We start from the raw sequence: 57,671 nt of genomic DNA, 5'->3' as shown, positions 1-57,671 counted from the left end.
GCCACCAATCGGCGGGGTTTTGCTCAGACCATAAAGGATGTAGGCGGGAGACAGATAACGCTGCACCTTGGCTGGCAATGACTTGCCCGTTTTCGGCCAGGAGAATGGCTTTAACGCCGGAGGTGCCTAGATCGATGCCAAGGTACATATATGTTCCTCATATTAATAGGCTATTTTACTTGCCATTTTGAACCTGAGCAGTGCTCGAAATCCTCACGTACTTGCGTGTACGCTCCGGTTTCTGTGCGCTGGCCAGGTCCAAACTGCCTGCGCTAATAACGCCTATCAGCTATTTTTCAACAAAATTTCATCTATTCGGCGCAGGCATCAGATAAATAAAAGTTATCAGCCAAAGATATAGCGGTTAACCAGATTTTCCAGTTGCTCTTGATGCCCACTGTGATGCTGTGGGTTCAGATTATGTTGACCGGCATAGCACGCCAAATCTTCCAGTGACAGTTTGCCTTGCAAAATTTGCTGGCCCAACTCGGTATTCCAACCGGCATAACGTTTCGCAACCTGCTGATCTAACTGACCATCTTCAATCATTTTCGCTGCAATTTTCAATGCTAATGCCATGGTGTCCATCGCCCCGATATGGCCATAGAACAGGTCATATTTATCGGTGCTTTGGCGGCGTACTTTGGCATCAAAATTCAATCCACCGGTAGTAAAACCCCCTGCTTTGAGGATTTCAAACATCACTAGCGCATTCTCTTCCACACTGTTCGGGAACTGGTCAGTATCCCAACCTAATTGTGGGTCACCACGGTTAGCATCCACCGAGCCGAAAATACCTAATGCAATTGCGCTGGCAATTTCATGATGGAAAGAGTGCCCGGCTAAAGTGGCATGGTTGGCTTCAATATTAACTTTAATCTCTTTTTCCAGCCCAAACTGCTTGAGGAAGCCATAAACAGTAGCAACATCATAATCATACTGATGCTTAGTCGGTTCCTGTGGTTTTGGCTCGATTAATAATGTGCCCTGGAAACCGGTTTTGTGTTTATGTTCGACCACCATCTGCATAAAGCGGCCAATTTGCTCACGTTCTTGGCGTAAATCGGTATTTAACAGCGTTTCATAACCTTCGCGTCCGCCCCACAAAACATAGTTCTCACCGCCAAGTTTTTGGGTGGCATTCATGGCGGTAAAGACTTGGGTCGCCGCCCAGCTAAAAACTTCTGGATCTGGATTGGTCGCCGCCCCTGCACCGTAGCGCGGGTGGGTGAAGCAGTTAGCTGTGCCCCATAATAATTTTACGCCGCTACTCTCTTGCTTCTCGGCCAATACATCCGTCATGACGGCAAAATTATTCAGATATTCTTTTAATGATGCCCCTTCGGGTGAAACATCGACATCGTGGAAGCAGTAATAAGGCACATTCAGTTTATGGAAGAATTCAAAAGCCACATCGGCTTTGCGTTTTGCCAGAGTCAGAGCATCGCCCGACTGCTGCCATGGGCGCTCAAACGCGTTGCTGCCAAACATATCCGCCCCGCCCCAGCAGAAGGTATGCCAGTAGCAGGCGGCGAATCGCAGGTGATCGGCCATTCGCTTACCAAGGATAATTTCATCCGGATTGTAGTGATGAAATGCCAGTGGGTTAGTGCTCTGGCTGCCTTCGTAACGCACTTGTTCTAATTCATTAAAATAAGATTGCATGCAATACTCCTTGGAAGCTGACCCGCATTATCGGGCTAATGAGCTTTTATCTTCGGAGTTGTTGGCTATTCTCACAATTACGTTATTTCACACTTAAATTCAGAGAATTATTAATTGTGGCGTAGATCTCATAAATACCCGATTAATTATAGAAACTTTCTGATATTCATTATACGGATAACATCTCTGACTGGAATTATGCATTTCACAGGAAAGAAAACATGATCGTTATCATAAAATTAACATTAAACCAAAAAACATAATTGGCGGACGAAAATCTGTAATTGCCGATGTGCAAATAAGCGACAACAATCCCTATTGCAGTTGATGTTTACCGTTTCTCTTACCCTGCTTGCACAATAAGAAAGGTACTGAAAGATGAAATTTAAGAACATTTTACTCTCCGCATGTGCCGCTCTGGTAATGTTTAGCCAGCCCGGATTCAGTAAAGAAATTAAAATTGGTATGGCGATAGACGATCTTCGTCTTGAACGCTGGCAGAAAGACCGCGATATTTTTGTTAACAAAGCTGAGTCTCTCGGCGCTAAAGTATTTGTTCAATCGGCAAATGGCAATGAAGAAACCCAAATGTCACAGATTGAAAATATGATTAACCGTGGTGTCGATGTGCTGGTTATTATTCCTTATAACGGGCAAGTATTAAGTAATGTGATCGCTGAAGCAAAACGGGAGGGAATAAAGGTATTAGCTTATGACCGTATGATAAATAATGCCGATATTGATTTTTATATCTCTTTTGATAATGAAAAAGTGGGTGAGCTACAAGCTAAAAGTCTGGTTGAGCGGGTTCCTCAGGGCAATTATTTCCTGATGGGTGGCTCGCCGGTCGATAATAATGCCAAACTGTTCCGCCTGGGGCAGATGACTGTACTTAATCCATTGATAAAAGACGGTAAAATAAAAATTGTTGGTGATCAGTGGGTTGATGCCTGGTTACCGGAAAATGCTTTAAAAATCATGGAGAATGCTCTAACAGCTAACAATAACAAAATTGATGCTGTCGTGGCGTCTAATGATGCCACCGCCGGTGGCGCTATTCAGGCGTTAGCGGCACAAGGGCTGGCGGGTAAGGTGGCTATTTCGGGGCAGGATGCTGATTTAGCAGCAATAAAACGTATTGTTGCGGGTACCCAAACCATGACCGTATATAAACCCATTACGAAATTAGCCAATGATGCCGCAGAAATTGCCGTGTCTTTGGGTAAAGGCGAAGAGCCGAAAGCAAATAGTCAATTAAATAACGGAATAAAAGATGTTCCCGCTTATTTATTAACACCGATTCAAGTAGATAAAAATAATATAGACAGTACCATCATTGCCGATGGTTTCCACAAAAAAGCAGATATTTATTAATTATTTTTTCGATGCTTAATATATCTTAAATTATTGAGGTTGTAGCTAACCATGCTGCAACTTCAAGAGCAAAAGATATATGGAGGGAATTATGCCCTACCTGCTAGAAATGAAAAATATTACTAAGCAATTCGGCGTCGTTAAGGCGGTAGATAATATCAGCCTGACACTGGAAGCCGGGCAAGTATTATCGTTGTGTGGTGAGAATGGCTCTGGAAAATCCACACTAATGAAAGTGTTATGTGGTATTTACCCCGCAGGTTCTTATCAGGGGGAAATAATTTTTGCAGGTGAAACGCTTCAGGCTAAAAATATTCGTGAAACGGAACAAAAAGGTATTGCGATAATTCATCAGGAATTAGCCTTGGTAAAGCAGATGTCAGTGCTGGAAAATATGTTCCTTGGCTCTGAATGGGGGCGTTTTGGCATTATGGATTACGACGCCATGTATTTGCGCTGTCAACGGATGCTGGCACAAGTAAAACTGGTGGTAGACCCTAATACGCCGGTGGGGGAATTGGGGCTTGGGCAGCAACAATTGGTCGAGATTGCGAAAGCGCTGAATAAACAAGTGCGGTTACTGGTATTGGATGAACCGACAGCTTCTTTGACAGAAAGTGAAACGGCTATTTTGCTGGATATTATCCGTGATCTACGGAATCACGGCATTGCTTGTATTTATATCTCACACAAATTAAACGAAGTAAAAGCGATATCCGATCATATCTGTGTGATCCGCGATGGCCGCCATATCGGCACTCGCCCTGCGGCGACCATGAGTGAAGATGACATCATTGCCATGATGGTGGGCCGCGAACTTAAAGAGCTCTATCCACACGAAGCCCACCACATTGGTGAGGAAATTCTGCGGGTGGAAAATATCTGCGCCTGGCACACCGTGAACCGCCATATTCGCCGAGTGGATGACGTCTCTTTCTCTTTGAAACGCGGGGAGATATTGGGCATTGCCGGGCTGGTAGGATCGGGCCGAACAGAAACAGTGCAATGCTTGTTTGGTGTTTACCCAGGCCGCTGGCAGGGAGAAATATTTATTGATGGAAAAGCGGTGACTATCAATCATTGCCAGCAAGCGATGAAACTCGGCATTGCCATGGTGCCGGAAGATCGCAAGAAAGACGGCATCATACCGGTTATGGGCGTGGGGGCTAATATCACACTGGCTGCGCTCGATGATTTCACCGGCTCTTTCAGCATGCTGGATGACGCCAAAGAACAATCAACTATTGTGCAATCACTGGCCCGGTTAAAGGTGAAAACCTCCTCTTCGGAGCTGGCGATTGCCCGCCTCAGTGGGGGCAATCAGCAAAAAGCTATTTTGGCCAAGTGCTTACTGCTGAACCCACGGATTTTAATCCTCGATGAACCGACGCGCGGTATAGACATCGGCGCAAAATATGAGATTTATAAACTTATCAACCAATTGGTCCAGCAGGGAATTGCGGTCATTGTGATTTCCTCTGAATTACCGGAGGTCTTGGGATTAAGCGATCGGGTGTTGGTCATGCATCAAGGGCGCATCAAAGCCGATCTCATTAACCATAATCTGACGCAAGAAAAGGTCATGGAAGCCGCACTCAGGAGTTAAACCCATGTCGCAAGCTAATCAAACTGAAGTGAACACCCCCGAAAATGGCGATAAAAAGCCGTTATTCCGACTCAAATCAGTCAATTTTCAAGTTTTTGTTATGCTGGCGGCTATCGCCATTATTATGCTGTTTTTCACTTTCACCACCGAAGGAGCCTATCTTAGCGCCAGGAATATCTCGAATTTGCTGCGCCAAACAGCGATCACCGGCATTTTGGCGGTGGGGATGGTTTTTGTCATTATTTCGGCAGAAATCGATTTATCGGTTGGCTCGATGATGGGGTTATTGGGCGGTGCGGCGGCCATTTTTGATGTGTGGCTCGGTTGGCCATTGCCACTCACTATCGTGGTCACGCTTGGGTTGGGGTTGGTACTCGGCGCATGGAATGGTTGGTGGGTGGCATACCGCAAAGTACCGTCATTTATTGTTACTTTGGCGGGGATGCTAGCTTTTCGTGGCATTTTAATCGGGATTACCAACGGCACTACCGTATCGCCGACCAGTAATGCTATGTCGCAGATTGGCCAAAGTTATCTGCCCAATGGTTTCGGATTTGGTATTGGTGCCATTGGTTTAATGTTGTTTGTGGTTTGGCAATGGCGTCGGCGCAGTCACCGTATTCGGCTGGGCTTACCGGTAGCCGCGCCGCAGGGGGATGTTACTCGTCAAACTATTACCGCCATTATCGTTCTTGGTGCCATATATTTACTGAATGATTATCGGGGGGTCCCTACGCCGGTATTGATTCTCACGGCGCTGATGCTAGCAGGTATTTTTATGGCCACTCGTACCGCTTTTGGCCGCCGGATCTATGCTATTGGCGGCAATATCGATGCGGCTCGTTTGTCTGGGATTAATGTAGAGCGCACCAAACTGGCGGTATTTGCCATTAATGGATTGATGGTGGCGATAGCGGGTTTGATTCTTAGTTCCCGTTTGGGAGCTGGTTCACCGTCTGCCGGTAATATTGCTGAACTGGATGCGATTGCCGCTTGTGTCATTGGTGGTACCAGTCTTGCCGGCGGGATTGGCAGTGTTGCTGGTGCGGTTATGGGGGCATTTATCATGGCTTCTCTCGACAATGGGATGAGCATGCTGGATGTGCCGACTTTCTGGCAGTACATTGTCAAAGGCGCCATTTTGCTGCTGGCGGTGTGGATGGATTCCGCCACAAAACGCCGCGTCTGATCCCATCTTTGCAGAGAGATCAATGCCATACTGCATTGATCTCTCTGTCTGTTATGCCCATCTGCCACCTATTTCAGGAGCCATTTCCATGTTTGAGAAACGCTACCGGATAACCTTGCTATTTAACGCTAATAAAGTGTACGACCGGCAAGTGGTGGAAGGTGTCGGCGAATATTTGCAGGCATCACAATGTGATTGGGATATTTTTATCGAAGAGGATTTTCGCTGCCGTATCGATAATATTCGGGACTGGTTGGGCGACGGTGTTATTGCTGATTTTGATGATCGGCAGATAGAGCAATTGCTCGAAAATGTTGATGTACCGATTATCGGCGTTGGAGGCTCTTATCATCAACAAGAAGATTATCCACCAGTGGATTATATTGCGACCGATAATACCGCCTTGGTTGAAGCCGCGTTTATGCATTTGAAAGAAAAGGGTTTAAACCGTTTTGCTTTTTACGGGTTACCGGCCAGCAGTGATAAACGCTGGGCGCAAGAGCGGGAATATGCTTTTCGGCAATTAGTGGCGGCAGAGCAATATCAAGGGGTGGTTTATCAGGGAATGGCCACCGCGCCAGCTAATTGGCAATATACCCAAAATCGGCTGGCGGACTGGGTACAAACGCTGCCACATCAGACGGGGATTATTGCAGTAACAGATGCACGGGCGCGGCATTTATTACAAGTATGTGAGCACCTGGATATTGCGGTGCCGGAGAAATTGAGTGTGATTGGCATTGATAATGAAGAGCTCACTCGCTATTTATCGCGGGTGGCGCTTTCGTCGGTGGTGCAGGGGACACGGCAGATGGGCTATCGGGCAGCTAAGTTACTGCATCAGCGCCTTAATCAGCGCCAGAAACAACAAGAAGCTCCGCCATTGCAGCGCATTTTGGTGCCACCGGTCAAAGTGATGGCGCGGCGCTCGACGGATTTCCGCTCATTGCGCGATCCGGCGGTGATTCAGGCGATGCATTATATCCGCCATCATGCTTGCAAAGGGATTAAGGTCGAGCAAGTTTTGGATGCTGTAGGGATGTCGCGATCAAATTTGGAAAAGCGCTTTAAAGATGATATTGGGCAGACAATTCATGGTGTTATCCATGAGGAGAAACTCGATAGGGCGCGTAATTTGTTGTCTGCAACTTCATTACCCATCAATGAAATCTCACAAATGTGTGGTTATCCGTCGTTGCAATATTTCTATTCAGTTTTCAAAAAAGGTTATTCAATCACCCCGAAAGAGCATCGTGATAAATATGGCGAAGTCAGCTATTAGCTGTTTTTGAGCCGCTAATAATGATTTTACCATCGCACTTTGCGAGAGGGATTTATTCACCATGTCTATTGAATGAATAGCGTCATATAATAAACACGCTATAATCACCGGCTTACTACCCATCTTCCAGATGGAAGATCATCGTCCCCGGTGGGGCGGCTGGACTTCAAATCCAGATGGGGCCGCCAGCGGTCCCGGGCAGGTTCGACTCCTGTGATCTGCCAAAGCCTATCTCCCGCTTTCTCTCTTCGTTAGTGTTGTTTGTTATATCTCTAACAAGTGCCCTGTTTGAATTAGGTCACCACACTATTGTGGTGAACTCACTATTTCAGCGTATGAGGCAATTAATTCTACTAATAATTGGTTTGTCACGGTCAATAACATCAGGTAGTCAATGCCATGTATAATCACAGGGTATTTATCCTGTGCGTGCAGTAGAGATTCGAATTTAATACAACTTTCCACCAATGTCAGAGCATCAATCAGTTGTACGCCGCCTTTAATTCGATGAACCAGACTCGCCATTTCTTTATAAATATCAGCAGAAATGGTGTTGTCTATATCAACAGTCAGGCGGGTATACAGCTGTGTCAGCGCCGCAGTATCTTGCACATTACTCTCCAGCAATGATTGCAATAACTTCAACTCCACCTCGCTATTGCCTCTTGAGAGTGATTTTAGTTTTTTCTGTGCCGTCATAAAGGAGGATTGTTTTTTACTGTCAGATGAAATTACCACTTCCTGAGATGCGTTATCTTGTGCGGTGACATCAATGACGGTGTCATGATGAATAATATCCATATTATTGCTAATAATTTCCTGGCGAAGCAGGGTGGTGCGCAGTGTATCAATAGCCACGGGTTTCACTATGTAATCATTCATACCGGCCTCAATGCAGAGGGTGGTACTTTCTTCTCGTGCATCTGCGGTACAACCGATGATAACCATATCTTTCATCGTCGCACTATTACGGATATGGGCGGCCAGTTCATAACCATTCATCAAAGGCATATTGTAATCGGTGATGACGGCATCAAAACTATACTGCTGTAATATCTGCCAAGCTTCAGCGCCATTTTTGGCACTCATGACTTGCTCGATACCGATAAAGACTAACTGTTGTTGAAGCAATTGACGGTTGGCGGGTAAATCATCTACTACCAGAATACGCAAGTTTTTCAACTGACTCAGTTGCGTTGCATCTACGTCGACAATGGTTGAATCCGGTGGCAAATCACTGGCTGTGGCAATTTCCAGCGGTAATGTAATAAACAGACTGGTGCCTTTGCCCAGCTGACTTTCTAATGTTATTTCCCCACCCATTTTGTGAATCAATTGATGGCAGATCCACAACCCTAAACCAGAACCGCCGAAACGCGGTGATTTACCCTCATTGGCTTGGCTGAATGGCTGGAATAATGTGGCCTGTGCCGCAGGAGAAATGCCAATACCGGTATCCGTAATATCGATATTCATTACGCCTTGTTTTTCGTCAGTGGCTTCCCACGTGATATCCACTGACACACCGCCCTGTTCGGTAAACTTCAGGGCATTACCTAATAGATTACCCATCACCTGGCGCATACGCAGCATATCCACTATCACCAAATCAGGGATTTGGTCATCCAGCCAACGAGAGAGTTTAAGATGGCGTTCATCAGCAATAGGTTGATAAATCAATAGCATCCGCCCTATTTCCTGACGGAAATCCACCTCGGCAGGGTGAACACTCAGTTGTCCGGCTTCTATTTTGGCGGAGTCGATAATGTCATCGAGCAATAGCATCAAAGATTGAGCAGAATTAGACACTGTCGCCAGCGTGTTTTTATCCACCGGCTGGTCACTGCGTAGTTCCAGCTCTAACAACCCCATAATGACGTACATTGGCGTGCGCAGTTCATGGCTAATGGTCGCCAGGAAAGTACTCTTGGTGCGGTTGGCACTTTCGGCTTCGACACGGGCTGCTTCGAGTTGCCGTTCAACGGTTTTGCGTTGACTGATATCCAGCCAGCCACCGAGTAGGCTGCGCTCCGCATTATCCAGCGGAATAATCCACAGGAAGATATCACGCAACTCACCGTTTATTTCAATAGATAAATCCACCATTTGGGGCAGTCTGTCTTGTAAGACATAACGACAATACTTATCTATCTCGCGATTAAGTGGGTTGGTCATTGGCCATTGGGCTTGCTCAGTATTTTGATTGAGCATGTCGTTCAGTTTATCTTGATGGGCATTGGCAAAGTGGCTGTTATAAACAGCTAACTCATCATTTGTGGTGCGAATAAAAACGGCAAAAGGTAGGGCATTAATAATGGTTTCTTGTTGCCGCAAACGAGCCTGTAACAACTTGGCCTGGCGGCGTTTATTGAACACCAGATAACAAAGATACAAGCCGAAAACCAGCAGTAGGCCAGAGATTATTTTCAGCGCCGGTATCAACCATTCATTTTCTAAATAATTCTCATCGAAAGAGGTCGGTTTGGGTTTGAATGTACTCCATTCACTGATCAGATTGTCTAATTCTTCCGGTGGGATAGATTCAATGACCTTATCAATGATAGTTTTTAATTCAGGTAGTGCCGGACTGATGGCAAATGTCATCATCAATGGCTCTTCTCCAGTGACGGCGACTATTTTAATATTAGGAGTAAAGTTCTGTGCTGACAGATAGTTAGCGGTCATCATTATCTTGATAATCGCGTCTACTTTCCCTTGTTGTAACCAACTTACCAACGTTATGGTGTCGGGTGCCTCTACAAAGGTGATTTTTTGGGCCAAAAGAGGGTTACTAATGGTTCCACTGGAGGTACTACCCGCAGGTATACCGACTCGCTTTCCTGCTAAATCTACTACGTTGTTGATATCGTTGCGATCTTCTCGCGTCAATATGCCCCACAAGGATTGGGCGACGGGGGAGGAGTAAAGGTTACTGCCGTATTGGCCATTGCGTACCGCGACAATCGGTAGCATATCTATTTTTCCGTCAACAAAATTACGCATACCTTCACCGGTATCTTGGGCGTAAATTGGCTCAAATTTAATCCCAGTTTGGCGTGAAATAATATCAATCAAATCGACAGAAAAACCGGCTATTTTACCCGTTTGGCGATCACGAAAAACCAATGGAGCCAGATCCTGTGGTGCAACATAGGTCACCACAGGATGATGTTGAATCCAGTTAACTTCTTGTTCCGTCAAAAGTAATTTTGCATCAATATTGTAATGATGTTTGCCACCAAACCAGCGCTGTTGGATCTCACCGGTTGCACGGCTGGGCAGTAACTCTTGAATCTGATTAATGTCATTAATCAGTTTTTGATTTTTTTCCAGTGCCAGAAAGGTGTAAGGGCTGAATGATAAGGGGCAAAGTTACGAATTTGCAGTGTCAGCAGTTGTAATTGGTCAATCAAATAGTTGGCTGATGTGGCATTGGTGACAAATACATCGGCATTACCATAGGCAACCGCCAGCAACCCTTGTAACTGGTTAGGATATACGGCAGTTTTATCAGCATGATAGTTAAATAAAAACTCCGGAGAGAGGGGTTCGTTATTCACGATGGCCACGGTTTCCGGATGGGTGCGTTTAGTGGGGTCCCAATTCTTACTGCGAACTTCCACATGCCGGTTAGTGAAAAATGCATGGGAAGCAATGAGCCCTGGCTGAGCGGGCATCGGGGTGCCGGCCATTAAATCAACCTGGCCATTTTCCAATGCATTCAATACCAAACCATAATCACAATAACCAATCATCTGAAAAGAGAGTTGGCTGGCATCACTGATGATTTTCAGATAATCCGCAACAATACCTTCAATGGAATTATCATCGCGATTAACAATAAAAGGGGTATTGGCATCAATAACTACGCCCACTTTTACTGTACGGTGGTTCGTTTGGCGGGTGTCAGTGGGCGGGGGGAGTAAGAAGTCTTCACTGTAACTGTTCGCAATACTGTGTATCGTCAGCGGCTTACCGATATCACATCCCTGACGACTCGCTATTGGGGCTGCATAAAGTTGCCCGCTAAGTAATACTAAACAGTACAATAAAATGCGTAAAGAAAACCAATGATGTAGTGATAATACCCTACGTGGTAAAGCAGATATTACTGAACTAAACCAAATTATGGGTCTGTGTATGGGTCGCCTAATGACAGAATTTAGCCTTAATTTAGTTAGGATATGCATTTTATAGGTACTGACAGTTTTGTTACTGATACATATCTCATCAGTAATCTGTTTATTTACCAGACCATTGGTTAGATAACCAAAATCATTAATTCCCCATGCTGACAAAAAGTGAGTCCGATTGATGAGCTCATGACGTAAAGGTTGCCCGGCTAATTGAGTTAAAGTTTCAGATGGGAAGAAAGAATAGCCACGTAATATGCGCTGTACAGCAAAAAGAATTTCACTAATATCTTTATTTTTACTAATCAAGCCGTTCGCGCCAGCCTGTAATGCTCGAACAGCAAAAGACTGATCATTCTTAGCTGACAAGAATAACGATTTACCGGTAAAACCTCGCTGCTGCAGTTTTTTCAGCAATGAGAAACCATCAAAATTTGGCAGTTCAATATCGATAATAACCAGAACAATAGTATTGTTTTTTAATATTTCGAAAGCTTCGCTACCATCAGACAACTCATAAATAGTTGAAAATTCATTGCGTTGTGACAGTAACGCTCGAATGGCGGCACGAATGGCTGGGTGGTCATCAACTATCATTGCTGATTTTGTCATGTTATCTCCGTAAATCGTTATTTCTTGGGATTCGCAGAGTTAATTCACTGCCCCTCTCTCAACTTCATATCATTACCCAAGACGAGATAAACAATAACTGTTACTACCGATATTTAAAGCACTCGTTATATTCAGTGCTCTTTCAAAGATTTTAATCTCTAATGATAGATTATCAAGAAAATGTTCTTATTTATGTCTATTGGCTTGCTCCAATTCATCCTATGGTTTTTGTTATGTATAAAGGAGTTAGGATTTTTATTATCATTATGCTTACTGATCTGCGCTCATTCACCATGATATGCGATGGAATGGGGTGCATAGGCTAATTTACGGTCTGCATTATTCAGAAAACCACGTCCCACAGTACACATTGTCTGTGCCTGTTATTTATCAGTAAAACTGCTCGTTTTTCTGCTGGAGCAACACTATGGCCTTAGCCTTAATGATATGTTTTATCAAGATGAACAGGTGATTACGCAACAGATAGAGCAAGGGACTCCAGTGATCTCCACCAAAAATTTATCTTCCGTAGTTCACTGGCAGGAGGACATAATCATCTTATAATCGGATTTAAGCTGAGTGTGTACTAGGTATGGTGAAGGGCAGCAGTCAGATAAATAACCACATTTATAGGAAAAATAAATGAGTAGTAATAAGTTCTTAGTATTTATATTTATGGTCATATTTTTAGTTTGGTTATCGGCATATCCACTATCACGATATATTTCTAGTTCTGCGTTTATGGAGCCAACCACCTCTATATACAATGCTATCAATGTACTCTTTACTGCTTTGGCTTTTACGGGCGTCATTATTACTTTTCATTTTCAATCATTGGAAACTGAGCGAGCCAGTAAAGAATTGGTAGAGCGTTCTATTTTTGAACTATTTTTGGCTTTTACCTCAGAGTCATTCCAAAAAGTGAAAGATGATGCTTTTTTAAGTCTGCTGGTAGCGGTAAAAGATAAGCAATACGCGGTTTATATTGCCAGCAGGCTTTTCCCTATAGAACGCAAAAATTTTCCGGAGTCTGCCCTCTTAGTTTATCAAACGTTACGGCCTGAGCTTAAAGATAAAAGTCCTCATGACATGATGGATATTGAGCGGAACACTCGCCTCCATCTCGATAATATCCTTAACTTTTTTTCTATGCTTTCAAATCGTCAGACCGCGGCATCGGTGATAAAACATGTGGACTTTGCATACGACTGGTGGCGCCCAACATTATGGATCATTGCACAGCTACAAAAAGAGATTAAAGACGGTTCAAAAGAAATCGCTCACTATTGTCGTAATCCGATGTTGCACCTAACCCTCGAAAAACTTGATAAAATTTATGGATATCCCCCGATAGAACCCGGTGAGAGTGTTTACCAGTATTTACAGGGGCATCCATGGTTACAAGAACAACACATTGATCCTGCTTTTTTTAAGGCGGCCTAGGTTACGAATTTTCATTTATTTAGAAAAATTCTGAGCTGATTTTAGATAACTGCTGATGACTACTATCTTTATTGGTTGCTCGTGCTCGTTAATTGACTCCTTGGGTAAATATAGCTGATAACATGATCCTTTGATTATGAGCGGTTTTATACCGCTCTAAATCAATAAATCACCATAAAATCTCAATAATACTGATAATAAAGACATGTGCTTAAAAACAGTATTGACATCTGATGTAGAACACGTAAATTGAGATTCAACACCGGTGCAATGAGTAGCGAAATTTTTATTTAACCGGTGTCCATGTAGCAAACTTGAAATAATGCGATAAAGGTCACGAAATATTTTTTTATGTGAGATTCGCTATGAGTTTTCTTATAATTGACTCATACGATGATGCTTTAAGGCCACGTAGTAAATCTGTACAATCGCATTTTGTGGACGACACGCGATGATGTAAGGCTTTGTTGTTAATAGTAATGTTCGCGATTTGTGTACATCAGTATGAGATCGAGGATATCGCGACGAAAGTAAAGCCACGTAACAAAGAGTATATATCGCGAGGGTGATGTACTGATTTAGCCAGTCTTATCAAAAGCATGGCTAGATGTAATAAACTGGGAATGTTACCATTCAGTTAATATATTGGAGGGCAGAGTTAGTTCTAAACGAAAATATTCCAGCAAAACATGTACATCTTTATTAGTAGTACCAAGATATGTAATACGTTATTAAGTTGATTAATGTTTAATTTTAAATGTGTAGTACCTTAAAAGCCCTGACTAACGAGTGTAGTCGGGGCTTTTATCATTTTGGGGCCACTGTTCTACCAATTAAAAACAGGAGGGGGGGATGGAGGTCAGGTTAGCATCGCCGAGTGAAGCCGAGCAATTATGGTGGGTTAGGAACCAGGCTATCAGACATGGGTGTCGAAATGTGTATGATGAAAGAACACTAACTGCATGGACACCGGATCAGATGCCCGAGGGATATCCCAAGGCTGTGGCGAGTAATCCATTTTTTGTCATTAATGATAAAATCAGCCAATTGGTTGTTTCTACAGGTTTTTTAGACCTTTCATCCGGTAGCGTCGAAGCAATTTTCACATTACCAAAATTTGAAGGGCGTGGTATGGCATCTCGGATTTTGGAGGCTATCAAGCAGGAAGCCAGAGGTCGGGGATTCACAAAGTTAACCCTTGCCTCGACACCGAATGCATCGGTATTTTATGAAAAAAACGGTTTTACTCTGCTCGGTGAAAGTTTCTACCCATCACGGTTGGCACAAACTAACCTTAGATGCATGGATATGTTCTGTTATTTATAATCTGCGAATGAGCTTTATTCTGATAAAAAAATGGTTATATATTAGTGAAGCCACCAGACAAGAATGAATCCTGTTGGTGGCATTAACATATTAAAATAATAATTTTTCTTTTGATTACAATGAACTTGCCGCCATTACTTTAGCCTGGCTGATGCTCTGCGCGTGCAGTTTTGTCCAGAATAACCCGTACAATCCAATGATAACAAAGCATCCTAATGGCATGACAAAGCCGATCGCCATTGAATAGGCATCAGCAATGCTGCCCATTAACATTGGCATGACGGCCCCACCCACAATCGACATCACAATATAAGAAGAGGCTTTTTTGGTTTGTTCGCCCAAGCCGAAAATACCCAGAGCAAAGATAGTTGGGAACATGATCGACATAAAATAGAAGCTCAGCACCAGCGAGGTCACCGCCAGCCAGCCCTCGGCAAACATAATAATAACCATCAGTACACAGTCGATTGCGGCAAAGATCCACAGCAATTTGTGAGCCGAAATCTTACTCAATAATAACCCGCCAGTGAATCGGCCAATCATAAATAGCCCGAAGCCACCGAAAGCTAATAATTGTGAGGCGCCACGTTCAGTAAACTTCCAACCTTCAGGGGACTGCCAGCTCCAACTATTTGGTAAAAATACAGCAACTGTTTGGCTAAATAACGGGGAATGGTCGACAACATAGTTGATAAAGAAGCTAAATACGCCAGTTTGCCCTGCTACATATAAGAACTGAGCAACAATGGCTAATACAAAGTGCGGCCGTCGCCATAAAGAGGAGCTGTTTTTGGCATATCCTTCCTGAGGCATATCTGACTCAGGGGTGATATCAGGAATTTTTGTAAAGAAAAAGACCAATGCCAGTATCGCGACAGCTAAACCAATACCCATATACGGAATAAATAAAGCATCGTTACTGGTGTTCACTTCGCCCGTTGCTGACAAGATAAAATGTCCGCCGATAAGTGGCCCAAATATCAAGCCAATACCGGTACAGGATTGCGATAAATTCAGACGTGCTGCACCTTGCTCTGGCGAACCCATCACTGTCGCAAAAGGGTTCGCAATGGTTTCAATGCAGGTTAGGCCGGTCGCCAGAATAAATAACCCAACCAAAAAGGCCCAATATTCTCCGATGCTAGCTGCAGAAATAAACCAGAAAGCCCCCAGAGCAATTAACGCCAGGCCAATAAAAATCCCGCCTTTATATCCATAGCGCTTAGCCAATATCCCCGCAGGGATCGCCATGACGAAATAACCCACATAGTTGGCAAATTGTACTAATGCTGACTCGGCTTTAGAAACTTGCAAGGTATTTTGAAAATGTTTATTAAGAATATCAATTAACCCGGTACTGAAACCTAATACTAAAAAGAGACAGGTAAGTAAGAAGAATGTAAACCCGTGGTTTTTGCCATCAGGCGTGATGAACATATTTTTTATGCTCATAATATTACCCCATAATTTTTGTTTTCAGGTAAAAGCAACCCTACCCATGGAGGGCATATCTTTTACCTGTGAGAGGGTGAATAATTACATCAGTTTATTAACTTCATCTGCTGTTGGCGGATTTGCACCTTTATTACAGCAATTTAGTGCCGCAGCGATACTGCCCGTTTTCAGTGCTCGCGATAGTATATTGTCATCCAGCTTTGCTAACGTTTTACCTTCAATACCCTCGACCAAAACTGATAGTAATCCTGCGGTAAATGTATCACCAGCACCGATGGTGTCAGCCACTTCAACTGAAGTAACTGGCTGATATTTATTTAACTCTTGGGTGTAAACCCATGCGCCATCGCTACCACTGGTAATGGCCACCATCAAGATACCTTTGGCAAACATCCGACTGACGAAATGCTCAACAGCTTCATCAGGCGCTAGCCACTGAAGATCGGACAAACTGAGGCGGAGTAATTGTATTTGGTCCGTAATGCGATTAAATCGGTCAAGATAAAATTGACGATCAGGAATTAAACTTGGGCGAATATTAGGGTCAAAAGAAATAAAACCATTCAATTGTGTTAAATAGTTTTCCCATGTTGTACCGCAGGGTTCTTGCATTAAGGAAATAGAGCCAAAATGATGTAATGTTGCATCAATAGGCACGGGTAGATCCTCGGATTGAATAATAACATCGGCGGCCTGACGAGAATAAAAAGCGTATTCTGGCTCTGTATTCGGATGGGTTAAGACAAAAGCCAATGTTGAAGGTGCCGGGCTACGGCTGATAGTGGCCGTCCCCACGTGGTTTAATTGTAAATGCTGCAATAACATATTACCGAACATATCGGTACTCAATTGAGTGCAGTAATCAACCGGTGTGCCCAAACGGCCAAGTGCGACCGCCACATTATAGGGTGAGCCACCAGGGTGAGGAATAAAAGCCTGACCGTCATGCGTAAAGTCAATCAAGCTCTCGCCATAACAAATAATCCGTTTCATTTTTCCTCCTGATATTTTGGCTGACTAATAGGGTAGGGGCCGAGGTCCACTACTTCTATATCAGGACCTGAGTCTTTACCGGACAACAGCATATAAGTTGCGGGGTGTTCCAGTGCAAAAGGGGCGAAATGCCAAGTATCACGGTAAAGAATCAATCCAAATGACCCATCCATATGCACTGCGACCAGTTTTTGCGGGTCAAGCTCGCCGGGGGCACCAAGCACCATCACGCTATTGCCCTTTAAGGGAATAAAAGCTTCTTCCATCAAGTGATGCCGCTCTATCTGATCCATTAATAATGGGCGTGGATAACAAATCAGGTAGCTGGCGACGGGATGCTCATTGAAATCATTGGCATCGCAAATATTGTGATAACAATCAATATCACCTCTTGCGAGTGTGGGCGGTGTTGTCGGTTGGCTGACCAAACGCGCGAAAGGGGCAAGATTCTCTGCGGTGGGTTCGATAAGTGGAATGGTGTGTAAGGTAACCGTCATTATTTATTCCTTAATAATTCTCAGGTATTGGTTTAAAAAAATCAAAAAAGTCAGTTTTAGTCGGGGCGAGCGGTTGATGCACGTACAATCAGTTGTGGATCAAAGCGTTCAGAAAGGGCAGTGCCGCTGATATTGCCCCGTAGACGCTCTATTAATAGCTCTGCTGCATATTTCCCCATGTCATACACAGGTTGGCGGATAGTCGTGAGTGGGCACGGGAAAAAGCTGGCCCAGTCCGGATCGTCAAAGGCGACCACTGAAACCTCATCGGGCATTCTGATATTGCGCTGGTAAATGGCATGTACGACTCCTGCGGCAATATCATTATTAGCCGCAATAATCGCCGTTGGGCGCTGTGTTACTGGCCTGGACATCAAGAGATGTGTTTGCTCGCAAGCATCAGAAAACAGTGAAGTTGTTGCTGGAATTTCAATCACATCTGTATGGGTTTCTGCGGGACACACTTGACGAAAACCGGCCAGACGTTCAGCAAAGGTGATGGTTTGTGTACTACCGCCGATGTAGGCGATGCGTACATGTTTTAATTCCAGCAGGTGGCGCGCAGCCATTTCTACTCCGAGCATATTATTCAGCAAGACACTGTCGCTGCCGACATGGCCGGAGATACGGTCAATTTCGACGACCGGAATATTGGTAAAACGTTGTAAGTTATCGCGTGTGTTATGTGTCGGAGTGATGATTAACCCTTGCAGCATATGGCTTCGTAGTTGCGTCATCAATTGTTCTTCGCGCAGTGAGTCTTCATCAGTGCTGCCGACAATCAGGGTATAACCGGCTTTATAAGCAACATCTTGCACCGCTTTGACAATCGTTGCGTGGAAGGTATTGAGAATATCAGACACCACCAAACCAATAACTTGCGACCCCCCTTGGCGAAGATTACGTGCAAAAATATTGGCCTCATAACCCAGCTCATCGATAGCTTTCATCACGCGTTCACGGGTTGCTGCGGCGACTTTCTCGGGCCGGGTCAGCGTGCGCGACACCGTTGAGGCAGAAAGACCGGTTTTCTTTGCGATATCAATTATATTGGCCATGCTTTACCCTAATGACAACGTTTGCATAAATGATTAAAAAAATAATTCCATATAAAACAAATTAATAGTCTTAACTGGCAAACTGTACATAAAAATAATGACAACGTTTGCACTCAGTAGCGCTGAAATAGTAATTCAGGCGTTCGAATAATAATCAGGAATTGATCACATTTATGCAATGAATATGAATATTAGGTTGGGAAAGAGTGATGGAAATATGACTGAGCAATGGCGGCATATCGCGCATCCTGCGTGTCATAATGTAAAATTAGTGTGAAATATATGTGACTTCGTGCGCAAAAACAGACCAATTTTATGCTGGTTTCATCGCTAAAATCACGTCGAAAATCCTCCCGCTTTGTCTTGGTAACCACTGATTATTATCATAACTTATTAATTTTAAACATTATTACTGAGTATTTTTTTTAAGTAATTGGTGGGTTAATGCAGTTTTTCTGGTGCTTGATTGTACTTGTCTATACGAGTATATGTTAATAAATACTAAAACTAAGTAATGTCGTTGATACCTGAAAAACTGGTTGAAGGAAATTGCCGTGACTGCCCAAAATAGATTCCGTGATACTGAGATTCGAGCTTCGCGTGGCACAAAACTGACTGCTAAAAGTTGGATGACTGAAGCCCCGCTGCGTATGTTGATGAATAACCTCGACCCTGAAGTGGCTGAAAATCCAAAAGAATTAGTGGTTTACGGTGGTATTGGCCGTGCGGCTCGTAACTGGGAATGTTATGACAAAATTGTGGAGAGCCTCACTCAGTTGAATGACGACGAAACCCTACTGATTCAGTCTGGCAAGCCTGTGGGTGTCTTTAAAACCCACAGTAATGCACCTAGGGTATTGATTGCTAATTCTAATTTAGTCCCGCACTGGGCTGATTGGGAACATTTTAACGAGTTGGACGCCAAAGGGTTGGCCATGTACGGCCAAATGACTGCGGGCAGTTGGATTTATATTGGTAGCCAGGGCATTGTGCAGGGAACTTATGAAACTTTCGTCGAGGCGGGTCGGCAGCACTTTGGCGGTAGCTTGAAAGGGCGCTGGGTATTAACCGCTGGCTTGGGTGGCATGGGCGGTGCACAACCGCTGGCGGCGACCTTGGCCGGAGCTTGCTCTTTGAATATTGAGTGCCAGCAAAGCCGTATCGATTTCCGCCTCAAAACCCGTTATGTCGATGAACAAGCGGCTGACGTGGATGATGCGCTGGCGCGGATCAAAAAATACACTTCTGCCGGATCTGCTGTCTCTATTGCCTTATGCGGTAATGCCGCCGAAATTTTACCTGAACTGGTACGCCGTGGGGTTCGCCCTGACATGGTGACCGACCAAACCAGTGCTCATGACCCATTGAATGGCTATTTGCCGGTGGGCTGGAGTTGGGAAGAGTATCGTCGGCGAGCTCAAAGCGAGCCGGCATTGGTGGTGAATGCTGCCAAAACCTCAATGGCCGAACATGTCAAAGCGATGTTGACTTTTCACAATATGGGCATCCCAACCTTTGATTACGGCAATAATATTCGCCAGATGGCACAAGATATGGGTGTCACCCATGCGTTTGATTTCCCTGGGTTTGTTCCGGCCTATATTCGCCCATTATTCTGCCGTGGCATTGGCCCATTCCGCTGGGTGGCACTGTCCGGTGACGCCGAAGATATTTATAAAACGGACGCGAAAGTTAAAGAACTTATCCCGGATGATGAGCATTTACACCACTGGCTAGATATGGCCCGTGAGCGTATCAGCTTCCAAGGGTTACCCGCCCGTATTTGTTGGGTTGGCTTGGGCCAGCGCGCAAAATTAGGCTTGGCTTTTAATGAGATGGTACGGAGTGGTGAATTGTCAGCGCCAATTGTGATTGGTCGCGACCATTTGGATTCTGGCTCAGTTGCCAGCCCTAACCGTGAAACCGAAGCTATGCAGGATGGTTCTGATGCTGTCTCAGACTGGCCGCTACTCAATGCATTGCTGAATACCGCCAGTGGTGCGACTTGGGTATCACTGCACCATGGTGGCGGTGTGGGAATGGGCTTCTCGCAACATTCAGGCATGGTGGTGGTATGTGATGGCAGCGACGACGCGGCCGAACGTATTGCCCGAGTATTACATAATGACCCGGCAACTGGTGTGATGCGTCATGCTGATGCGGGTTATGACATCGCGATTAATTGTGCACAAGAGCAGGGGCTTAACCTGCCAATGATTGCTGCAACTCAAGGGAAAAAAGCATGAAAACAACAATGATACTGCGCCCTGGCCAGATGACTCTGGCTGATTTGCGACATATTTATCAGCATCCTGTACAGATAACGTTGGATGAAAGTGCTTACGCGCCCATTCAGCAAAGTGTGGATTGCGTGCAAGCCATATTGGCAGAGAAGCGCACAGCTTATGGTATCAATACCGGTTTTGGCCTGCTGGCATCCACGCGTATTGCTACGGAAGATTTGGAAAATCTACAGCGTTCAATTGTGCTTTCCCATGCAGCAGGTGTCGGGGAGCCTAATGACAATGCCATTGTACGCCTGATTATGGTGTTGAAAATCAACAGCTTGGCTCGTGGTTTCTCCGGTATCAGACTTAAAGTGATTCAGGCATTGATAACATTAGTTAATGCGCAAGTTTATCCACATATTCCACTAAAAGGCTCAGTGGGTGCTTCTGGTGATTTGGCTCCGCTGGCACACATGAGTCTACTGTTGCTTGGTGAAGGTAAAGCTCGTTATCAAGGAGAATGGCTGGATGCACCTGCGGCATTGGCTAAAGCCGGTTTACAGCCGCTAACACTGGCGGCAAAAGAAGGTCTGGCGCTCCTCAACGGTACTCAGGTGTCCACCGCTTATGCTTTGCGCGGTTTATTTGAAGCTGAAGATCTTTATGCTGCGGCCTCTGTTTTTGGCAGCTTGACGGTGGAAGCTGCGTTAGGTTCTCGTAGCCCATTTGATGCCCGTATCCATGCAGTTAGAGGACAGCGCGGGCAAATAGATGCTGCCAGCACTTATCGTCATTTACTTGGTGAGCGCAGCGAAGTCTCTGAATCTCATCGTAATTGTGACAAAGTTCAAGATCCATATTCTCTGCGTTGCCAGCCACAGGTCATGGGGGCTTGTCTGACCCAAATGCGGCAGGCAGCCGAAGTTCTGGCGATTGAGTCGAATGCGGTGTCAGATAACCCACTAGTGTTTGCTGATCAGGGCGATGTGTTGTCTGGCGGGAATTTCCATGCTGAACCGGTTGCTATGGCGGCAGATAATCTGGCGCTGGCGCTGGCAGAGATAGGTTCGTTAGCAGAACGCCGTATTTCGCTATTAATGGATAAACATATGTCGCAGCTACCGCCATTCTTGGTGGAAAATGGCGGCGTAAACTCTGGTTTTATGATTGCGCAGGTTACGGCGGCAGCACTCACCAGCGAAAATAAAGGGCTGGCTTTCCCCTCCAGTGTCGATAGCATCCCAACCTCGGCGAATCAGGAAGACCATGTTTCTATGGCTCCTCGAGCAGGCAAGCGTTTATGGGAAATGGCTGAAAACGTGCGCGGCATTCTGGCTGTTGAGTGGTTGGCAGCATGTCAGGGGCTGGATTTGCGCAAAGGCCTGAAAACATCAGAAACTTTAGAGCCCGCACGCATGTTATTGCGTAAACATGTGGCCTACTACGAGAAAGATCGATTTTTTGCCCCCGATATTGAAGCTGCAAGCCAGCTCATTGCTCAGCTTCATATGAATGAACTGATGCCTCCGCATCTACTACCTAGCCTTTAATAAATAATAATCAGCATTCAATGTATTGATCTATAGGTGATTCCGCTTACCGGAATCACCCTCTCTGAAACCCTGCCCGAAAGGGCAAAAATCTTGCGAGAATGTACCACGAAGAATGATTCATCCACGCTCAAACGCGGGCTTAGTGCCCGGCATATCCGGTTCATGGCGTTAGGTTCCGCCATTGGCACGGGCTTATTTTATGGTTCTGCCGAGGCCATCCGCCTGGCTGGCCCCGCTGTATTACTCGCTTATTTGGTTGGTGGCGCTGCTGTATTTATGGTGATGCGCGCACTGGGTGAAATGGCGGTGCATGATCCGGTTGCGGGCTCTTTTGGCCACTACGCCAGCCGTTATCTTGGCCCACTGGCAGGTTTTCTGACCGGTTGGACATATACCTTTGAGATGATCATCGTGGCGCTAGCCGATGTCACGGCATTCGGTATTTATATGGGGTTGTGGTTCCCGGATGCGCCACAATGGGTTTGGGTGCTGAGTATTATTTTCTTTATTGGTGCGCTAAATCTGTGTTCAGTCAAAGTTTTTGGTGAAATGGAGTTCTGGCTATCACTGTTAAAAGTGACTGCGATTATTGTCATGATTGCGGCAGGGCTTGGCATTATGATGTTTGGCTTTGGCGCAGGTCATGAGAGCACCGGAGTCAGTAATCTATGGTCTCATCAAGGATTCATGCCAAACGGCATTGCGGGGGTGATTGCCTCATTTGCTGTAGTGATGTTTGCTTTTGGTGGCATAGAGATAATTGGGGTGACGGCCAGTGAGGCGAAAGACCCGGCAAAAGTATTACCACGCGCGATCAATACTGTCCCAGTGCGTATTTTACTGTTCTATGTTTTGACCTTATTTGTTTTGATGGCGATTTATCCGTGGAACAGTATTGGACAAAACGGAAGTCCTTTTGTTGAGATTTTCAGTAGCTTAGGGATCAGCTCTGCTGCAAACATTCTAAATCTGGTGGTTATCACTGCCGCTATTTCAGCGATCAATAGTGATATTTATGGTGCTGGCCGCATGATGTATGGCATGGCGCAGGAAGGGTTGGCACCTAAGTGCTTTAGCCGTTTAACCCGCAACGGTGTGCCATGGATGACCATTTTAGTTATGGCGGTTGCGTTACTATGTGGGGTAGTGCTGAATTATCTGATTCCGAAAAATGTGTTCTTGATTATTGCCTCAATTGCGACCTTTGCGACTGTCTGGGTGTGGCTAATGATACTAATCTCACAAGTGGCGATGCGCCGCTCAATGAGCAAAGAAAATGTTGCCCGTCTCGCCTTCCCTGTGCCTTTCTGGCCAGTAGCACCTATTCTCACCATCATCTTTATGGCATTCATTATTGCGGTTCTGGGATATTTCCCTGATACCCGGATCGCCATGTATGTTGGCCTGGTTTGGGTAACATTAATGACGCTAGCTTGGTGGGTTTGGTTGCGTAAAGCACCTGCTCATATTATTGCAGAGCAAGTGGAAAGCAGCGAAGCATAACCGTGATAGTCTCAAATCAGGCCACGGATAATACTATCATTATGTGTAGCCTGATTTATTTTCAGATAGGGGGTTGCGGTGGTGTATTGAGCACCAGCTTTTGGTGTAGCTCCAACGCCATACTCTCAAGACGAGTGGTTAATTGATTGGTAAGGGTGGTTAATTCGGTATTTTGGCGTAGTAATTCCAGCATTATCTCGGAATTTTGGGCTGCTATCTTTTGTCGCTCTTCATTAGCGATAGCCAAGGCTTCACGGTGTTGTGCATCGGCATCGGAATGGGCTTTATCGCGCTCTGCCTGACGAGTTTGAGCTAGCAAAATAAGTTGTGCAGCATAGGCCGCCTGTAAACTGAAAGCCAAATTAAGCAGAATAAAGGGATATACGTCAAACTTGACCACACCCAGTATATTCAATCCAATCCATACCACGACAATCAGTGTTTGTGCTCCGAGGAAAACCGGCGTGCCAAAAAAACGGGCAAAGGCTTCTGCTTTCAGCGCAAACCAACCATTACCGAAAGGGTTAGACAGATGCTCATGAGGGCGATGGAAACGAAGGTAATCTACTTTTCGCTGGTGTGCGGATTGTTGTTCGACCACCGGTTCAGTCGTTTTCATAGAATCTCATCCTGCAAGTGAGCGGCTCTGGCACGAAAGAACCGCAATAAAGTTAAACAAGGTTATTTAACACTATAGTGAAATGAGATGGATAGTGGGGAATTAAGCTGTTTAAGGTTGTTTCTCTGACAGTAATAACTGGATGTTAATTTTATTAATATCGCGCTATATACCAAGTTAATACTTTGCGTTTAAAGTAACAGCATGACAGATGGTGATAAAGTGACCTTAATAATGAAAATTATATATCTACGGAGTAATTACTCATGCCAGCTCTAGCCATTAAGCGGTGGATTAAACGGATTGTACTGGTCTTGGTGGTCATTTCAGTGACCATACTGGCGATAAGAATTTATGACACACAACGTGGCCCGAAGCTTGAGCTTTGGCATACGTTTGTCCCCCATGACATGCGCGCAGCTGAAATTGATAAAGCCAATTGGGCCGATTACATTACAGCTGAAAACAAGATTTTTGATGAAGTTCGGACCAATGTTACCGAGAAACTGGAGCCAAGCACTCAGGTTCCATTAAACCGCTATTATTCTGGTAGCTCGATTTATCCACCTCATTTTAAAAATGACTGGAACCGTTCTTATATTCTACAACCCGATGGTAAACCTAAAGGTGCGGTCGTATTGCTGCATGGCCTGACTGATACCCCTTACAGTTTGCGTCACATTGCTGAAAATTATCGTCAACGTGGGTATGTTGCTGTTGGTATTCGTTTACCTGCACATGGCACTGTTCCTGGCGCCTTGACCGATGTTGAATGGCAGGACTGGTTAGCAGCTACACGGCTGGCTGTTCGTGAGGCCAAAGCGCTGAGCGGCCCCGATTTGCCACTGCATGTTGTTGGTTTCTCTAACGGGGGAGCATTGGCAATGAAATATACGCTGGACTCCCTGGAGGACCCAAAACTGGCAAAACCTGAACGGGTTATCTTGATATCCCCAATGATTGGTGTAACAAGCTTTGCACGTTTTGCCGGTGTTGCGGGTTGGCCAGCTATCTTCCCAGCCTTTGCAAAAGCGGCTTGGTTGGGGATTGTGCCTGAGTTTAACCCATTCAAATATAACTCATTCCCGGTTAATGCTGCTCGTCAGTCTTATTTGCTAACGTCTGTGTTACAGCAGCAAATAGCACGTGATGCCAGAAACAATAAAATGGATGAACTACCGCCAATTTTGACCTTCCAGTCATTAATGGATTCAACGGTCAGTACCCGTGCTGTTGTCACAGCCCTCTACAACCACTTGCCGAAGAATGGCAGTGAGGTGGTGCTGTTTGACTTAAACCGTGCGGCTAGTTTCGGTCCACTACTGAGAACATCTTCTTATACGGCTTTGGCCCGTTTATTGCCGCCGCCACCGCGTAATTACAGCGTAACTGTTATTAGTAATGTTTCGCCGCAGAGTAATGAAACCGTGGCATTAACTACACTGGCGGGTCAAACCAATGAGACTTCAACGCCAACCGGGTTGATTTATCCACCGGATATCTTCTCGTTATCTCATGTGGCGTTACCATTCCCAATGAGTGACTCACTTTATGGACGTTATCCTGAGCCACGTGATCAATATGGTATCAGCCTGGGGACGTTCGCTGCACGCGGTGAGCGGGCCGTCTTGGTGGTTGGATTGGATTCACTGATGCGTATTTCATCGAACCCATTCTATTCATATATGTTGCAGCGGATAGATGACAAGATAGACGCTCCAGCTAAATGATTGTTTTTATAAATGACGGTTTTTCCAAAGAATAGTGTTTCTAAAGCCCCCAATTTGGGGGCTTTTTCATAATGAGTGCCATACTTTCAAATCATACATGCTCTTCATGTTTATTGACCCTGAAAGGAAAGCACTATGTCTATCGAAAAAGTGGTATATCGTGCCAAAGCCAAAGCGACGGGTGGCCGTGATGGTCGGGCAACATCCTCGGATGGCGTATTGGATGTAAAATTAGGTGTCCCTAAAGAGATGGGCGGAGCAGGAGGGGCCGTGACGAATCCTGAGCAGTTGTTTGCTGCGGGATATTCTGCTTGTTTCCTTGGAGCCTTGAAATTTGTGGCATCAAAAGAAAAGGTGAAAATACCCGATGACGCCAATATCGAAGGAACTGTTGGCATTGGTGCTATTCCGACGGGATTTGGCATCGAGGTTCAACTGGATATTAGCTTGCCGGGTGTTGAGCGTAGCGTAGCAGAAGATTTGGTGAAAAAGGCCCATGTTGTTTGCCCATACTCCAATGCAACCCGTGGCAATATTGATGTCACATTAAATATCAAATAAATCATCACCCTCACTCGCCAGCCCATGAGAGTTATCTTGTGGGCATATACTTTTTTCCCATATTAATCGATAAATCAGCAGATATCTCCTGCCTAGACTCTGCGTTAGCTCGAAGACTCAACCACTAAAAATGGTTAAGATAACTCTTGTAGCTGAGATCAATAGCGTGCTTATTAGTTTTGCACTGAACCTGAGGAGGGGTTCACTGTCTGATTGATTCACACCGCAAATAGTGTCTTTGGAGACCTTGCGTTATATGGACAGAGTTAAATTTTTATCCCAACAAAGTATTTCTTTGTTGTTGGCAGTTTATATTGGTGTTTTCCTGAATATCTCTGTCTTTTATCGTCGTTTTGACACCTTTAGCCAAGGTATTCAAGGCATAAAAGTCGTGTCTGCTATCATCGAAGTGATGGCGATTATTCTGTTTACTTTTTTTGTCATGCGCGTTATTTCCCTCGGTGGCCGGTGGTTTTATCGCGTAGCTGCAACCCTTTTGGTGCTGATTTCTGTTGCAGCTAGCTATTACATGACTTTTTTCAATGTCGTGATTGGCTATGGCATCGTCATTTCCGTCTTGACCACAGATACCGATCTTTCGAAAGAGGTCATCGGGTTACATTTTGTCATCTGGATGATTGTGGTCAGCGCACTACCTTTGTTGCTTATCTGGAAAAATACCTTGCGGTTTACCTTACTGGAGCAATTTCGCACTCCGGGCCAGCGCCTCAAACCCCTATTATTGATGGTGGCGGTTGTCGCATTGGTTTGGTTACCGATTCGCTATCTGGATAAAGTACAGCACGCAGATGAACAACTGAAAACTGTGGACTTACCGAGTTATGGCGGGGTGGTTGCTCACTCTTATCTGCCCTCTAACTGGTTGGCTGCATTGGGTTTATACGCTTATACACAATACGACGAAAAGTATGATGCAGCGACATTGTATGATCCCGCAAAACACCATACTTATGTTGCTCCCGCTGGTATTGATGACACTTATGTTGTCTTTATCATTGGTGAAACCACCCGTTGGGACCACATGGGGTTGCTGGGATATTCACGCGATACCACCCCGCGCCTAAGTAAAGAAAAGAATTTAGTCGCTTTTCGTGGCACATCTTGTGATACCTCTACCAAACTTTCATTGCGCTGTATGTTTGTGCGGGAAGGGGGAACAGAAGAAAATCCACAGCGCACACTGAAAGAGCAAAATGTGTTCGCAGTGCTGAAATCCTTGGGTTTCACGTCTGAATTGTTCGCGATGCAGAGCGAAATGTGGTTCTACAATAATGCGAACGTCGATAATTATTCGTTCCGGGAATTGATTGCCTCTGAGAAACGTAACGATGATAAGCCAGTAGATGACATGCTGCTGGTCGACGAACTGAAAGAGTCACTTGGGCGTTATCCCGTTGGTAAGCATTTAGTGATATTGCATACCAAAGGTTCACATTATCTCTATTCTCAGCGTTACCCCCGCAGCTATGCCCGCTATCAGCCTGAATGTATGGGAGTTGATGATTTTTGCAGCAAGCAGCAATTGGTGAATGCTTTTGATAACAGTGTGTTGTACACCGATTCCTTTATTGCGAATGTGATCGATGAAATGCGCGATAAGAAAGCGCTGGTGTTCTATGCCGCAGACCATGGGGAGTCTATCGACGATAACTCCCACTTCCACGGTACGCCACGGGAGATGGCGCCGCCGGAGCAATTCCGTGTGCCATTGATAGTTTGGGCCTCAGATAAGTATCTGGCACAACCGGTGAATCTCACGGCTTTTGAGCAACTGCAAGCCGAACAGCGTATCGGCAAAAGTCACCGTCAGGTTGAGTTGTTTGACTCCGTCATCGGATGTTTAGGTTATACCTCACCCGATGGCGGAATTAATGCAGAAAATAACTGGTGTCAGGCTCCGGCACGGCATATTCAGCCTAATTAATAAAGGATCATCTGATATAGGGTGATTTTTGATACCAATCGCAGTGTTACCCTAATGTTACGGTATACTTCAGCCTAATTCCCCCGCCGGCTGGAGTCTTCCGTGACTTATCGTGTTGCCTTTATTGATGATCACGACATCGTGCGCTCAGGTTTTGCTCAATTACTTTCTCTGGAGGAAGATATCCAGGTTGTGGGTGAATTCAGCTCCGCGAAGCAGGCCAGAGCTGGATTACCGGGCTTACAGGCGAATATCTGTATTTGTGATATTTCCATGCCTGATGAGAGCGGGTTAGATTTACTGAAAGATCTCCCCTCAGGAATGGGGGTTATTATGCTTTCGATGCATGACAGCCCGGCGTTAGTTGAAATGGCGCTAGAGCGCGGCGCACGTGGGTTCTTGTCTAAACGTTGTAAGCCCGAAGATTTGGTTAATGCTGTTCGCACGGTGGGCAGTGGCGGGGTGTATCTGATGCCGGAAATTGCCCAAAAATTAGCACGCGTTGCGGTTGATCCCTTAACTCGTCGTGAGCGAGAAGTTGCTGTGCTGTTGGCGCAAGGTATGGATGTGCGTGATATTGCCGAGGCACTCGCTCTGTCACCGAAAACAGTTCATGTCCATCGCGCTAACTTATTTGCCAAACTCGGTGTCAATAATAATGTTGAGTTAGCCAAGCAGGTATTGAATCTATGATGCAGCGTGTGATTATGCTGCTGGCATTATTATTTATTTATACCACTGCCGCTTTCTGTTTATGGTCCGTTGGTACTCAACTGGTTGATAGGCCGCTACAGGCCATGCTGTTGTTCCCTTTTGGCCTGCGTATGGGCATTTTATTACAAAGCCCACGGCAATACTGGCCCGGGATTTTGTTGGGTGACGCACTACTCTGGTGGCTGCTAACCGATCAGTTTGGCTACCCCGAGTTATTGTGGTTCTCTATTCCTCTCCTGTTGGCGACCACCTTGTTGGCCGTTTTCACCTCCCCTTGGTTATTGCGTAATCAGAAAAGTGACAGCGAATGGAAATGGCCCTTGATGCAGGGCGCTGTTATTTTTAGTGCGGCGTTGATACAGGCCTTGGGGTGGCAAATTGCCAGTCAGCAGGGGGCGATGGCATTATTATTGGGGTTGGTTGGCGGTTTTACCATCGCACCTATTTGCTTGTTATTGTGGCATTATCTGGCGCGCCAGATCTGGGCTCCATTGGAGCCTGGGTTAATACATAAACCAATTAACCTGCGTTTGAATCATATTATGTGGTACTTGCTGTTGTTTGCCCTGAGTATTTGGCTGCAATATCATATTACTGAGTCGGATTTATATTTATTTGCGCCTTTCTGTCTGGCGATTCCCATTGTATTTATGTCCTACCGCTATGGCTGGCAAGGGGCGGTAGTGGCCACTCTGCTTAATGGCATGGTGTTATTGATTATTACTCCGGCAGAGTTAGATTCTCACCGTGATTTGTTGTTATCACTATTAGCACAAAGCTTAACGGGTTTATTACTCGGGGCTGGTATCCAGCGGCAGCGGGAATTGAATGAACAATTACAAATACGGCTGAATGAAAACCGTGAACTCGCCAAAGCGTTGGTCGTAGCTGAAGAGCATGCCCGGCGTGATGTCGCGCGCGAGTTACACGATGAGGTTGGGCAGACTGTGACGGTTATTCGTACCCAAGCCAGTATTATCAAGCGGTTAACCACACAACCCCAAGTTTCGACCAGTGCCGAAATGATAGAAACTCTGGCTTTGCGAGTTTACGACGGTGTTCATGATATTTTGGCGAAGTTATGGCCCGCAGCATTAAATAACCTTCCTTTATCCGCTGCTGTTGCGACATTGATACGAGAGCTTATTCCACAGGACCAGTCGGTAGTCGGAGTGCTTAATTGGCAGCTCGATGATTCTCCGATAGATGAAACCTTGAAAATTACGCTATACCGCATCTGTCAGGAGGGAGTCACTAATGCCTATCGCCATGGGGGCGCGAGTCGGATTGAGATTAATGCTAAGCAGGATAAGCAGAAGGTATATTTGACCATCCGCGATAACGGTAAAGGCATAGATTTGGCGACATTAACGCCAGGTTACGGCTTGCGCGGCATGCAATCGCGTGTAAGTGCATTAGGGGGAAGCTTTAGTCTCAGTGTGGATCATGGCACCTGCTTAAGTGTGATCCTGCCCACAAATTCTTTGCCAGCTAAGGAAAACTAGGAAATATTCTCGTTTTCTGCAGGTATTTTTCTCATTGGTTTTGTATGCACGAGGAACATGATGACTCTACTTGATAAATTTTCTGAGGTTCACATGTGGTCTTTCCTCAAAAGTCGCGATAACGTACCAGTGGTAACGGATCAAGCGCAAATTGACTCGTCTTATAAATACTGGCGTATTCAATTAATGTGGACGATGTATATCGGCTACGCTGCTTTTTATTTTACCCGTAAAAGCTTCAACTTTATTATGCCGGCCATGCTCAGCGATTTGGGTCTGACAATGTCAGATGTCGGGATTTTAGGTACGCTGTTTTATATCACCTATGGTTGTTCCAAGTTTATTTCCGGGATGATCAGCGACCGCTCAAATCCACGTTACTTTATGGGTATCGGGCTGGTCATGACTGGGATTATTAATATCCTGTTCGGGATGAGCTCTTCATTACTGGTATTTGGCACTTTGTGGATAGTTAATGCATTCTTCCAAGGGTGGGGCTGGCCGCCATGCTCTAAAATATTAACTAGTTGGTATTCCCGCTCAGAACGCGGTAGCTGGTGGGCAATGTGGAATACATCACATAACTTTGGTGGCGCATTAATTCCCTTGCTGGTTGGTTTTATTTCTCTGCACTTTAGCTGGCGCTACGGCATGATTATCCCCGGCATTATCGGGGTGGTCGTTGGTTTACTGATGTGTTGGCGACTGCGAGATAAACCCAGCACCATGGGGCTGCCAAGTGTGGGTAAGTGGCGTAATGATGCCATGGAGCTGGTGCAAGAATCTGAAGGCCAGGGGCTTTCAAATAAAGAAATTGTAAAGCGCTACGTGTTAACCAATAAATATATCTGGTTGCTGGCGGTTTCCTATGTCCTGGTTTATATCGTCCGCACCGCGATCAATGACTGGGGAAACCTCTATTTGACGCAAGAGAAAGGCTATTCATTAATGACGGCCAACTCGGCAATTTCATTATTTGAAGTGGGCGGATTTATCGGTTCACTGGTCGCGGGTTGGGGGTCAGATAAGTGGTTCCGTGGGAACCGTGGGCCGATGAACTTAATATTCGCCATTGGTATTTTCCTTTCTGTCGCCTCATTGTGGATTATGCCTGGGGTCAGTTATGTCTTGCAGGCCGGATGTTTCTTTGCCATTGGTTTCTTTATTTTTGGCCCACAGATGCTTATTGGTATGGCTGCCGCTGAATGCTCACATAAAGATGCTGCAGGGGCTGCTACCGGTTTTGTTGGGTTATTTGCCTACTTAGGTGCAGCCTTATCAGGCTACCCTATTGCTCGCATTATGGAGATTTGGCACTGGAATGGTTTCTTTGTAGTTATCTCCATTGCTGCCTGTTTATCTGCTTTCTTCTTGTTGCCATTCTTGCGGGCGCAATCACCGCAGTTGAAACAAGCTGAAGCTTAAAGTATGACGGGTATAACCGTGGGTGATGCTTTTAACAACAGTCACCCGCGAGTTGTTAAAAAGTGATTGACGGCCCAGACGCGTAGCAGTAAGATGCGCCCCGATTCGGCGAGTAGCGCAGCTTGGTAGCGCAACTGGTTTGGGACCAGTGGGTCGGAGGTTCGAATCCTCTCTCGCCGACCAAATTTAAGAACTCTGATAGCAATGTCAGGGTTTTTTTTTCGTCTCTATCTTTTGTCTCCCGGCGACATCTCATTTAATCTCATTGCATTCAATTTAAAATTATATTTATATTATCAATAATCTTATTTTATCTCATATGTATTACCAATTTCTGACGATACATGTTTTTTATTCTTCTAATATATTATATATATTTCATCGTGTTGACTTTGTTTTATTTAAAACCGCTAATTGATATCGGTTTCATCGGTGATGTGACCAATATGATAACCACGAGTAACTAATATAATAACCATATTAACTATTCTATAAGAGGAATAATATGATTTTCATCAATGAGAATAACAGAAGAAAATTATCCGCATTACCACTTTCTATCATGCTGTCGTTATGTGGAATGTCCGTATCTCATGCCGCTAATATTATTGCTGATGAGGCCGCACCTGCTGGACAGCAAGCGGATATAAAAATAGAGTCCAATATGTCTTTGTCAGTCCCCTGTCGCTCTATCATGGGTTGTGGTGAAACCACCACAATAAATATCCAGGCACCAGATACAAATGGATTATCGCATAATAAATATACTAAATTCGATGCGCCTCATTTTCAGGATGTTGTTATCCTGAATAATAACTTAATCAAAGAGATTAATGGCAACCCGAATCTGGAAAAGACAACGGCGAAGATTATTTTTAATGAAGTAAGATCCTCGCATGCAAGTCAATTAGCAGGAAATATAAGACTCTCAGGTCAAGATGCCCATGTTATTATTGCTAACCCTTCGGGTATTAATTGTAATGGGTGCTCATTTACCAGTATGCCTCATCTGACCCTAACAACAGGAAAAGCATATTTCAGTAATAATAAGCTACAAGGTTTTAATGTCATTGGTGGAGACATTACTATTAATAACGGAGTATTAAATAACCTCGGATTAAGTCATAAAGGGCAAGATAAAGATCCCGCCTATCTTGATTTGTTTGCTAACTCATTAAAAATAAGAGGTAAAATACAGGCGGATGATCTCTTTATTATTGCGGGGAAAAATAAAATAAGAGTGGCATCCCCGGGTGAGAAAATGGGGTTATCACCGCTAGTCGCTTATTTGAGCACCCCTGATTATTTTGATAGTGTTGATGTCCGTGAGATGGGAGGAATGTATGCTAACAGAATACGCATAATTGCTGAAGGTAATATAAACAATGGCAAACATATCGAATCAACTGGCGCACTCCAAATGGTCACTAGAGGGAATATCAACAATTCTCTGGGCGGGGCGATTACCGGCAGGACAGTACAGCTATACAGTGGTGGCATAGTCCATAATTTACATGGGAAGATAAAAGCTAATATCTCTAGTAATACGTCAGGTGTTTATATAAATGCCGCAGGTTTGAACAATGATGAAGGGAGGATACAGACGCATGGTGGAAGTATAAATATAGTTCTTGATAGCCCGATAGAAAATAACAATGGTGATATATCTATTGTCGGTAAAACAAAAACAAAACAGTTGAAAATTTAATGTTAATCGCCTTGTATTAAAGCCACCTTAAATAATTACGTGGATGTTTTTAAATTAGCCACTCCTCGTGGCTAATTTTCTGTTGGCATTATTCAGTCATGGCTTAATTTAAATGGAGTTTACTGCATGAGATTGATAACAATAAATGAGGTAATTTCAAAATACCATAATAATGCATGGATAATTACCGCCTTATTTATTCTTTTGGTTGTGATATCTAATTTCCCCCTCGCTGCTTATGCGAATATTAACCAAGCTCAAGCCGCTATATTAGAACAACAACACAGAGATTTAAAAAAGAGTCTTATACCACCACTGAAGCATGCACAGATGGATAACCGACCTGTTGCAGCAACAGAAGCAGGTTATTCAGATGACTCGTCATGCTTGGTTATTCAGCGCGTAAAACTGATTAATATTGATGCCTTCCCTAATGCAGGGCGTTTAATGCAATGGGCAAAACAGGTTCAGGGCAGTTGTTTGGATGAGAAAGGGTTATCGTCATTGCATAATACACTCCAGTGGCAACTGGTTGCTGATGGTTATATCACTTCACAAGTGACTTTCACTGAAGACAGCTATGTGGAGGGTACTCTATTCCTGACCTTAATTCCTGGCAGACTAAGCGATATTGGTCACCATGAAGATAGCGATAGCTATGCTCAGTTAAATACCGTATTCCCTGGTAGGCAAGGTGATATGGTTAATTTGCGTAACCTGGAGCAGGGATTAGAAAACTTGCAGCGCCTGCCTTCAGTGAATGCGACGATGGATGTGGTGTTAAATCGTGAGGATTTAACGAGCCGAATTGTGGTGAAACGCCAGCAATCGCGATTTTGGCGGATCAATACTTTTCTCGATAATGCGGGGCATTATGCTGTCGGCCGCTATCGTGCGGGTGCAACATTATTTTTAGATAACCCATTATCATTAAGTGATTTAGCTTATTTCTCTGCTGGACGTGATCTGGATAATCATCATGATAAAGGCAACAGTAATTTTTCCCTACATTACTCTGTCCCTTTTGGTCATTGGCTATTGAGTATGACGGGCAGTCAAGGAGGCTATTATCAATCTTTGTTGATAGACAATAGTGCGTTTAAATATCACTCACGTTGGCGAACACTGGATATACAAACTCAACGGTTACTAACGCGAGGCTACAATTATAAAACGGTGGGCCACACAGGGGTATTAATACGAAAATCCAACCGTTTTTTTGCCGATTCAGAAGTGGAGATTCAGCGGTCGGATACTGTTGATTGGCAACTCGGATTGCAACATATCTATTATGCTCGCTGGGCGACTATGAGAGGCGGGGTTAATTATCAGCAAGGCACCCAATGGTTTGGTGCACGGCCATCACCGGGTAAAGAGTTATTTTCAGCAAGTAAGCTGATTAATTTCACCGCTTCACTGGATATTCCTTTTATATTGGGGGAGCAGCGTTTTCATTATCAACCGACATTTAGCCAGCAATATACTCGTTCAAATATCGCGATACAGGATAATTTTTCTATTGGTGGGAGAAGTTCAGTACGCGGATTCGCCACCGGTAGGGCACTTGTTGGGCCACAAGGATGGTTTTTAAAAAATGATATTGCCTGGATAAATCAGCAGTTCGCCAACCAACTGTATGTGGGGGTGGATTATGGCGAAGTGAGTAAAAAAGGGGGGCAATTTTTATTAGGTAACCGCTTAGTCGGGGGAGTGTTGGGCATTCGGGGCAGTTATCATCAATTTGGCTATGACTTTAATATCGGTTTACCACTTGATAAGCCGAGGGAATTGAGTACTGACCCTATGGTATTTGGTTTCGTGGTGAACTGGCAATATTAGCTTTTATATATAATGGTTCAACATAATTAATATATAGATGTTGTATTTTTAAGGTTGTAGTTATGTATTAATTATTTGAGTATTAAAATCACTTTATTTTCCATAAAACAGGTGAATTAAATGATTAATACACGTCAATGTTCTGAGTGTAATATTAAAAATAGCATAATAATATTACATTGTTTTTTATACTTCACCATTCCATTATCACAAGCTGAAATTATTGTTGATAAAAATGCTCCTTTACATCAACAGCCTGGTGTGTCTTCAATATATATAAAATGGAGTGAAATACATTGCAAGGCATTAAATGCAAATTGCCGTGGTGCTAATTATACTACGATAAATATCCAAACCCCTAATGAACACGGTATATCACATAATAAATATGTCCAGTTTGATGTCATAAAGGGGGCTGGATACGATAAAGTATCACTTAATAATTTTCTCTCATCGGCTGCAACAGGGAATCCAAATTTAACAACAGTACCAGCAAAGGTTATTCTCAATGAAGTCACGTCAAGTCATCGGACTCTGTTAAATGGTTCTCTGATTGTTGCAGGTGAAAAAGCACATATCATCATCGCTAACCCAGCAGGGATTCATTGTAATGGTTGTAATTTTAGCAACACTGACCATGTGACGTTAACGTCAGGATCGGCTGTCCTATCAGGTAATTATGTTCGCGGATATAATGTTACTGAGGGAATAATCGACATTGGGAGCGATGGTTTAACGTTTATTGATAATACTGATACTTATCTGGACATTTTTTCACGTTCGCTAAATATAGGTGGCGAAATAAGAGCGAATGATATTTTGTCTATTATTGGCAAACATGCGGTAAGTTATGCACCCATAGGTGGAAATGTCAATATAAGTTCGTTAGCTGGATTTACCTCCAAGAATAAAGATAATGTTGGCATAGATGTTAATCATTTAGGAGGAATGTATGCAAATAAGATTTTTATATTCTCCAGAGATGGTGGTGTAAAAAATTCTGGTGTTATTCATGCAGATAAAACAATCAATATTACATCAAACAGATTTATTATAAATAATGGCGGGATCTCTGCTGAGAATATTAGGCTGCGCAGCTTGGCGTTAATTGATAATCAACAGGGGACAATAAAAAATATAAAGAATTTTTCGGGTGTTGAAACCAACGAAAAATTAGGGATTAACATAGTGGGAAAAATAATTGATAATAAAAAAGGTTATATTTATTCAAATGTGGGAAATGTTGTTATCGATGCGAAGGGTAAATTCTACAATGTTTATGGTCTGGTAAAGACGATGGGTTCATATGGCCCAGCTGATATTAAAATTAAGTCTAAAGCAGTCCATAATTTTAATGGAGTAATAACAACGACAAATAATATCTCAATCAATACAGATAATTTTAAAAACAATCAAGGAAGGGTTGTCAGTGCTTTTGGTGTAGTGAATTTGCGCTATAAAACACTAGAGGACACAACAGGAGTATTACACGGGGGTATGGGGGTTAAAAAAACCATTAAGTAACAGAGAAAATGTGTTTTTTATCTTACTCATCACGCTACGCACTGGTTTGGGGCGCTATGATGGTGCCTGCTGGCTGTGAGCGATATTCTCTCCGGCTCAGCCAAATGATTAAGCGAGTTTTTCGCTTTTTTAACAGCACGCAAAATGTTTGAGATTCCGGTTGTGTGTGACAAGTTTCACGTCACTTATCGGCTGTCACAGCCGCATTTCTCTCTATTTTCTATCGTTATTACAAAAAAATCTGAACAGATAATCCTCATTTAGCAACAAAGTTTTTTCGTTTGTCATTAGCTGTTACAACTGCTTTATTTTGCTTAGCCAGTTTATACCGCTGGATTATTCCTAATAGCATAAATTTTAATGCTGATAATGTTAATGGAAAGTTTTTTTTATGTTTGCATGCTGTTTCTCATTGTCTTAATAAATCCATTCAGACCGTATTGACGTTGCCACCAACTGTTGCCAAATTGGTACCCTCAGGGGTAGTAATCGAGAGCAATTTGGGGTTATTTCATACATTCTACATTGCTGTCGGATAGCATTTATCCGGCATCTCAATCCCGCATCCCTGCGGTAAATAGGCCAAAACGGTACAGTCCACTGACTAAAAAATTATAGGGCCTGGCCGTACACACAACACACATCACCATAATGGAGCACAAGCGATGACGATTTCCTTGGGAAAAACAGGGATACTGAAATTCGGTATTGGGCTGATTGCACTGACCGTAGCGGCCAGTGTACAAGCGAAGACACTGGTATATTGTTCTGAGGGCTCTCCGGAAGGTTTCAACCCACAGCTTTTCACCTCTGGCACAACTTATGATGCAAGCTCGGTTCCTATCTACAACCGTCTGGTTGAATTCAAACTCGGCACCACCGAAATTGAACCCGGTCTGGCTGAAAAGTGGGAAATTAGCGAAGATGGCAAAACTTACACTTTCCACCTGCGTAAAGGCGTGAAGTGGCAAGATAATAAAGACTTCAAACCGACCCGCGATTTCAATGCTGACGATGTGATTTATTCCTTCATGCGTCAGAAAGATGATAAACATCCGTACCACAAAGTCTCTGGCGGCAGCTATGAATACTTCCAGGGTATGGGTATGGGTGATTTGATCACCAATATCGTTAAAGTTGACGACAACACAGTGCGCTTCGAGCTGGCGCGTCCAGAATCTCCATTCCTGGCTGATCTGGCAATGGACTTTGCGTCAATTCTGTCTGCTGAATATGCTGACAACATGCTGAAAGCGGGCACGCCGGAAAAAGTCGATTTGAACCCAATCGGCACCGGCCCATTCCAGTTACAACAGTACCAAAAAGACTCCCGCATTCTGTACAAAGCCTTTGATGGCTACTGGGGCACTAAACCGAAAATTGATCGTCTGGTCTTCTCTATTACGCCAGATGCGTCAGTCCGTTACGCGAAATTGCAGAAAAATGAATGTCAGGTTATGCCGTACCCTAACCCGGCTGACATTGCCCGCATGAAAGAAGACAAAACCATCAACTTGATGGAGCAACCTGGCCTGAACGTCGGTTACCTCTCTTTCAACGTTGAGAAAAAACCGCTGGATAACGTCAAGGTTCGCCAGGCGCTGACCATGGCGGTTAACAAGCAAGCTATTATCGATGCAGTTTATCAAGGTGCTGGTCAAGCGGCCAAGAACCTGATCCCACCAACAATGTGGGGCTACAACGATGATGTGAAAGACTATGCTTACGACCCAGCTAAAGCGAAAGAGTTGCTAAAAGAAGCCGGTCTGCCAGAGGGTTTCGCCATCGATCTGTGGGCAATGCCAGTTCAGCGCCCGTATAACCCAAATGCGCGCCGTATGGCTGAAATGATCCAGTCTGACTGGGCGAAAGTGGGCGTGAAAGCCAAAATTGTGACTTACGAGTGGGGCGAATACCTCAAGCGTGCCAAAGACGGCGAGCATGAAACGGTGATGATGGGTTGGACTGGGGACAATGGGGATCCAGACAACTTCTTCGCGACCCTGTTCAGCTGTGATGCGGCCAAACAAGGTTCTAACTACTCCAAGTGGTGTTATAAGCCGTTTGAAGACGTGATCCAGCCAGCGCGTGCTGAGTCTGATCATGACAAACGTGTCGCACTTTACAAACAAGCTCAGGTTGTTATGCATGATCAAGCGCCAGCGCTGATTGTTGCTCACTCAACCGTGTATGAGCCAGTGCGTAAAGAAGTGAAAGGCTATGTTGTTGATCCGTTGGGTAAACACCATTTCGAAAACGTGTCCCTGGATTAATTTTAACCTGTTAGTCGACCGGTGAATGTGTGTAAAAGCATGTTCACCGGTTTCGCATTTAGGTTAAGACAGATACAGATGTGAGCCATATAAGCCTGGTTGCCCACGAGCAGCCCGGCATTCTACACAGAGAGTTCGGGATATGTTGCAGTTCATACTCCGACGTTTGGGGTTAGTTATCCCAACGTTTATCGGCATTACTTTGCTGACCTTCGCTTTTGTCCATATGATCCCCGGTGACCCGGTGACCATCATGGCTGGGGAACGCGGTATCTCCACCGAGCGCCATGCTCAAATCATGGCGGAAATGGGGCTGGACAAGCCTCTTTATCAACAATACTTCCATTATGTGAATGGCGTATTACATGGCGACCTCGGTATTTCGCTGAAAAGCCGTATTGCTGTCTGGGAAGAATTTGTTCCCCGCTTTAAAGCGACACTGGAACTTGGGATCTGCGCGATGCTGTTTGCAATCGCCGTAGGTATCCCGGTCGGGGTGTTGGCGGCAGTCAAACGCGGTTCAATATTCGATCACACCGCCGTGGGGATCTCCCTGACCGGCTACTCAATGCCCATTTTCTGGTGGGGCATCATGCTGATTATGCTGGTTTCGGTGCAATGGAACCTGACCCCAGTCTCGGGGCGAGTCAGCGACACGGTATTCCTCGATGATAGCTTGCCATTGACCGGCTTTATGCTGATTGACACTCTCATTTGGGGTGAGCCAGGCGATTTCAAAGACGCCGTGATGCATATGATTTTGCCCGCTATTGTCTTGGGCACCATTCCCCTCGCGGTGATTGTGCGAATGACCCGTTCCTCAATGCTGGAAGTCTTGGGCGAAGATTATATCCGCACCGCGCGTGCTAAAGGCCTGAGCCGTATGCGCGTGATTGTGGTTCATGCTTTGCGCAATGCCTTGCTGCCGGTGGTCACCGTGATTGGCTTGCAGGTCGGCACCATGCTGGCGGGTGCGATTTTGACGGAAACCATCTTCTCCTGGCCGGGATTAGGACGCTGGTTGATGGATGCTTTGCAACGCCGCGATTACCCGGTAGTACAGGGTGGGGTATTGCTGGTCGCGATCATGATTATTTTAGTTAACTTGCTGGTAGATGTGCTCTATGGCGTAGTTAACCCGCGTATTCGTCACAAGAAATAAGGGGCGCAGAATGTCTCAACTTACTGAGTCGACAGTAAAAAGTGCGCCGAAGCCGATGACTCCCTTGCAGGAGTTTTGGCACTATTTCAAGCGCAATAAAGGGGCTGTTATCGGCCTGTTTTACATCATTATTATGCTGGTAATTGCTGCGGGTGCCACCTGGCTAGCCCCACATGGGCCAGCAGAGCAATTTCGCGATGCATTGCTGAAACCACCAGTTTGGGAAGAGGGCGGTAGCTGGAAATTCATTCTCGGCACAGATGATGTGGGGCGCGATGTCTTGTCCCGCCTGATGTACGGTGCCCGACTTTCGCTGTTAGTGGGCTGCCTGGTGGTGGTGTTGTCACTGGTGATGGGCGTCGTTTTCGGCTTACTGGCCGGTTATTTTGGCGGCATAGTGGATGCCATCATCATGCGCGTTGTTGATATCATGCTGGCACTGCCAAGTTTGTTACTGGCATTGGTCTTGGTGGCGGTATTTGGGCCTTCGATTGTGAACGCTTCATTGGCGCTCACCTTTGTGGCCTTGCCGCACTATGTGCGTTTGACGCGAGCCGCCGTGCTAGTTGAGGTCAATCGCGACTATGTCACGGCCTCTCGAGTGGCCGGTGCCGGTGCGATGCGCCAGATGTTTATCAATATTTTGCCAAACTGCCTTGCGCCGTTGATCGTGCAGGCTTCTCTCGGCTTCTCTAACGCCATTCTGGATATGGCGGCTCTCGGCTTCCTCGGCATGGGTGCGCAACCGCCAACACCAGAGTGGGGCACCATGCTCTCTGATGTGTTGCAGTTTGCTCAAAGCGCCTGGTGGGTCGTGACCTTCCCCGGTGTGGCGATTCTGCTGACGGTTCTGGCGTTTAACCTGATGGGGGACGGCCTGCGTGATGCTCTCGACCCCAAACTCAAGCAGTAACAGAGGTAGAGAGAGATGGCACTTTTAAATGTAGACAAATTGTCGGTGCACTTTGGTGACCAAGGCGCGCCGTTCAAAGCAGTAGACCGCATCAGTTACAGTATTGAGCAAGGTCAGGTGATCGGGATTGTGGGTGAATCCGGCTCCGGTAAATCAGTCAGCTCATTAGCAATCATGGGGCTGATTGATTATCCCGGCAAAGTGATGGCCGATAAGCTGGAATTTAATGGCCGTGACCTGACCAAGATTTCTGAAAAAGAGCGGCGTCAATTAGTGGGCGCGGAAGTCGCGATGATCTTCCAAGACCCGATGACCAGCCTTAACCCGTGCTATACCGTCGGTTTTCAGATAATGGAAGCACTGAAGGTACATCAGGGCGGCAATCGTAAAACGCGTCACCAGCGGGCGGTGGATTTGCTGACATTGGTCGGTATTCCCGATCCGGCTTCACGTTTGGATGTGTATCCGCACCAACTTTCGGGTGGGATGAGCCAGCGGGTAATGATTGCGATGGCCATTGCCTGTAAGCCAAAATTGCTGATTGCTGATGAACCGACTACCGCGCTGGATGTGACTATTCAGGCGCAAATTATTGAATTGCTGCTGGAATTACAGCAGCGCGAAAATATGGCCCTGTTGCTGATTACCCATGATCTGGCATTGGTTGCTGAGGCGGCTCATCATATTATTGTGATGTATGCCGGTCAGGTAGTGGAAACCGGTAAATCGGCGGAAATCTTCCGTGCTCCTCGCCATCCTTATACCCAAGCACTGTTGCGGGCATTACCGGAATTTGCGCAGGATAAAGCGCGGTTGGCATCCTTGCCGGGTGTGGTTCCGGGGAAATATGACCGCCCGGAAGGCTGCTTGCTTAACCCGCGTTGCCCGTATGCGAATGATCGCTGCCGCCGTGAAGAACCTGAACTGCTGGGGCCAGCGGGGCGTCAGGTTAAATGCCATACACCGCTCGATGATGCGGGGAGGCCGACCCTATGAGTCAACCTATTGAAATGAAAAATGAATCACCGGCAACCAAACCACTGTTGCAAGCCATTGATTTAAAAAAATACTATCCGGTCAAAAAAGGGTTATTTGCCCCGGAGCGGTTGGTTAAAGCGCTGGACGGTGTTTCGTTCACTTTGGAGCGCGGCAAAACGCTGGCGGTGGTGGGGGAGTCCGGTTGTGGTAAATCCACCTTGGGCCGCTTACTGACGATGATAGAAATCCCCACGGGTGGTGAGCTTTACTACCAAGGTCAGGATTTGCTTAAGCCCGATGAAAGCGCGGAAAAACTGCGCCGCCAGAAGATCCAGATTGTGTTCCAGAACCCCTATGGTTCCCTGAACCCGCGTAAGAAAGTGGGGCAGATTCTGGAAGAGCCGCTGCAAATCAATACCAAACTTAGCAGCAAAGAGCGCCGCGAAAAAACCTTGGCGATGATGGCCAAAGTTGGGCTAAAAACTGAGCATTATGACCGCTATCCGCATATGTTCTCCGGTGGTCAGCGCCAGCGTATCGCCATTGCGCGTGGGTTAATGTTGAACCCTGATGTGGTGATTGCCGATGAGCCAGTATCTGCGCTGGATGTGTCAGTGCGGGCACAGGTATTGAACCTGATGATGGATTTACAGCAGGAACTGGGGCTGTCGTATGTCTTTATCTCTCACGATTTGTCAGTGGTTGAACATATTGCCGATGAAGTGATGGTGATGTACTTGGGGCGTTGTGTTGAAAAAGGCAGTAAAGCGGCTATTTTCAATAACCCGCGCCATCCTTATACGCAGGCATTGTTATCCGCCACACCACGGCTGAATCCGGATATGCGCCGTGAGCGTATTAAGTTGACTGGTGAGTTGCCTAGCCCAATGAGTCCACCGCCAGGTTGCGCGTTCAATGCGCGTTGCCGCCGGGCGTTTGGCCCATGTACACAGTTGCAACCACAACTGAAGCAGTACGGCGACCAAATGATAGCCTGCTTTGCCGTTGATCAGGATGAAGCGGAAAAAGTGAGTTAAAGCAGGCATAGCGTCATATAGCATCACTAAAAACGTCGGTTATCCGGCGTTTTTTATTGATTATCAGTATCTGGTCGGCTGGAAATTAATAAAATAATTAGCCTGTAAATAATAACATGTTAATTATTTGCAGGTGAATGATATGGTAATGAAATAACGTAATAGATGGTGGCTATAATGAGTGTGAGAAAATTAAATTAATAGGTCACATATCATTAACAATGAATACGAAATATGATTTTAATCATTCTATCAAAAAAATTATCTCTATTCGTTTCTGAATAATATTGTCGATATGGTTTATTTGAAACTAATAAAAAAGAGTGCATTAACTGCACTCTTTTTTGCTCAGAAGTGAAACTGGATTATTGAGGATAAGGTACCCAATCACCGCCATTGAGCCGAATATAGGGTTTGCCCTGATATTGCATCACAATAGCATTATCATTTTCTGAAATGACGGCAGTTTCCGGTAAACCTTGTGTCAATGTCTGCCAATCAACACTTGGTGCGGTAAATGCTTTGCCATCAACCATTCGTGACACTAATTCAGAAATAGCCAGATAGCTGCTGGGCGCGCTGACAATCACCGGGCTGGCGGGTTGTGGCGCTTTCATGCCAATCAATTTAATCCCCACCGGGATATGCGTGATGCTGGGGCTTGGGATATCGCGTAGACCAGACATCTGCATTTTATCGCCAACCAAAGCGGCACCGTGCTCTGGCACCACAACCACCATGACTTTCCGACCTGACTTTTCCAACTCTTCAAGGAAGGTATTCAACTGGTCAAACAGAGTTTGGGCGCGCGCCTGATAATCCGCGGTTTTGTTAGTACCAACGAAGCGGTTGCCATCATGTAAGGGTATGATATTCATGAAAGTTGCGCTGCGGGTATCGCCACCACTCTTCTGCTGCTCCAGCCAGCGGTTAAGCAGTTCCAGATCGTTATAAATCGGCTCGCCATCAAAGGAAGCTAATTGATTACTAATGCCTTTTTGCGACATCATTGGCGCGCGCATATTGCCGTCTTCTTGGATATTTTGCAGATAATTACCAAAGACACCGGAGTGGTCCATCATCAACTGGGAAGTAAATCCAAGTTTGGCTAAGTTATCAAATAGATAGCACTGCTGGTCTTGCGGCTGATACAAGTCTTTATGTGATGACTGGCCGCAACTAGCGCGTAACAGGCGGATAGACGCTGGGCCACTGTAGGCGGTGGCTGAGTTGAAGTTTTTGAACAGAATATCAAACTTACTCCACAGCGGGTGCTTATCCAGTTGAATCGCTTCGATGTCTGACCATGACAATGAACAGATATTAATCACTAATAAATCAAATGGTTGCGCGTCACCAGGCAGTGATGCCGGGAATGTCGTGCGACGAGTTTTTTCTTGCTGATAAAAAGCATTCAAATGGGCGGTCAGATTCGCATCGGTGGGCGGGCCACCCGCTTCGACAGTGCTGGCCCCTGCTACGGGTTGCTCTGTGCTGGCTGGTGCGGCTGTTGCTGCCGCAGTCTCCACTGTGGGGGCCAGAGAAAATGCTGGCCCGGCAATACCGGCGATATTCAGCCAAATCATGGCTGCGACGACAAAAACAGTGACGCGGATCCATTGTGAAATAAACAGATAACCCACCAGAATGACGAAGGCGGCTCCTATCATGGCCCAGTTAATGAAACGACCAGTTAATTCAATGAGATAGCTAAGACTAAACCCCGTCAATTGGGAGCCTTGGCTCATGATGCTATTGATACCCGGCAGCCAGGTATCGTGATAGAGCAAACCAATACCGATGGGAATAGCTATCCAGTGACGCCAGCGGTGGACGCGGTACGCCGGGATCGGGAACAGCAGAAAGGCCAGAAACACCAAGTTTGGCAAGGGATGGAAGTTCAGGTAACCAAACCATAGCAGGGCAAACTTGAGCAGGAAATAGATGTTCCATGCGCCCAGACCGCGCCAATAACGCCACGGACTTTGCGATTCTTGCTGTTTATTTTTTGCGTTCATGGTGATTTCTTAGTCTGTGAAGAGGAGCCATCACGCAACCAGATTCCTTCTGATTTTAAATAGCGCGCGGATAAGAACAAATGTTGTTTTTTCTCCCACCATCTCGGAAACCAGCGGCGAGCCCGATAACCCAGCGGGAAAAAAATGATCGCGCCCAGCAATAGAATTTGCCAAATATCATTGAGATTCATGGGATGTTCTCCTGACGGTGTTCAGTGTCAGTGGCACGGGTGTGCGCCGGGTGTTCACCACCTGCTCTGGCACATCAACTGTTTGTTGATAAGTCTTTTTATCACCAGCAGTTTGCCATGCCTCGGGAGTATTCATCATCCGGTTAATCTCCGAAATAATTTCCTGATCCTGATACCACACCAGCCGGTTACTGAATGCTTCAGCCACTGGCAAGCGGAAAATATGACTGAGTGCTGTATCTAAGTCATTGATTCGGCAAGTGGAAAGGAACAATATCACCCGATTATCAGACACCGTCACCACGTCGCCATAGCGGCGCAAATGGCACAGTGTCAGCGCTTGACGCGCCTGTAACCCCGGCACGGCCCGTAGCGCAACCAATACACCTTTACCATTTTCCGGCAGTAAAGTGTTGTTCATCAGCTGCAAAACAGAGTGGCAGAACTCGGCTGGTGGCAAATAGCCTTTGAGCTGAAGTGGGCGCAATGCTTCCAGTAACGCATTGATATCTTCGGGAACATGGCGCGAGAAGCGCTGCCCTTGAATCCCTTCCAGCATCGTCAGAAATCGCGATAATGGGGCAACCTGTGGGACGATCAGATTGGCACCGCAGGCCAGTAACAAACGCTCGTCGCTGTAGCGCAGGCTGGCGTGCATTTCGCGCACCACGATTTTTACGTTATTACCGCGTTGACGGCGTATATTATGGATTTGATGCGCCATTTCATCAATTTGCTCACTTTGATTCAGCGCAAAAATCAGTGTTGCGGCATGTGCCGTCATTGCCCGCTGAGCTAAAGCCGCATTGGACTCCAGCAATTGCCAGTGGGTGGAAAGAGGTGGAGCGCCTTCCAGAATGTGGGTTTGTGCTAAATACAGATGCTCATCATTGCGTGATTGGGGCAGGGCTTGCTGGACTTCATCCGCCATACTCCAGCCTTGTTCATCGGCTTCGAGCAACACTAATTGATTGGCGGTCACCCCTTTTGCTGTACTCCACCAGGCAACCATATATTGTGCATTATCCTGCTGCCATTGCAGATTAGCCAGGCCTTGTAAATAACGGTGCTGACTGACTAACTGATTTTTAACTTTATTAATGCCGGAGCTATGACAAATCACCAATAATGTGCAGTTCTGGGCTTCCAGCCATTGCTGAATCTGCTGTAGCCACTGCTGCATCTCTTCACTGGTAAAGGTTTGCCACAGGCTAGCGGGAGCAAACAGAATGAAAAGCCGCTGTTGTGGGCGCAATGAACGCATTAAGTCATGGGTTAAAAATTTTAAGGCATTTTTTTGAGCAGGTAATGTAAATAGCGGCAATTTCTTGGGGCCAGAATGGCCGATATTGGTCAGGAGGTTTTCAGGTTTTTGTCCTGAAAAAATCAATGCAGCCCGGGTATCTTCGGGTTGGTTACGAATAAGTTGCTGGCAGAATAAGTTAGCATCTATTTGACGTTCAATATTGATCCAATAGAATCCGGGAGCCTGCATTACGGCTAATTCATCCCAGATTTCGCGAACACCTAATGAGAAAGATCGTGACATAGATTCATTATCTGCTTTCGTTAAAGTGCTATTGGGCCAATAACTGGATAAAGTCAAAAAACAATTGTAACATTGCGATAAGTATTAACCAATGTCCTTGCCTTAATATTAATCTAAGATTCTTCTTATCAAATTAAGTATAAAAATAGCATTGTTATACTTAATCAACATAGTCTATTTTCTCAAGGCGGATAAATGAAGACTATAATAAATCGATTTCATGAAAAAACTTCACTTGAAGCTCAAGATGACCTGCTCGCATTAAGTCAGGCTTTCTCGTTACCCAGGTTAAGTTATATCGATATTGTCCGTCAGGAACGATTAATTCAAATGATGGCTCGTTGGCCATTATTGGAAGAATTGGCGCAATCCACAGGGAGCGAATAGTTTATGCCGGTATTGGCGTTACAAGGCGTAAGGGGGGGCGTTGGTACCACCTCGGTCACTGCGGCTCTGGCATGGGCGTTACAGCAATTGGATGAATCGGTGTTGGTGATTGATTTTTCACCGGATAACTTACTGCGATTGCATTTCAATATGAGTTTTGAGCAATCCCGTGGTTGGGCTAAAGCTGAAATTGATGGTGAAGGCTGGCAGCAAGGGGCCATGCGCTACAACGAGAAGCTGGATTTCGTGCCATTTGGCCAATTAACTCAAGCTGAAAATGAGCAACTCAGCACATTTTTGCAGCAAAATCCGCGTCAGTGGCAGGAGAATCTGTCCACATTGCAAGACCGCGCAGCTTATCGTTGGATTTTACTGGATATCCCCGTTGGCGACAGTGTATTCACCCGTCAGGCATTGGCGTTGGCGGATCAAACCCTGATTCTGATTCATGCGGATGCCAGTTGCCATATTCGCCTGCATCAGCAAAATTTACCGGCTGGCTGTCATTTTTTGCTGAATCAGTTTGCTGCCAGTAGCCGCTTACAACAAGATTTGCATCAGCTCTGGCTGCAAAGTCTGGATAGCTTATTACCGACCTTTATTCACCGCGATGAAGCATTGGCCGAAGCATTGGCGGCCAAGCAGCCATTGGGCGAGTACAGCGCGCAAAGTCTGGCAGCGGAAGAGGTGATGACATTGGCGAATTGGTGCTTGATTAATGTGACGGAAAGTAGCCTATGAATCGCCTGATACGGATGTTATTTCAGACACCGATTTATCAGGCGATGCGGCGGCGCTATCATCTTTATATGCAGCAAGGCTGCACGGTGCTCACGGCGGTTCTCACCACGATGGCGCTGCCACTGTGCTGGATATTCCTGCGCCTGGAGTCCCCAAGCTGGCAGTATGTCATACAGCACCGGACTTACTGGTTCCCGCAGATTTCCCCCAATCGTCCGCGCTTGGGGGATGGTTTGCGCTATTTGCTGCAAGGGCTATGGCTGTTATTAATTCGCCCACAATCAGATCATGATAAACAACGGCAGCCAGCGGCGGTCGGTAAGAAGTGGGTAAAAGAGAAAAAACAAGGATATATCAGTTGGCTGGGGAATGTTCCACAACGTGTTGAACTCCAGCGAATAGAGAAATCAGTCGCCAGCCGATTAAGTCAGCTTTCAAGGCGTGCTCGCCGTATCTTGTTTATTATTCTGGGTATTTTTACCAGTATCTTGGCGCTACTGTGTATCTCACAACCTTTCGGCATGATGGCGCAATTCGTGTTTGTATTATTATTGTGGGCTATTGCCATGGTGGTGCGGCGGGTACCGGGGCGCTTACCTACCCTGATGCTGATTGTGCTGTCGTTAACGGTTTCCTGCCGCTATCTGTGGTGGCGTTATACTGAAACACTTAACTGGGATGACCCGGTGAGCCTGGTGTGTGGCTTATTATTACTGTTAGCCGAAACCTATGCTTGGGTGGTGTTGGTGTTGGGCTATTTCCAGACTATTTGGCCGCTAAACCGCCAACCGGTACCCATGCCGGAAGATATCAATAGCTGGCCAACCATTGATTTGATGGTGCCGACTTATAATGAAGATCTCGGTGTGGTCAAACCGACCATTTATGCGGCGTTGGGTATTGATTGGCCGAAAGACAAAATCAACATCTACATTCTGGATGATGGTAACCGGCCCGCTTTTCGCGAGTTTGCCGCCGAAGTCGGGGTGCATTATATTGCCCGCCCCACTCATGAACATGCCAAAGCCGGTAATATCAATAATGCGCTGAAGCAGGCCACTGGTGAGTTTGTCGCTATCTTTGACTGCGACCATGTGCCGACCCGCTCTTTCCTGCAATTGACCGTCGGCTGGTTCTTTAAAGATAAAAAGCTCGGCATGATTCAAACGCCGCATCACTTTTTCTCTCCCGACCCCTTCGAGCGAAATCTGGGGCGTTTTCGTCAAACACCGAATGAAGGCACCTTATTCTATGGCCTGGTTCAAGACGGTAATGATATGTGGGATGCGACTTTCTTCTGTGGCTCCTGCGCCGTTTTGCGTCGCAGCGCGTTAGATGAGGTCGGTGGGATTGCGGTGGAAACCGTCACTGAAGATGCCCACACCTCATTGCGTCTGCACCGCAAAGGTTATACCTCCGCTTATATCCGCATTCCACAAGCGGCCGGATTGGCAACAGAAAGTTTGTCTGCCCATATTGGGCAGCGTATCCGTTGGGCGCGGGGTATGGTGCAAATCTTCCGGTTGGATAACCCGCTGATGGGGAAAGGGCTGAAATTTGTCCAGCGCCTATGTTATGCCAACGCCATGTTGCATTTCTTATCGGGCATTCCGCGGTTGATCTTCCTGACTGCCCCGCTGGCATTCCTGCTGCTACATGCTTATATCATTTTCGCGCCAGCACTGGCCATCGCACTGTATGTACTGCCGCATATGATTCACGCCAGTCTGACCAACTCCCGCCTACAGGGTAAATATCGCCACTCATTCTGGAGTGAAATCTATGAAACCGTGCTGGCCTGGTATATTGCCCGCCCGACCACGGTGGCGCTGCTCAATCCTCACAAAGGGACATTTAATGTCACGGCAAAAGGCGGTTTGGTTGAAGAGCAACATGTGGACTGGGTGATTACCCGCCCTTATATGGCGCTGGTTCTGCTCAATTTGGCGGGGTTGATTGCGGGCTTGTGGCGCTTGGGCTATGGCCCGGCCACTGAAATCATGACCGTGGTCATTAGCTTGGTGTGGGTCATTTATAATATGACAATTTTAGGCGGGGCGGTGGCGGTGGCGGTTGAAGCCAAACAAGTGCGCCAATCCCACCGGGTCGAAATTGCGATGCCCGCTGGGGTAGCGCGGGCTGATGGTCACTTATTCTCCTGTACTCTGCGCGACTATTCCGATGGTGGGGTGGGGATTGAGATGCGCGAAGCCGGGTTACTGAAAGATGGCGAAGCCGTGCATTTGCTGCTTAAACGCGGCGCACAGGAATATACCTTCCCGTGTGAAGTCACCCGCGCGTTTGGCACCAAAGTCGGTATGCGGATGCATCAGCTGACTGTAGCCCAACATATTGATTTTATACAGTGTACCTTTGCTCGCGCTGACACATGGGCACTGTGGCAGGATAGCTTCCCAGAAGATAAACCGATTGAAAGCCTACGCGATGTCTTGGCGCTGGGCTTTAGAGGCTATGTTCGGATGGCCAGCTATGCACCGCCGGTGATTCGAAATGTATTGATAGGATTTACCTCCCTGATTGCTTGGGTTGCATCATTTGTACCCCATGGCGTGGATAAAAATCAGGCTCCGAGTAGCCAGGGCCAGACAATGGCTCAACATTGATGATGATATAATGACGAGAAAAATAACCTGGTTTACCGTACTGGCTTTGGGTTTAACACCATTTACCCATGCTGAAACACTGGCCGTTCCGGCGACTCAATCGGCGGCCTCGACACCTGCCGCTGAAGCAACCGTGGCGCTAGCCCCTGCTGCACCGGCGGTACAGCCTAATGTACCGGTTCGCGATGTGAGTTACACCTTTGCAAAAATTGCTCCACCACCGGGGGCATTCGCCTTGCGTGGTACCAATCCGGAAGGGGTGATTGAATTTGGCGTGCGCAGTGATGAAGTGGTCACTCATGCCATGTTAAATCTCGAATTTACGCCGTCGCCGTCACTGATCCCGGTGGAGTCGCAGGTCAAAATCTTCCTGAATGACGAACTGATGGGCGTCACGGCGATCACCAAGGATCAATTGGGTAAACCCACGAAGATCCAGTTGCCGATTGACCCGCTTTATATCAGTGATTTTAACCGCTTGCGGCTAGTGTTTATCGGTCATTATCAGAATATTTGTGAGAACCCAGCCAGCAATACGCTGTGGCTGGATATCAGTAAATCCAGCTCGTTGGATTTGCGCTATCAATCATTGTCAGTCAAAAATGATTTATCCCATTTCCCTGAGCCTTTCTTTGATGCGCGGGATAACCGCCCGCTTACTTTGCCGGTGGTGTTTGCTGCGGTGCCTGATGTGGCCCAACAGCGTGCGGCCTCTATTCTGGCATCCTGGTTTGGTGACAAAGCGCAATGGCGTGGGCAGAGTTTCCCGGTTTTATATAATCAACTGCCCACTCAACATGCGGTGGTGTTTGCGACAAACACCCAACGCCCTGATTTCCTGAAAGATTACCCGCCGGTCAAAGCACCGACGGTGGAAATCATTAGCCATCCGGATAATCCGTATGTGAAGTTATTGCTGATTTTGGGGCGCGACGACAATGATCTGATCATGGCGGCGAAGGGGATTGCGCAAGGTAATATTCTGTTCCGTGGTCAGAATGTGACGGTGGATAATGTCGAGCAACTGGCACCAAGACAGCCCTATGATGCGCCAAACTGGGTGCGTACTGACCGGCCAATGACCTTTGCTGAATTACAGCAATATCCGGATCAGTTGCAAACCACCGGTTTGTTGCCGCCGCCGATTTCCTTATCACTGAACCTACCGCCGGATTTATTCCTGATCCGCAGTGCGGGCATTGATATGCGCTTGAAATACCGCTACACCTCAACGCGCCTAATGGATGGTTCTCGCTTAAGTATCAGTCTGAATAATCAATTTGTGCAGGACTACCCGCTGTCGCCGAATATGCCGGAAGACAGTAAAATCCTGCGCCTGCCCTTACTGCAAGGTCTGCAAGATTCAGCCAAGCAGTTGACCATTCCGGCCTTGAGACTGGGGGCGACTAACCAATTACGCTTTGATTTTGATTACAGCACCTTGTTGGCGAGTGGTGCGGAGGGGCGCTGTGAAACCTACTCAACCGCCCCGAATCACGCGGTGATTGACGGTAACTCCACCATCGACTTCTCCGGTTACCGCCACTTTATGGAAATGCCGGATTTGCGGGCGTTTGCCAATGCTGGCTTCCCTTTCAGCCGTATGGCGGATCTCTCCGAAACCTTGGTCTTGGTGCCGCCAAAACCTGCGCCGTCACAGCTGACGACGCTGTTGAATACGGTGGGGAACATCGGGGCGCAAGTCGGTTACCCGGCGGTGGGTATCAACATCACTGACGATTGGTCACAGGCGAAAGATCAAGATGCCGATGTACTGATTATCGGCCCGATCCCGCCAGAACTCCGTGATGACCGCAAGATTAACCTGCTGGTGGATCAAACCCAAAGTTGGGTAAAAATGCCAAATCGCCAAACCGGTTTGCCCGGCATGATGGCACCGGCTTCAGACCGAGTGGCGGATAGTAAAGCGACAATCAGCTCAGAAAGGGCTATGTCGGCGATTATCGGTGTGCAGTCACCTCACTTCCCGCAGCGGAGTATTGTGGCGTTATTGGCGGACAGCCCGCGGGGCTATAACTTGCTGAATAATGCTTTGCTCGACAGTGGCAAACGCGAGGCGGTGTTTGGCTCGGTGGCGGTTATCCGTGAGTCGGGCGTCAATAGCCTGCGGGTAGGCGAGACCTATGATGTCGGCCATTTACCATGGTGGGAGCGCATCTGGCATACCTTATCAACCCATCCGGTGGTGCTGGCCGGTGTCGCCGTGTTGGTGGTCATTATCGCCGCAATGATGGCCTGGCGCTTGCTCCGTCTGATTAGCCGCCGCCGGTTATCACCTGATGAGAGAGATTAACTTTGATGGTCGTAATGTTTAAACGGCTGGTATGCATCCTGCTGCTGGCCAGTTTTGGTACAGCAGCCGCGTGTGATTGGCCTGCATGGCAGCAGTTCAAACAAGACTATATCAGTGAGGGGGGGCGAGTTATCGACCCCAGTAATCCGAGGCAAATAACCACATCCGAAGGGCAGAGTTACGGCTTGTTTTTTGCTCTGGTGGCCGACGACCGGGAGACATTTGACCGGCTATTAAGTTGGACAGAAAACAACTTATCGGCGGGGGATTTAACCGCCCGCCTACCCGCATGGTTATGGGGGCAACGCAATGGCCGTAACTGGGATATTTTGGATCCAAACTCGGCTTCGGATGCGGATTTATGGATTGCTTACAGCTTGTTAGAGGCCGGACGGTTATGGGATATCCGCCGTTACCAGACCATGGGCACCTTGTTGCTGCAACGCATTGCCAAAGAAGAAGTGGTGAATATTCCGGGCCTTGGTGAAATGTTATTGCCGGGCAAAATTGGCTTTAGTAATGAAGACCGTTGGCGGCTCAACCCGAGCTATTTACCACCACAATTGCTGGCGCGTTTTTCTGCTCTGGCGGGGCCGTGGAAAGAGATGGTTGCTACCAATCAGCGGTTGTGGTTGGAAACGGCACCCCATGGTTTTAGCCCTGATTGGGTGGTGTGGGAAAAGGATAAAGGCTGGCAGCCGGATGAAACACAGCCGAATATCGGCAGTTATGACGCAATTCGCAGTTATCTGTGGGCCGGTATGTTGCCCAATAACAGCCCGCAAAAAGCCGCACTCATCCAGCGCTTCCAGCCGATGGCGGAGGTCACCCAGCAACAGGGCGTGCCACCAGAGAAGACCGATGCTCTCACCGGCAAAACCAGTGGCGATGGGCCGGTCGGATTTTCGGCGGCATTATTGCCGTTCTTAGCCAGCAACCCCGCCCCTTTTAATCAGCAGGTGCTTAGCGAGCAACGAAAACGTGTGCAAGATTCACCTCCGGGCGCTGATGCTTACTACAGTGCGGTGCTGACACTGTTTGGTCAGGGATGGATACAGCATCGTTATAGCTTTAATCGTCAGGGGGAACTTCAGCCTTCATGGAACAGTCAATGCGCAACATTAAAATAAACTGGCTATTAAGCCTGGCGTTATTGCCTCAAGCCTTTGTCGGTATGGCGCAGGGGGCCGAAGCTGTGTCGCCGACCCAATTTTTACTGGAGCAGGTAAGGTTGGGAGAGGCAACCAATAAAGACGAGTTGGTTAAGCAATCCCTGTATCGCCTAAACATGATGGACCCGAATAATCCGGATGTCATCGCGGCAGGAATACGCCAGGCGCTACGGCAAGGGAATCTGGCCGAAGCACAAAAACAGTTGGATAAGTTGCAACAATTGGCACCCAACTCAGAAGTGTATCGTCGCGCTAAGTTGATGTTGGCCATGACAAAACCTGAAGTACGCCAGCAATTGCAGGAGGCCCGTTTACTGGCAACTGCGGGGCGGGTGGCTGAAGCTAAAGTTAAATATGATCAATTGCTGCAAGGAAATCCACCCACACTGGATCTGGCGGTTGAGTATTGGCGGCTGGTGGCACGATTACCGGGTCAGGAAGCTCTGGCTACCCAGAAACTCGCCTCTCTGGACCAACAATATCCCGGCAATGTTGCTCTGCGCATGGCGCTAGCGCGCATGTATTTCGGCCAACAAAAGGCCGTACTTGGCTACGCCATGTTGGAAAAAGTGGCCGCAGATCCTATCGGGGCTTCAGATGCCGCTGATTTGTGGATGGATACCATCAAAGCGATGACCGTCAGCCCACAAAGTGTTGCCGCATTAACCCATTTTCTTGATGTTTTTTCAACCGGCCCTCAAGCGGATATTGCTCGTAAAGAGCTAGCTAATCAGCAGGCTACGCTGGCAGATCCCGCTTATCAGGCGCGGCTAAGCGGGCTGGGAAAAGTTGACAGTGGCGGAGGGGCGGGCGCAATCCCTGCATTGAAACAAGCATTGGCCGCCTCACCCAATGACCCGGAAATTCTGGGCGCACTGGGGCTGGCGTATGCCCGTAGTGGCTCACGAGCACAAGCATTGCAGTTATTTGAACAGGCGCAAAAATCGGATAAAGACGGCCTGAAAAGTGATAAATGGGCCAGTTTGATCAAAACCAACCGTTACTGGCTGCTGAATGATGCCGGTGATAAAGCGCTGAAAGCCGGTGACACCGCGCTGGCACAGCAAAAATATCAGCAGGCGCGGCTAATTGACGGCAGCGATAGTTATGCATTAATTGGTTTGGGTGATGTGGCCGTGGCCCGTCATGATGATAAAAGTGCCGAGCAGCATTATCAGCAAGCATTGCGTTTGGATCCAACCAACAGCAGCGCAGTGCGCGGGCTGGCCAATATCTATCAACGCGAATCGCCACAAAAAGCACTGGATTACCTGAATAATTTGCCACGCAGCCAACAGGCCAAAATGCGCGACACATTAGATAGTCTGCAATTGGCGATGTTGAAGCAGCAGGCCGAGGCACTGGCAGCTCAGCAGCAGTGGCATCAGGCGGCGGAAAAATACCAGCAAGTGCAAAAAAGGGCACCGGATGATGTCTGGATAACCTATCGCTTGGCGGAGGCATTGGCGCAAGAGGGGGATTCGGCGCAAGCGGATGCACAATTCCATCAACTGGCCAGCCGTAAGCCGGATGATCCTGAGCAGGTCTATGCCTTTGCGCTTTACCTTTCCAGTACTGGGCGAGACAGTCAGGCGCTGGCGCATTTAGCCACACTGCCGACAACGCAATGGAATGATAATATCCATGAATTAGATCAGCGCTTGAAATTGGGCCAAGTGCTGACTTTGACGCGCCAATTGCGCGCCAGCGGCGATGAAGCGGGGGCTATCACCGCCTTGCGCCAGCAACCCGCCAATACACAAATTGACCTGACACTGGCAGATTGGGCGCTGGAGCGTGGTGACTATAGTGAAGCGCTGGCGGGTTATCAGCGTATCCGGGCGCGTGAACCGCAAAATCCAGATGCGCGTCTGGGTGAGATAGAGGCGTATATCGCCGAAGGGCGTCTCAGTGATGCGCGCCAGCATTTGCAAACTGAGCCCCTGACGGGTGAAGGGGCCAGCGTAAATACTCAGCGGCGGGTTGCCAATGCCTGGAGTGGCGCGGGTGAACCGCAAAAAGCGGCCGATATTTTCCAGCGGTTAAAACCCTTGGCAGCTCAAGGCGCACCGTCACAAGATAATGCTTTAGTATTCCGTGATTCGGCCCGCTTAGCGCAATCACAGGGGCAACCGGCCACCGCTCAGGATGATTTCAAACATGCTATGGTGGCCAGCGGCATAGCGCCTAAGATTCCGGCAGATAATGACAGTTATACCTTGCTTACACGTAATCAGGTCACGGATGATTGGCTCAAACGTGGTATCCGTGCTGATGCGGCAGATCTGTATCGCCAGCAGGATACCCGCGTCACATTGGATCAAGACTATCAGCACTCGAGCGGCACCGAAGGGATTTCAGATCTCAGCGCTTTCAACACTATGTTGCAGGTGGATACGTCGCTGGCGGATGGTCGGGCGTTCTTCCGCACCGACACTGTGCATATGGATGCCGGCACCTTTGACAAAAATACCCGTTACAAAGCAGGTACTTGCTACCAAACTGTTATTCCTTGTCAGGCGAATTTACATCAACGGGCAACGGGCACCAGTGTCGCGGTGGGGTGGCAGAATGACAGTTGGGCCACGGATATTGGCACCACGCCAATGGGGTTTGAGGTGGTCGATGTGGTCGGCGGCTTGGCATACAGCAACAGCTGGAACCATATTGGCTGGACAGCCACGGCTTCTCGCCGGCCAATATCCAGTTCATTATTAGCTTTTGCCGGCACCAAAGACCCCAATACCAATCTCACTTGGGGGGGCGTCCGTGCCAATGGCGTCAGCTTGGGAGCCAGTTATGACCGGGGTGAGGCTGATGGGGTC

General features: G+C 46.5%; 42 protein-coding genes, 2 tRNA genes and 1 pseudogene (2 of these 45 running past the window's edge). 32 read left to right on the top strand and 13 right to left on the bottom strand.

The window, feature by feature from the left end; all coding sequences use genetic code 11:
* Together xylB and xylA are read right to left on the bottom strand one after the other, a co-directional pair.
* Positions 1-148, bottom strand: the start of a protein-coding gene (xylB, locus tag DX162_RS06410; protein ID WP_004391152.1) for a xylulokinase. It extends 1,307 nt beyond the left edge of the window; the window shows 148 of its 1,455 coding nt (coding positions 1-148); the start codon lies at positions 146-148; its stop codon lies off the left edge, out of view.
* Between the two features lie 197 nt (positions 149-345).
* Positions 346-1,665: a xylose isomerase gene (gene xylA, locus DX162_RS06405; RefSeq protein ID WP_004391153.1), complete on the bottom strand. Its 1,320-nt coding sequence runs from the start codon at positions 1,663-1,665 to the stop codon at positions 346-348.
* A gap of 378 nt (positions 1,666-2,043) precedes the next feature.
* On the opposite strand from xylA, the gene xylF reads away from it, so the two are divergent.
* The 5 genes from xylF to DX162_RS22285 all read left to right on the top strand — a co-directional run bounded on the left by xylF (position 2,044) and on the right by DX162_RS22285 (position 7,340).
* Positions 2,044-3,039 carry a D-xylose ABC transporter substrate-binding protein gene (gene xylF, locus DX162_RS06400; protein WP_004391154.1) on the top strand — a complete coding sequence of 332 codons (996 nt, stop codon included), beginning with the start codon at positions 2,044-2,046 and terminating at the stop codon, positions 3,037-3,039.
* A 91-nt stretch (positions 3,040-3,130) separates the two neighbouring features.
* Complete coding sequence (locus DX162_RS06395; protein WP_032820087.1) at positions 3,131-4,645, top strand: xylose ABC transporter ATP-binding protein; 1,515 nt, start codon at positions 3,131-3,133, stop codon at positions 4,643-4,645.
* A gap of 4 nt (positions 4,646-4,649) precedes the next feature.
* Positions 4,650-5,834, top strand: a complete 1,185-nt coding sequence (xylH, locus tag DX162_RS06390; protein ID WP_004391156.1) for a xylose ABC transporter permease XylH — start codon at positions 4,650-4,652, stop codon at positions 5,832-5,834.
* Positions 5,835-5,922: 88 nt separating this feature from the next.
* A complete protein-coding gene (gene xylR, locus DX162_RS06385; protein ID WP_004391157.1) occupies positions 5,923-7,116 on the top strand; it encodes a D-xylose utilization transcriptional activator XylR in 1,194 nt (397 codons plus the stop codon).
* 132 nt (positions 7,117-7,248) lie between these two features.
* Positions 7,249-7,340: transfer RNA gene (locus DX162_RS22285), tRNA-Sec, on the top strand.
* 82 nt (positions 7,341-7,422) lie between these two features.
* On the opposite strand, the gene DX162_RS06380 is transcribed toward DX162_RS22285, so the two are convergent.
* The 3 genes and pseudogenes from DX162_RS06380 to DX162_RS06375 form a co-directional block, all read right to left on the bottom strand.
* Entirely contained in the window at positions 7,423-10,317 is a 2,895-nt protein-coding gene (locus tag DX162_RS06380; protein WP_408642839.1) for an ATP-binding protein, read from the bottom strand.
* A 110-nt stretch (positions 10,318-10,427) separates the two neighbouring features.
* Positions 10,428-11,165 (bottom strand): type 2 periplasmic-binding domain-containing protein, encoded by a 738-nt coding sequence (locus DX162_RS22920; RefSeq protein WP_408642840.1) that lies wholly within the window; start codon positions 11,163-11,165, stop codon positions 10,428-10,430.
* Between the two features lie 67 nt (positions 11,166-11,232).
* Positions 11,233-11,861, bottom strand: a pseudogene (locus DX162_RS06375) (response regulator).
* 447 nt (positions 11,862-12,308) lie between these two features.
* On the opposite strand from DX162_RS06375, the gene DX162_RS22915 reads away from it, so the two are divergent.
* The 3 genes from DX162_RS22915 (at position 12,309) to DX162_RS06360 (ending at position 14,630) form a co-directional block, all read left to right on the top strand.
* On the top strand, positions 12,309-12,425 hold the full coding sequence (locus DX162_RS22915) for a hypothetical protein (protein WP_408642841.1): 117 nt from the start codon (positions 12,309-12,311) through the stop codon (positions 12,423-12,425).
* Positions 12,426-12,503: 78 nt separating this feature from the next.
* Positions 12,504-13,304 carry a hypothetical protein gene (locus DX162_RS06365; protein ID WP_032819069.1) on the top strand — a complete coding sequence of 267 codons (801 nt, stop codon included), beginning with the start codon at positions 12,504-12,506 and terminating at the stop codon, positions 13,302-13,304.
* An 852-nt stretch (positions 13,305-14,156) separates the two neighbouring features.
* Complete coding sequence (locus DX162_RS06360) at positions 14,157-14,630, top strand: GNAT family N-acetyltransferase (protein WP_098081038.1); 474 nt, start codon at positions 14,157-14,159, stop codon at positions 14,628-14,630.
* Positions 14,631-14,744: 114 nt separating this feature from the next.
* On the opposite strand, the gene fucP is transcribed toward DX162_RS06360, so the two are convergent.
* The 4 genes from fucP to DX162_RS06340 all read right to left on the bottom strand — a co-directional run bounded on the left by fucP (position 14,745) and on the right by DX162_RS06340 (position 18,633).
* Positions 14,745-16,082 carry an L-fucose:H+ symporter permease gene (gene fucP / locus DX162_RS06355; RefSeq protein ID WP_004388887.1) on the bottom strand — a complete coding sequence of 446 codons (1,338 nt, stop codon included), beginning with the start codon at positions 16,080-16,082 and terminating at the stop codon, positions 14,745-14,747.
* 84 nt (positions 16,083-16,166) lie between these two features.
* Positions 16,167-17,078 carry a carbohydrate kinase family protein gene (locus DX162_RS06350; RefSeq protein WP_032819072.1) on the bottom strand — a complete coding sequence of 304 codons (912 nt, stop codon included), beginning with the start codon at positions 17,076-17,078 and terminating at the stop codon, positions 16,167-16,169.
* A complete protein-coding gene (locus DX162_RS06345) occupies positions 17,075-17,575 on the bottom strand; it encodes an ureidoglycolate lyase (RefSeq protein WP_004388889.1) in 501 nt (166 codons plus the stop codon). Before DX162_RS06345 ends, DX162_RS06350 begins: the two co-directional genes overlap by 4 nt.
* Before the next feature lie 56 nt (positions 17,576-17,631).
* Complete coding sequence (locus DX162_RS06340) at positions 17,632-18,633, bottom strand: LacI family DNA-binding transcriptional regulator (RefSeq protein ID WP_004388890.1); 1,002 nt, start codon at positions 18,631-18,633, stop codon at positions 17,632-17,634.
* 554 nt (positions 18,634-19,187) lie between these two features.
* On the opposite strand from DX162_RS06340, the gene hutU reads away from it, so the two are divergent.
* The 3 genes from hutU (at position 19,188) to DX162_RS06325 (ending at position 23,917) form a co-directional block, all read left to right on the top strand.
* Positions 19,188-20,879, top strand: coding sequence for a urocanate hydratase (gene hutU / locus DX162_RS06335; protein WP_032819074.1), 1,692 nt, complete (start codon positions 19,188-19,190; stop codon positions 20,877-20,879).
* Complete coding sequence (gene hutH / locus DX162_RS06330; protein ID WP_032819075.1) at positions 20,876-22,411, top strand: histidine ammonia-lyase; 1,536 nt, start codon at positions 20,876-20,878, stop codon at positions 22,409-22,411. The genes hutU and hutH overlap by 4 nt, the downstream gene beginning before the upstream one ends.
* Positions 22,412-22,576: 165 nt before the next feature.
* On the top strand, positions 22,577-23,917 hold the full coding sequence (locus tag DX162_RS06325; RefSeq protein WP_115155847.1) for an amino acid permease: 1,341 nt from the start codon (positions 22,577-22,579) through the stop codon (positions 23,915-23,917).
* 61 nt (positions 23,918-23,978) lie between these two features.
* Here DX162_RS06325 and DX162_RS06320 read toward each other — a convergent pair whose 3' ends face one another.
* Positions 23,979-24,536 (bottom strand): DUF1003 domain-containing protein, encoded by a 558-nt coding sequence (locus DX162_RS06320; protein ID WP_004388896.1) that lies wholly within the window; start codon positions 24,534-24,536, stop codon positions 23,979-23,981.
* Positions 24,537-24,802: 266 nt separating this feature from the next.
* On the opposite strand from DX162_RS06320, the gene DX162_RS06315 reads away from it, so the two are divergent.
* The 15 genes from DX162_RS06315 (at position 24,803) to dppF (ending at position 43,850) form a co-directional block, all read left to right on the top strand.
* A complete protein-coding gene (locus DX162_RS06315) occupies positions 24,803-26,266 on the top strand; it encodes an alpha/beta hydrolase (protein ID WP_004388897.1) in 1,464 nt (487 codons plus the stop codon).
* A 135-nt stretch (positions 26,267-26,401) separates the two neighbouring features.
* Positions 26,402-26,827 (top strand): organic hydroperoxide resistance protein, encoded by a 426-nt coding sequence (locus tag DX162_RS06310; RefSeq protein WP_004388898.1) that lies wholly within the window; start codon positions 26,402-26,404, stop codon positions 26,825-26,827.
* Positions 26,828-27,083: 256 nt separating this feature from the next.
* A complete protein-coding gene (eptB, locus tag DX162_RS06305; RefSeq protein ID WP_098081040.1) occupies positions 27,084-28,772 on the top strand; it encodes a kdo(2)-lipid A phosphoethanolamine 7''-transferase in 1,689 nt (562 codons plus the stop codon).
* Positions 28,773-28,874: 102 nt separating this feature from the next.
* A complete protein-coding gene (uhpA, locus tag DX162_RS06300) occupies positions 28,875-29,465 on the top strand; it encodes a response regulator transcription factor UhpA (RefSeq protein ID WP_032819077.1) in 591 nt (196 codons plus the stop codon).
* On the top strand, positions 29,462-30,991 hold the full coding sequence (uhpB, locus tag DX162_RS06295) for a signal transduction histidine-protein kinase/phosphatase UhpB (protein ID WP_032819078.1): 1,530 nt from the start codon (positions 29,462-29,464) through the stop codon (positions 30,989-30,991). The genes uhpA and uhpB overlap by 4 nt, the downstream gene beginning before the upstream one ends.
* 93 nt (positions 30,992-31,084) lie before the next feature.
* Entirely contained in the window at positions 31,085-32,416 is a 1,332-nt protein-coding gene (gene uhpC / locus DX162_RS06290) for an MFS transporter (RefSeq protein WP_004388901.1), read from the top strand.
* A 106-nt stretch (positions 32,417-32,522) separates the two neighbouring features.
* Positions 32,523-32,599, top strand: a tRNA-Pro gene (locus DX162_RS06285).
* 322 nt (positions 32,600-32,921) lie between these two features.
* Positions 32,922-34,124 (top strand): two-partner secretion domain-containing protein, encoded by a 1,203-nt coding sequence (locus DX162_RS06280; protein WP_004388902.1) that lies wholly within the window; start codon positions 32,922-32,924, stop codon positions 34,122-34,124.
* 126 nt (positions 34,125-34,250) lie between these two features.
* Positions 34,251-35,963 (top strand): ShlB/FhaC/HecB family hemolysin secretion/activation protein, encoded by a 1,713-nt coding sequence (locus DX162_RS06275; RefSeq protein WP_098081043.1) that lies wholly within the window; start codon positions 34,251-34,253, stop codon positions 35,961-35,963.
* A gap of 120 nt (positions 35,964-36,083) precedes the next feature.
* The gene (locus tag DX162_RS06270; RefSeq protein ID WP_098081044.1) at positions 36,084-37,487 is read left to right on the top strand and encodes a two-partner secretion domain-containing protein; all 1,404 of its coding nucleotides are present in this window, start codon (positions 36,084-36,086) and stop codon (positions 37,485-37,487) included.
* A gap of 665 nt (positions 37,488-38,152) precedes the next feature.
* A complete protein-coding gene (gene dppA / locus DX162_RS06265) occupies positions 38,153-39,760 on the top strand; it encodes a dipeptide ABC transporter periplasmic-binding protein DppA (protein ID WP_004388906.1) in 1,608 nt (535 codons plus the stop codon).
* Positions 39,761-39,902: 142 nt separating this feature from the next.
* A complete protein-coding gene (gene dppB, locus DX162_RS06260) occupies positions 39,903-40,922 on the top strand; it encodes a dipeptide ABC transporter permease DppB (protein WP_032819080.1) in 1,020 nt (339 codons plus the stop codon).
* A 10-nt stretch (positions 40,923-40,932) separates the two neighbouring features.
* Positions 40,933-41,835 (top strand): dipeptide ABC transporter permease DppC, encoded by a 903-nt coding sequence (gene dppC, locus DX162_RS06255; protein ID WP_004388908.1) that lies wholly within the window; start codon positions 40,933-40,935, stop codon positions 41,833-41,835.
* A 15-nt stretch (positions 41,836-41,850) separates the two neighbouring features.
* A complete protein-coding gene (gene dppD, locus DX162_RS06250; protein WP_004388909.1) occupies positions 41,851-42,831 on the top strand; it encodes a dipeptide ABC transporter ATP-binding protein in 981 nt (326 codons plus the stop codon).
* A 14-nt stretch (positions 42,832-42,845) separates the two neighbouring features.
* Positions 42,846-43,850, top strand: coding sequence for a dipeptide ABC transporter ATP-binding subunit DppF (gene dppF / locus DX162_RS06245; protein WP_004388910.1), 1,005 nt, complete (start codon positions 42,846-42,848; stop codon positions 43,848-43,850).
* Between the two features lie 365 nt (positions 43,851-44,215).
* On the opposite strand, the gene bcsG is transcribed toward dppF, so the two are convergent.
* From bcsG to bcsE, 3 genes are read right to left on the bottom strand one after another with little or no spacing between them, the layout of a single operon-like run.
* Positions 44,216-45,868 (bottom strand): cellulose biosynthesis protein BcsG, encoded by a 1,653-nt coding sequence (gene bcsG, locus DX162_RS06240; protein WP_004388911.1) that lies wholly within the window; start codon positions 45,866-45,868, stop codon positions 44,216-44,218.
* The gene (gene bcsF / locus DX162_RS06235) at positions 45,865-46,059 is read right to left on the bottom strand and encodes a cellulose biosynthesis protein BcsF (protein WP_032819081.1); all 195 of its coding nucleotides are present in this window, start codon (positions 46,057-46,059) and stop codon (positions 45,865-45,867) included. The genes bcsG and bcsF overlap by 4 nt, the downstream gene beginning before the upstream one ends.
* Complete coding sequence (gene bcsE / locus DX162_RS06230) at positions 46,046-47,608, bottom strand: cellulose biosynthesis protein BcsE (RefSeq protein ID WP_004388912.1); 1,563 nt, start codon at positions 47,606-47,608, stop codon at positions 46,046-46,048. Before bcsE ends, bcsF begins: the two co-directional genes overlap by 14 nt.
* 195 nt (positions 47,609-47,803) lie before the next feature.
* Here bcsE and bcsR point away from each other — a divergent pair, with 195 nt between their 5' ends.
* The 6 genes in view from bcsR to bcsC are tightly spaced (at most 10 nt apart) and all read left to right on the top strand, a layout consistent with a single transcriptional unit that may run on beyond the window.
* Positions 47,804-47,995 carry a cellulose biosynthesis protein BcsR gene (gene bcsR, locus DX162_RS06225; RefSeq protein ID WP_004388913.1) on the top strand — a complete coding sequence of 64 codons (192 nt, stop codon included), beginning with the start codon at positions 47,804-47,806 and terminating at the stop codon, positions 47,993-47,995.
* Between the two features lie 3 nt (positions 47,996-47,998).
* On the top strand, positions 47,999-48,736 hold the full coding sequence (gene bcsQ / locus DX162_RS06220; protein ID WP_004388914.1) for a cellulose biosynthesis protein BcsQ: 738 nt from the start codon (positions 47,999-48,001) through the stop codon (positions 48,734-48,736).
* Positions 48,733-51,360 carry a UDP-forming cellulose synthase catalytic subunit gene (gene bcsA, locus DX162_RS06215; protein ID WP_032819082.1) on the top strand — a complete coding sequence of 876 codons (2,628 nt, stop codon included), beginning with the start codon at positions 48,733-48,735 and terminating at the stop codon, positions 51,358-51,360. Before bcsQ ends, bcsA begins: the two co-directional genes overlap by 4 nt.
* Positions 51,361-51,370: 10 nt before the next feature.
* Positions 51,371-53,674, top strand: a complete 2,304-nt coding sequence (gene bcsB, locus DX162_RS06210; protein ID WP_004388916.1) for a cellulose biosynthesis cyclic di-GMP-binding regulatory protein BcsB — start codon at positions 51,371-51,373, stop codon at positions 53,672-53,674.
* A 5-nt stretch (positions 53,675-53,679) separates the two neighbouring features.
* On the top strand, positions 53,680-54,804 hold the full coding sequence (gene bcsZ / locus DX162_RS06205) for a cellulose synthase complex periplasmic endoglucanase BcsZ (protein ID WP_032819107.1): 1,125 nt from the start codon (positions 53,680-53,682) through the stop codon (positions 54,802-54,804).
* Positions 54,786-57,671 carry the 5' portion of a cellulose synthase complex outer membrane protein BcsC gene (gene bcsC / locus DX162_RS06200; protein WP_032819109.1) on the top strand. 597 nt of this gene lie beyond the right edge of the window, so only the first 2,886 of its 3,483 coding nucleotides appear in the window; its start codon is at positions 54,786-54,788; its stop codon lies beyond the right edge, outside the window. Before bcsZ ends, bcsC begins: the two co-directional genes overlap by 19 nt.

Source organism: Yersinia kristensenii, from assembly GCF_900460525.1.
Taxonomy (GTDB): domain Bacteria; phylum Pseudomonadota; class Gammaproteobacteria; order Enterobacterales; family Enterobacteriaceae; genus Yersinia; species Yersinia kristensenii.
The sequence above is the reverse complement of the archived record's forward strand: the minus strand, read 5'-3'. Positions and strand labels throughout refer to the sequence as shown.

Coding starts and splice junctions, on each gene's coding strand:
- xylA (WP_004391153.1), bottom strand. CDS start 1,665: ATGCAATCTTATTTTAATGAATTAGAACAAGTGCGTTACGAAGGCAGC.
- xylF (WP_004391154.1), top strand. CDS start 2,044: ATGAAATTTAAGAACATTTTACTCTCCGCATGTGCCGCTCTGGTAATG.
- DX162_RS06395 (WP_032820087.1), top strand. CDS start 3,131: ATGCCCTACCTGCTAGAAATGAAAAATATTACTAAGCAATTCGGCGTC.
- xylH (WP_004391156.1), top strand. CDS start 4,650: ATGTCGCAAGCTAATCAAACTGAAGTGAACACCCCCGAAAATGGCGAT.
- xylR (WP_004391157.1), top strand. CDS start 5,923: ATGTTTGAGAAACGCTACCGGATAACCTTGCTATTTAACGCTAATAAA.
- DX162_RS22915 (WP_408642841.1), top strand. CDS start 12,309: ATGTTTTATCAAGATGAACAGGTGATTACGCAACAGATAGAGCAAGGG.
- DX162_RS06365 (WP_032819069.1), top strand. CDS start 12,504: ATGAGTAGTAATAAGTTCTTAGTATTTATATTTATGGTCATATTTTTA.
- DX162_RS06360 (WP_098081038.1), top strand. CDS start 14,157: ATGGAGGTCAGGTTAGCATCGCCGAGTGAAGCCGAGCAATTATGGTGG.
- fucP (WP_004388887.1), bottom strand. CDS start 16,082: ATGAGCATAAAAAATATGTTCATCACGCCTGATGGCAAAAACCACGGG.
- DX162_RS06350 (WP_032819072.1), bottom strand. CDS start 17,078: ATGAAACGGATTATTTGTTATGGCGAGAGCTTGATTGACTTTACGCAT.
- DX162_RS06345 (WP_004388889.1), bottom strand. CDS start 17,575: ATGACGGTTACCTTACACACCATTCCACTTATCGAACCCACCGCAGAG.
- DX162_RS06340 (WP_004388890.1), bottom strand. CDS start 18,633: ATGGCCAATATAATTGATATCGCAAAGAAAACCGGTCTTTCTGCCTCA.
- hutH (WP_032819075.1), top strand. CDS start 20,876: ATGAAAACAACAATGATACTGCGCCCTGGCCAGATGACTCTGGCTGAT.
- DX162_RS06325 (WP_115155847.1), top strand. CDS start 22,577: ATGGCGTTAGGTTCCGCCATTGGCACGGGCTTATTTTATGGTTCTGCC.
- DX162_RS06320 (WP_004388896.1), bottom strand. CDS start 24,536: ATGAAAACGACTGAACCGGTGGTCGAACAACAATCCGCACACCAGCGA.
- DX162_RS06315 (WP_004388897.1), top strand. CDS start 24,803: ATGCCAGCTCTAGCCATTAAGCGGTGGATTAAACGGATTGTACTGGTC.
- DX162_RS06310 (WP_004388898.1), top strand. CDS start 26,402: ATGTCTATCGAAAAAGTGGTATATCGTGCCAAAGCCAAAGCGACGGGT.
- eptB (WP_098081040.1), top strand. CDS start 27,084: ATGGACAGAGTTAAATTTTTATCCCAACAAAGTATTTCTTTGTTGTTG.
- uhpB (WP_032819078.1), top strand. CDS start 29,462: ATGATGCAGCGTGTGATTATGCTGCTGGCATTATTATTTATTTATACC.
- uhpC (WP_004388901.1), top strand. CDS start 31,085: ATGTGGTCTTTCCTCAAAAGTCGCGATAACGTACCAGTGGTAACGGAT.
- DX162_RS06280 (WP_004388902.1), top strand. CDS start 32,922: ATGATTTTCATCAATGAGAATAACAGAAGAAAATTATCCGCATTACCA.
- DX162_RS06275 (WP_098081043.1), top strand. CDS start 34,251: ATGAGATTGATAACAATAAATGAGGTAATTTCAAAATACCATAATAAT.
- DX162_RS06270 (WP_098081044.1), top strand. CDS start 36,084: ATGATTAATACACGTCAATGTTCTGAGTGTAATATTAAAAATAGCATA.
- dppA (WP_004388906.1), top strand. CDS start 38,153: ATGACGATTTCCTTGGGAAAAACAGGGATACTGAAATTCGGTATTGGG.
- dppB (WP_032819080.1), top strand. CDS start 39,903: ATGTTGCAGTTCATACTCCGACGTTTGGGGTTAGTTATCCCAACGTTT.
- dppC (WP_004388908.1), top strand. CDS start 40,933: ATGTCTCAACTTACTGAGTCGACAGTAAAAAGTGCGCCGAAGCCGATG.
- dppD (WP_004388909.1), top strand. CDS start 41,851: ATGGCACTTTTAAATGTAGACAAATTGTCGGTGCACTTTGGTGACCAA.
- dppF (WP_004388910.1), top strand. CDS start 42,846: ATGAAAAATGAATCACCGGCAACCAAACCACTGTTGCAAGCCATTGAT.
- bcsG (WP_004388911.1), bottom strand. CDS start 45,868: ATGAACGCAAAAAATAAACAGCAAGAATCGCAAAGTCCGTGGCGTTAT.
- bcsF (WP_032819081.1), bottom strand. CDS start 46,059: ATGAATCTCAATGATATTTGGCAAATTCTATTGCTGGGCGCGATCATT.
- bcsE (WP_004388912.1), bottom strand. CDS start 47,608: ATGTCACGATCTTTCTCATTAGGTGTTCGCGAAATCTGGGATGAATTA.
- bcsR (WP_004388913.1), top strand. CDS start 47,804: ATGAAGACTATAATAAATCGATTTCATGAAAAAACTTCACTTGAAGCT.
- bcsQ (WP_004388914.1), top strand. CDS start 47,999: ATGCCGGTATTGGCGTTACAAGGCGTAAGGGGGGGCGTTGGTACCACC.
- bcsA (WP_032819082.1), top strand. CDS start 48,733: ATGAATCGCCTGATACGGATGTTATTTCAGACACCGATTTATCAGGCG.
- bcsB (WP_004388916.1), top strand. CDS start 51,371: ATGACGAGAAAAATAACCTGGTTTACCGTACTGGCTTTGGGTTTAACA.
- bcsZ (WP_032819107.1), top strand. CDS start 53,680: ATGGTCGTAATGTTTAAACGGCTGGTATGCATCCTGCTGCTGGCCAGT.